This is a genomic window from Streptomyces sp. NBC_00076 (genome assembly GCF_045041235.1).
Taxonomy (GTDB): domain Bacteria; phylum Actinomycetota; class Actinomycetes; order Streptomycetales; family Streptomycetaceae; genus Streptomyces.
In genome coordinates, this window is record NZ_CP108242.1 from 3,249,022 (window position 1) to 3,306,692 (window position 57,671).

The 57,671-nt window shown below is 70.6% G+C and carries 45 protein-coding genes and 2 pseudogenes (2 of these 47 only partly in view); 21 read left to right on the forward strand and 26 right to left on the reverse strand.

Annotated elements, in window-relative coordinates; translation table 11 throughout:
- Positions 1–191, reverse strand: partial view of a FadR/GntR family transcriptional regulator gene (locus tag OHA64_RS14810; protein WP_405613047.1) — the 5' portion only. The gene continues 517 nt to the left of window position 1, outside the view; the window shows 191 of its 708 coding nt (coding positions 1–191); it begins with the start codon at positions 189–191; its stop codon lies beyond the left edge, outside the window.
- A 193-nt stretch (positions 192–384) separates the two neighbouring features.
- Here OHA64_RS14810 and OHA64_RS14815 point away from each other — a divergent pair, with 193 nt between their 5' ends.
- From OHA64_RS14815 to OHA64_RS14835, 5 genes are all read left to right on the forward strand, one after another.
- Complete coding sequence (locus tag OHA64_RS14815) at positions 385–1,683, forward strand: SLC13 family permease (RefSeq protein WP_405613049.1); 1,299 nt, start codon at positions 385–387, stop codon at positions 1,681–1,683.
- A gap of 51 nt (positions 1,684–1,734) precedes the next feature.
- On the forward strand, positions 1,735–3,252 hold the full coding sequence (locus OHA64_RS14820; protein WP_405613051.1) for an acyl-CoA synthetase: 1,518 nt from the start codon (positions 1,735–1,737) through the stop codon (positions 3,250–3,252).
- Positions 3,245–4,618, forward strand: coding sequence for a carboxyl transferase domain-containing protein (locus OHA64_RS14825; protein ID WP_405613053.1), 1,374 nt, complete (start codon positions 3,245–3,247; stop codon positions 4,616–4,618). Before OHA64_RS14820 ends, OHA64_RS14825 begins: the two co-directional genes overlap by 8 nt.
- A 127-nt stretch (positions 4,619–4,745) precedes the next feature.
- On the forward strand, positions 4,746–4,913 hold the full coding sequence (locus OHA64_RS14830; protein WP_405613055.1) for a hypothetical protein: 168 nt from the start codon (positions 4,746–4,748) through the stop codon (positions 4,911–4,913).
- A 166-nt stretch (positions 4,914–5,079) separates the two neighbouring features.
- Positions 5,080–6,117, forward strand: a complete 1,038-nt coding sequence (locus OHA64_RS14835; RefSeq protein ID WP_405613057.1) for a rod shape-determining protein — start codon at positions 5,080–5,082, stop codon at positions 6,115–6,117.
- A gap of 36 nt (positions 6,118–6,153) precedes the next feature.
- On the opposite strand, the gene OHA64_RS14840 is transcribed toward OHA64_RS14835, so the two are convergent.
- Positions 6,154–7,185, reverse strand: a complete 1,032-nt coding sequence (locus OHA64_RS14840) for an anti-sigma factor RsbA family regulatory protein (RefSeq protein ID WP_405613059.1) — start codon at positions 7,183–7,185, stop codon at positions 6,154–6,156.
- Positions 7,182–7,535, reverse strand: coding sequence for an STAS domain-containing protein (locus OHA64_RS14845; RefSeq protein WP_405613061.1), 354 nt, complete (start codon positions 7,533–7,535; stop codon positions 7,182–7,184). Before OHA64_RS14845 ends, OHA64_RS14840 begins: the two co-directional genes overlap by 4 nt.
- 191 nt (positions 7,536–7,726) lie before the next feature.
- Between OHA64_RS14845 and OHA64_RS14850 the strand changes: the two genes are divergently transcribed.
- Positions 7,727–8,404, forward strand: coding sequence for an ANTAR domain-containing protein (locus tag OHA64_RS14850; protein WP_405613063.1), 678 nt, complete (start codon positions 7,727–7,729; stop codon positions 8,402–8,404).
- A gap of 693 nt (positions 8,405–9,097) precedes the next feature.
- The gene (locus OHA64_RS14855) at positions 9,098–10,156 is read left to right on the forward strand and encodes a glycoside hydrolase family 5 protein (RefSeq protein ID WP_405613065.1); all 1,059 of its coding nucleotides are present in this window, start codon (positions 9,098–9,100) and stop codon (positions 10,154–10,156) included.
- 173 nt (positions 10,157–10,329) lie between these two features.
- On the opposite strand, the gene OHA64_RS14860 is transcribed toward OHA64_RS14855, so the two are convergent.
- The 4 genes from OHA64_RS14860 to OHA64_RS14875 form a co-directional block, all read right to left on the reverse strand.
- Complete coding sequence (locus OHA64_RS14860; RefSeq protein WP_405613067.1) at positions 10,330–11,352, reverse strand: hemolysin family protein; 1,023 nt, start codon at positions 11,350–11,352, stop codon at positions 10,330–10,332.
- On the reverse strand, positions 11,349–12,683 hold the full coding sequence (locus OHA64_RS14865; protein ID WP_405613069.1) for a hemolysin family protein: 1,335 nt from the start codon (positions 12,681–12,683) through the stop codon (positions 11,349–11,351). Before OHA64_RS14865 ends, OHA64_RS14860 begins: the two co-directional genes overlap by 4 nt.
- A 342-nt stretch (positions 12,684–13,025) precedes the next feature.
- Positions 13,026–13,484, reverse strand: a complete 459-nt coding sequence (locus tag OHA64_RS14870; protein ID WP_405613071.1) for an SRPBCC family protein — start codon at positions 13,482–13,484, stop codon at positions 13,026–13,028.
- Between the two features lie 102 nt (positions 13,485–13,586).
- Positions 13,587–14,036 (reverse strand): DUF6098 family protein, encoded by a 450-nt coding sequence (locus OHA64_RS14875; protein WP_405613073.1) that lies wholly within the window; start codon positions 14,034–14,036, stop codon positions 13,587–13,589.
- Between the two features lie 371 nt (positions 14,037–14,407).
- Between OHA64_RS14875 and OHA64_RS14880 the strand changes: the two genes are divergently transcribed.
- Entirely contained in the window at positions 14,408–15,712 is a 1,305-nt protein-coding gene (locus OHA64_RS14880; protein ID WP_405613075.1) for a chloride channel protein, read from the forward strand.
- Here the strand turns inward: OHA64_RS14880 and OHA64_RS14885 are convergent.
- The 3 genes from OHA64_RS14885 to OHA64_RS14895 all read right to left on the reverse strand — a co-directional run bounded on the left by OHA64_RS14885 (position 15,663) and on the right by OHA64_RS14895 (position 20,245).
- On the reverse strand, positions 15,663–17,480 hold the full coding sequence (locus OHA64_RS14885; protein ID WP_405613077.1) for a glycoside hydrolase family 15 protein: 1,818 nt from the start codon (positions 17,478–17,480) through the stop codon (positions 15,663–15,665). The two genes, OHA64_RS14880 and OHA64_RS14885, sit on opposite strands and share 50 nt — an antisense overlap.
- 90 nt (positions 17,481–17,570) lie before the next feature.
- The gene (locus OHA64_RS14890) at positions 17,571–19,157 is read right to left on the reverse strand and encodes a GMC oxidoreductase (protein WP_405613079.1); all 1,587 of its coding nucleotides are present in this window, start codon (positions 19,155–19,157) and stop codon (positions 17,571–17,573) included.
- Positions 19,158–19,312: 155 nt separating this feature from the next.
- The gene (locus OHA64_RS14895) at positions 19,313–20,245 is read right to left on the reverse strand and encodes a cyclase family protein (protein WP_405613081.1); all 933 of its coding nucleotides are present in this window, start codon (positions 20,243–20,245) and stop codon (positions 19,313–19,315) included.
- 128 nt (positions 20,246–20,373) lie between these two features.
- Here OHA64_RS14895 and OHA64_RS14900 point away from each other — a divergent pair, with 128 nt between their 5' ends.
- Positions 20,374–21,336, forward strand: a complete 963-nt coding sequence (locus tag OHA64_RS14900; RefSeq protein ID WP_405613083.1) for a DUF389 domain-containing protein — start codon at positions 20,374–20,376, stop codon at positions 21,334–21,336.
- Here the strand turns inward: OHA64_RS14900 and OHA64_RS14905 are convergent.
- Positions 21,320–22,693 carry a hypothetical protein gene (locus OHA64_RS14905; protein ID WP_405613085.1) on the reverse strand — a complete coding sequence of 458 codons (1,374 nt, stop codon included), beginning with the start codon at positions 22,691–22,693 and terminating at the stop codon, positions 21,320–21,322. The genes OHA64_RS14900 and OHA64_RS14905 overlap by 17 nt on opposite strands.
- Before the next feature lie 190 nt (positions 22,694–22,883).
- Here OHA64_RS14905 and OHA64_RS14910 point away from each other — a divergent pair, with 190 nt between their 5' ends.
- Positions 22,884–23,315, forward strand: coding sequence for a DUF6325 family protein (locus tag OHA64_RS14910; protein ID WP_405623980.1), 432 nt, complete (start codon positions 22,884–22,886; stop codon positions 23,313–23,315).
- An 88-nt stretch (positions 23,316–23,403) separates the two neighbouring features.
- Here OHA64_RS14910 and OHA64_RS14915 read toward each other — a convergent pair whose 3' ends face one another.
- The 5 genes from OHA64_RS14915 to OHA64_RS14935 form a co-directional block, all read right to left on the reverse strand.
- A complete protein-coding gene (locus OHA64_RS14915; protein WP_405613087.1) occupies positions 23,404–23,952 on the reverse strand; it encodes a gluconokinase in 549 nt (182 codons plus the stop codon).
- Complete coding sequence (locus OHA64_RS14920) at positions 23,949–24,998, reverse strand: cytochrome d ubiquinol oxidase subunit II (RefSeq protein ID WP_405613089.1); 1,050 nt, start codon at positions 24,996–24,998, stop codon at positions 23,949–23,951. Before OHA64_RS14920 ends, OHA64_RS14915 begins: the two co-directional genes overlap by 4 nt.
- Positions 24,995–26,452 (reverse strand): cytochrome ubiquinol oxidase subunit I, encoded by a 1,458-nt coding sequence (locus OHA64_RS14925; RefSeq protein ID WP_405613091.1) that lies wholly within the window; start codon positions 26,450–26,452, stop codon positions 24,995–24,997. The genes OHA64_RS14920 and OHA64_RS14925 overlap by 4 nt, the downstream gene beginning before the upstream one ends.
- 45 nt (positions 26,453–26,497) lie before the next feature.
- On the reverse strand, positions 26,498–27,337 hold the full coding sequence (locus OHA64_RS14930) for an SDR family oxidoreductase (RefSeq protein WP_405613093.1): 840 nt from the start codon (positions 27,335–27,337) through the stop codon (positions 26,498–26,500).
- Positions 27,338–27,532: 195 nt separating this feature from the next.
- The gene (locus OHA64_RS14935) at positions 27,533–27,964 is read right to left on the reverse strand and encodes a hypothetical protein (RefSeq protein ID WP_405613095.1); all 432 of its coding nucleotides are present in this window, start codon (positions 27,962–27,964) and stop codon (positions 27,533–27,535) included.
- Between the two features lie 236 nt (positions 27,965–28,200).
- Between OHA64_RS14935 and OHA64_RS14940 the strand changes: the two genes are divergently transcribed.
- Positions 28,201–28,497 (forward strand): SHOCT domain-containing protein, encoded by a 297-nt coding sequence (locus OHA64_RS14940; RefSeq protein WP_405613097.1) that lies wholly within the window; start codon positions 28,201–28,203, stop codon positions 28,495–28,497.
- 7 nt (positions 28,498–28,504) lie between these two features.
- Here the strand turns inward: OHA64_RS14940 and OHA64_RS14945 are convergent, their stop codons facing one another.
- From OHA64_RS14945 to OHA64_RS14955, 3 genes are read right to left on the reverse strand one after another with little or no spacing between them, the layout of a single operon-like run.
- Positions 28,505–29,545, reverse strand: coding sequence for an NAD(P)/FAD-dependent oxidoreductase (locus tag OHA64_RS14945; protein ID WP_405613099.1), 1,041 nt, complete (start codon positions 29,543–29,545; stop codon positions 28,505–28,507).
- A complete protein-coding gene (locus tag OHA64_RS14950) occupies positions 29,530–30,078 on the reverse strand; it encodes an isoprenylcysteine carboxyl methyltransferase family protein (RefSeq protein ID WP_405613101.1) in 549 nt (182 codons plus the stop codon). The genes OHA64_RS14945 and OHA64_RS14950 overlap by 16 nt, the downstream gene beginning before the upstream one ends.
- Positions 30,079–30,085: 7 nt before the next feature.
- Positions 30,086–31,162, reverse strand: coding sequence for a type III polyketide synthase (locus OHA64_RS14955; protein WP_405613103.1), 1,077 nt, complete (start codon positions 31,160–31,162; stop codon positions 30,086–30,088).
- 109 nt (positions 31,163–31,271) lie between these two features.
- Between OHA64_RS14955 and OHA64_RS14960 the strand changes: the two genes are divergently transcribed.
- The 3 genes from OHA64_RS14960 (at position 31,272) to OHA64_RS14970 (ending at position 36,361) form a co-directional block, all read left to right on the forward strand.
- A complete protein-coding gene (locus OHA64_RS14960) occupies positions 31,272–32,153 on the forward strand; it encodes a UbiA family prenyltransferase (RefSeq protein WP_405613105.1) in 882 nt (293 codons plus the stop codon).
- 159 nt (positions 32,154–32,312) lie between these two features.
- Positions 32,313–32,843, forward strand: a complete 531-nt coding sequence (locus OHA64_RS14965) for a hypothetical protein (protein WP_405613107.1) — start codon at positions 32,313–32,315, stop codon at positions 32,841–32,843.
- 293 nt (positions 32,844–33,136) lie between these two features.
- Positions 33,137–36,361 carry an NPCBM/NEW2 domain-containing protein gene (locus OHA64_RS14970; protein ID WP_405613109.1) on the forward strand — a complete coding sequence of 1,075 codons (3,225 nt, stop codon included), beginning with the start codon at positions 33,137–33,139 and terminating at the stop codon, positions 36,359–36,361.
- Positions 36,362–36,396: 35 nt separating this feature from the next.
- On the opposite strand, the gene OHA64_RS14975 is transcribed toward OHA64_RS14970, so the two are convergent.
- Positions 36,397–36,666 (reverse strand): hypothetical protein, encoded by a 270-nt coding sequence (locus OHA64_RS14975; RefSeq protein WP_405613111.1) that lies wholly within the window; start codon positions 36,664–36,666, stop codon positions 36,397–36,399.
- Positions 36,667–36,732: 66 nt separating this feature from the next.
- On the opposite strand from OHA64_RS14975, the gene OHA64_RS14980 reads away from it, so the two are divergent.
- The 4 genes from OHA64_RS14980 (at position 36,733) to OHA64_RS14995 (ending at position 44,278) form a co-directional block, all read left to right on the forward strand.
- A complete protein-coding gene (locus tag OHA64_RS14980; RefSeq protein WP_405613113.1) occupies positions 36,733–37,668 on the forward strand; it encodes an ABC transporter ATP-binding protein in 936 nt (311 codons plus the stop codon).
- The gene (locus tag OHA64_RS14985) at positions 37,665–39,029 is read left to right on the forward strand and encodes an ABC transporter permease (protein WP_405613115.1); all 1,365 of its coding nucleotides are present in this window, start codon (positions 37,665–37,667) and stop codon (positions 39,027–39,029) included. Before OHA64_RS14980 ends, OHA64_RS14985 begins: the two co-directional genes overlap by 4 nt.
- Positions 39,030–39,033: 4 nt before the next feature.
- The gene (locus OHA64_RS14990; protein ID WP_405613117.1) at positions 39,034–41,790 is read left to right on the forward strand and encodes an alkaline phosphatase family protein; all 2,757 of its coding nucleotides are present in this window, start codon (positions 39,034–39,036) and stop codon (positions 41,788–41,790) included.
- 301 nt (positions 41,791–42,091) lie between these two features.
- The gene (locus OHA64_RS14995) at positions 42,092–44,278 is read left to right on the forward strand and encodes an SdrD B-like domain-containing protein (RefSeq protein WP_405613119.1); all 2,187 of its coding nucleotides are present in this window, start codon (positions 42,092–42,094) and stop codon (positions 44,276–44,278) included.
- An 85-nt stretch (positions 44,279–44,363) separates the two neighbouring features.
- Here the strand turns inward: OHA64_RS14995 and OHA64_RS15000 are convergent, their stop codons facing one another.
- Positions 44,364–45,635 carry a Dyp-type peroxidase gene (locus tag OHA64_RS15000; protein ID WP_405613121.1) on the reverse strand — a complete coding sequence of 424 codons (1,272 nt, stop codon included), beginning with the start codon at positions 45,633–45,635 and terminating at the stop codon, positions 44,364–44,366.
- Positions 45,636–45,688: 53 nt separating this feature from the next.
- Here OHA64_RS15000 and OHA64_RS15005 point away from each other — a divergent pair, with 53 nt between their 5' ends.
- Positions 45,689–47,065 carry a right-handed parallel beta-helix repeat-containing protein gene (locus tag OHA64_RS15005; RefSeq protein WP_405613123.1) on the forward strand — a complete coding sequence of 459 codons (1,377 nt, stop codon included), beginning with the start codon at positions 45,689–45,691 and terminating at the stop codon, positions 47,063–47,065.
- Between the two features lie 44 nt (positions 47,066–47,109).
- The gene (locus OHA64_RS15010) at positions 47,110–47,787 is read left to right on the forward strand and encodes a hypothetical protein (protein ID WP_405613124.1); all 678 of its coding nucleotides are present in this window, start codon (positions 47,110–47,112) and stop codon (positions 47,785–47,787) included.
- Between the two features lie 184 nt (positions 47,788–47,971).
- Here OHA64_RS15010 and OHA64_RS15015 read toward each other — a convergent pair.
- The 5 genes and pseudogenes from OHA64_RS15015 to OHA64_RS15035 form a co-directional block, all read right to left on the reverse strand.
- Positions 47,972–48,353: pseudogene (locus OHA64_RS15015) on the reverse strand (MMPL family transporter); the annotation flags it as partial.
- 136 nt (positions 48,354–48,489) lie between these two features.
- Positions 48,490–49,158 (reverse strand): hypothetical protein, encoded by a 669-nt coding sequence (locus tag OHA64_RS15020; RefSeq protein ID WP_405613126.1) that lies wholly within the window; start codon positions 49,156–49,158, stop codon positions 48,490–48,492.
- Between the two features lie 171 nt (positions 49,159–49,329).
- Entirely contained in the window at positions 49,330–50,364 is a 1,035-nt protein-coding gene (locus OHA64_RS15025; RefSeq protein WP_405613128.1) for a hypothetical protein, read from the reverse strand.
- A gap of 76 nt (positions 50,365–50,440) precedes the next feature.
- Entirely contained in the window at positions 50,441–55,168 is a 4,728-nt protein-coding gene (locus tag OHA64_RS15030; RefSeq protein ID WP_405613130.1) for an RHS repeat-associated core domain-containing protein, read from the reverse strand.
- A 705-nt stretch (positions 55,169–55,873) separates the two neighbouring features.
- Positions 55,874–56,286: pseudogene (locus tag OHA64_RS15035) on the reverse strand (DUF1080 domain-containing protein); the annotation flags it as partial.
- Between the two features lie 79 nt (positions 56,287–56,365).
- On the opposite strand from OHA64_RS15035, the gene OHA64_RS15040 reads away from it, so the two are divergent.
- Positions 56,366–57,671, forward strand: the 5' portion of a protein-coding gene (locus tag OHA64_RS15040; RefSeq protein WP_405613132.1) for an MFS transporter. The gene runs 206 nt beyond the window's last position; 1,306 of the gene's 1,512 nt are visible here — the first part of the coding sequence; its start codon is at positions 56,366–56,368; its stop codon lies beyond the right edge, outside the window.

Genomic DNA, 57,671 nt, shown 5'->3' on the forward strand with positions numbered 1-57,671 from the left:
CCCTGTACCTCCAGGACCACGATGGCCTGCTTCACCGAGGCCCGGCTGACACCCAGTCGCTGGGCCAGGTCGCGTTCGGGTGGGAGACGGTCACCGGCCTTCAGACCGCCCTCGGCGACGTACTGCCGCAGCCGGTCCAGTACCTGCTCGTAGAGGCGCTGTTTCGTCATGGGGCGCAGGGCGTCGGTCATGGGTCCCCCTCTCGTCCGGAGCGTAACACCGGGCTCGCTTGTGGCCGAGTGGCTGAGCCAATTTCTGCGCGACCCCTTGACGGGCGCCCGGGTCGCGCCCACGCTGATCGCCAACGCCCCCCAAGTGGCTCAGCCACTCAGCCACCTTTCCTGTGCCCCGCTACCGCTCCGGGACCCAACGACGGGAGCCCGTATGTCCCCCGAACTCGTCTCGATCCTTGTCCTGGTCGTGGTGTTCGTCATCGCCACCACGCGCTCCGTCAACATGGGCGCCCTCGCCTTCGCCGCCGCCTTCGGAGTCGGTGAACTCGTCGCCGACCTCGACGCGGACGGCATCTTCGCCGGCTTCCCCGGCGACCTGTTCGTCGTCCTGGTCGGCGTCACGTATCTCTTCGCCATCGCCCGCGCCAACGGCACCACCGACTGGCTGGTGCACGCCGCGATACGGCTGGTCCGGGGACGTGTGGCGCTGATCCCCTGGGTGATGTTCGCCCTCACCGGCACGCTCACGGCGATCGGCGCGGTCAGCCCGGCCGCGGTCGCCATCGTCGCGCCGATCGCCCTCAGCTTCGCCACCCGCTACCGCATCAGCCCGCTGCTCATGGGCGCGATGGTGGTGCACGGCGCACAGGCGGGCGGCTTCTCCCCGATCAGCATCTACGGCACGATCGTCAACGGCATCGTCGAGCGCGAGCATCTCCCCGGAAACGAGATCGCCCTCTTCCTCGCCTCGCTGTTCGCCAACCTCGCCATCGCGGCTGTCGTGTTCGTCGTGTTCGGCGGGCGGGCGTTGTGGGCGCGGGGAGCGGTGGCGGCGGACGAGGCCTTCGACACCGGTGACGCCGCCGAGAAGGAGACGGCCGGGGCCCCTGGTGACGCCCCCGACCCCGCGCGCCTCACCCCCGCCCGCATCGCCACCCTCGCCGCCCTGGTCGCCCTCGTCGTCGCCGTCCTCGTCTTCGACCTGGACGCCGGACTGACCGCGATCTCCCTCGCCGTCGTGCTGAGCGCCGCGTGGCCGGACGACAGCCGCGCCGCGGTGGGCCAGATCGCCTGGTCGACGGTGCTGCTGATCTGCGGTGTCCTGACGTACGTCGGTGTCCTGGACCAGATGGGCACCATCAAGTGGGCAGGTGAGGGCGTCGGCGGCATCGGTGTCCCGCTGCTGGCCGCGGTGCTGCTGTGCTACATCGGCGCCCTCGTGTCCGCGTTCGCCTCCTCCGTCGGAATCATGGGCGCGCTGATCCCGCTGGCCGTGCCGTTCCTCGCCCAGGGTGAGATCGGGGCGGTCGGCATGGTGGCCGCGCTCGCCGTGTCGGCGACGGTCGTGGACGTCAGCCCGTTCTCGACGAACGGCGCCCTGGTGCTGGCCGCCGCCCCGGACGTCGACCGCGAGCGTTTCTTCAGGCAGTTGATGGTGTACGGGGGCATCGTGGTGGCGGTGGTACCCGCGGTGGCGTGGCTGGTGATGGTCGTGCCGGGCTGGGGGTAGACCACAGACCGCAACAGCCGGTGTCCGTTCAGTAGTTAAGGAGTACGACGCGTGTCCTCTCTCTTCCCGGCCCTGACCGAGGCCCTGACCGAGGGCCTGACCCTCGTCTCGGCCGACGACTCGGCCCACGGCCCGGTCGACCGCCCCGCCCTGCGGTTCGGCGACCGCTCCCTGACGTACGCGGAACTCGCCGCCGTGGCCGACGCGCTGGCGCACCGGCTCACGGGCCACAGCCGGGTGGCCGTCTGGGCGACTTCGGAACTGGAGACCGCGGTCGCCGTGGTGGCCGCGCTCCGGGCCGGTGTCGCCGCCGTACCGCTCAACCCGAAGTCCGGGGAGAAGGAGCTCGGACACATCCTGACCGACAGCGAGCCCGCCCTGGTGCTCGCCGCGCCCGGCGACGAACTCCCGGCCGCGCTGCGGGACTTGCCTCGCGTCGATGTCGGCATCGACCCCGGCGCGGATGCGGGGGTGGCGGCTGGCGGCCCGCTCCCCGACACCGACGCGTCCGACGAGGACCCCGCCCTCGTCGTCTACACCTCCGGCACCACCGGCCCGCCCAAGGGCGCGGTGATCCCCCGCCGGGCGATCGCCGCCACCCTGGACGCCCTGGCCGACGCCTGGCAGTGGACCGGCGCCGACGTGCTGGTGCACGGGCTGCCGCTGTTCCACGTGCACGGCCTGGTCCTGGGCATCCTCGGCCCGCTGCGGCGCGGTGGATCCGTGCGCCACCTCGGCCGGTTCACCACGGAAGGCGTGACGCGCGAGCTGACCGACGGCGCGACCATGCTGTTCGGCGTCCCGACGATGTACCACCGGATCGCGGAGGCCCTCCCCGACGATCCCGCGCTGGCCAAGGCACTGAGCCGGGCCCGGCTGCTCGTCTCCGGGTCCGCCGCGCTGCCGGTGCACGACCACGAGCGGATCACGACCGCGACGGGGCAGCGCGTCGTCGAGCGGTACGGCATGACCGAGACCCTCATGAACACCGGCGTCCGCGCGGACGGCGAGGCACGCGCCGGAACCGTCGGCGTCCCGCTGCCGGGTGTGGAGCTGCGGCTCGTGGAGGACGACGGCTCACCGATCGCGTCGTACGACGGCGAGACCGTGGGCGAGATCCAGGTGCGCGGCCCGAACCTGTTCACCGGCTACCTCAACCGCCCCGACGCCACGGCCGCCGCGTTCACCTCCGACGGCTGGTTCCGCACCGGGGACATGGCGGTGCGCGACCCCGACGGCTACGTCCGTATCGTCGGCCGCAAGGCCACCGACCTGATCAAGAGCGGCGGCTACAAGATCGGTGCCGGGGAGATCGAGAACGCGCTGCTCGAGCACCCCGGCGTCCGGGAGGCCGCGGTCACCGGGGAACCGGACCCCGACCTGGGCGAGCGGATCGTGGCCTGGGTGGTGCCCGCCGACCCCCAGTCACCCCCGGCGCTCGAGGAGTTGGCCGACCATGTGGCCAGGCGCCTCGCCCCGCACAAGCGCCCCCGGGTCGTCCACCACCTGGACGCCCTCCCCCGCAACGACATGGGGAAGATCATGAAGCGGGCGCTGGGCCATGGCTGAGCGCCTGACCGCACGCGAGGTCCTGACCCTCGTCACCGACGAGAACACCTTCACCGAACTCCCGTACCCGGCACGGGACGGCGGCCCCGACGGGCCGCTCCGCTGGCAGGGCTACGACGCCTCGCGCGAGCGGGCCGCCGAACGCACCGGCGAGCAGGAGTCCGTCGTCTGCGGCACCGCGCAGGTCGAGGGCGTGACCGCCGTCCTCGTCTCCTTCGAGTTCGGCTTCCTCGGCGGCTCGCTCGGCGAACGCACCGGCGACCGGCTGGAGGCGGCGTACACGTACGCCCGCGAACACCGCCTGCCGGTGGTCCCGCTGATCGCCACCGGCGGCAGCCGGATGCAGGAGGGCATGCTCGCGCTGACCCAACTCCAGCGGGTGGCACGGCAGTCGACGCTCACCCGGGAGGCAGGACTGGCGCAGATCGCGGTCCTGCGGGACCCGACGACGGGCGGCGGCTGGGCCACCCTCGGCGCGGGCGCCGACGTGATCCTCGCCCTGCCCGGCGCCCAGGTCGGCTTCGCGGGCTCCCGGGTCCGCCCTGCGGACGCGGACCCGGCGGCGTACACCGCCGAGGCCCAGGTGGCCGCGGGCTCGGTCGACGCGGTGGTGGCTCCCGAGGAGCTGCGCCACACCCTCGGCCGGTGGCTGCGCCTGCTGACGGCACCGTCCCGAGAACCCGCGCCGGTCCCCGGACCCCTCGGCGCGACGGACCTCCCGGCCACCGGCTGGGAGGCGGTACGACGCACCCGCGCACCGGAACGCCCGCGCGCCGAAAGCTACTTGGACGCCTACTTCACCCATCGCCTCCCGATCAGCGGCGACCGCTGCGGCGGCACCGACCCCGAGGGCATGCGGTGCGGTTTCGGCGAGCACGAAGGCCGTACGGTCGCGTACGCCGCCCAGACCGGGACGGCGACCCGCCCGGCCGGTTACCGCACCGCCGCCCGGCTGATCCGCCTCGCGGACCGGCTCGGCATCCCCGTGCTCACCCTGGTGGACACCCCCGGCGCGGCCAACGACGCCGAGGCCGAACGGCAGGGCGCAGGCGCGGCGATCGCGGACGTGTTCGCCGCGGTGGCCGCCGCGCGCACACCGGTCACCACGCTGCTGATCGGAGAGGGCGGCTCCGGCGGCGCCCTGGCCCTGGCCGCACCGGGCAACACCTGGGCCACACCGGACAGTTACTTCTCGGTCATCGCCCCCGAACTCGCGGCCGCGATCCTGAAGCGCCCGGAGCGGGAGATCGAGGCAACGGCGGACCAACTCCGCATCCGGCCACAGGACTTGGCCGAACTGGGCGTGGTCCGGCATGCGGCGGGAGACAACCTCGACCGCAACCGCAACCGCAAGCACGGTTCGTAACGATGCCCCCCCGGGACAGTCCGGGGGCATCTTCCTTCAGTGGCCGACCGCGCCGACGATCTGACCTTGCTGACGCCGCACCCCGACGGCCTCCTGCACGCTCCCGACGCTCACGCTGCCACCGGGCATGCTGATCGCCTCCACGGTCGCCGAGCTCAGCGCCGCCCGGCAGATCGGGCTCCGTTTCATCGGCCTGGCCCGGAACCCGACCGTGGACCAGAGCCTGCGTGAGGCCGGCTGCGAGATCACCGTCCCGTCCCTGGCGCCGGTCCTGGAAGCCGCCCGCTCTCTCTGACGCGACCCCTTGGGGCGGATTTACAACAGAGATGGCACCTGAACCCCCCATTCGGCCGCCCCCCGCCCGGCCCACCACAAGGCGCGCCCCCTCCCGCGCCCGCCGCACGATGCCTAGGAGACCGCCGCTCGGCGGCCCACGGTCTGTGCTCTCGGGAGGACCTGCCATGACCGCCAGTCTGGAGCAGCTGCGCCGCTGTCACTTCGCCGTCGACCTGGGTGCGGCGAGGACGCGGGTGTACGTGAAGGGGGCCGGGCTCGTCGTCGACCAGCCGTCCGCCGCCGCCATGAACACCCGTACCGGCGCACTGATCGCGGTCGGCGAGTTCGCGGAGAGGATGACGGGCCGCACACCCGACTACATCCGCGTGGTCAGGCCCGTCTCCGGCGGCACGGTCGTCGACATCGAGATGGCGCAGCGCATGCTGCGGCACCTGATCGGGGACAAGGTCCGCCGCGCCCTGCGCCGCAAGCCCCGGCTGCGGGCCGCCGCCTGCACCCCGCACGACGCCGACCCGCTGGCCCAGCGCGCCACGATCGAGACGCTCGTCGGGCTGGGCGCACGGCGCGTGGAGCTCGTCGACACGCTGATCGCCGCCGCCGTCGGCTGCGGACTGCCCGTGGAACAGCCCGAGGCAACCATGATCCTTATGTGCGGGGCCGCCGCCACCCAGGTCGCCGTGATCTCCCTCGGGTCGATCGTGACCGCCGAGCGCATTCCCATCGGCGGCGAGGCAGTGGACCACGCGATCGTGCAGCACCTACGGCACCATCACGAACTGGTGCTGCCCAGCCAGTCCGTACGGCCGCTGCAACTCGCCCTCTCCGAGAACGGCCTGACCCCACACGGCCCGGCCTCCACCGAGATCCACGGCAGGGACGTGGCCACCGGTCTGGCCCGTTCCGTCCAGGTCGACACCGCCGCCGTCCGCGACGCGATCGAGACCCCGCTGACCGCCGTGCTCGACGGCATCGGCCGGGTGCTGCGCAACTGCCCGCCCGACCTGGTGGCCGACCTCACCGACCGCGGGATCATGATGGTCGGCGGGAGCGCCCTCCTCCCAGGGTTCGACCAGATGCTGCGCCAGGCCACCGGCGTACCCGTGCACATCGCCGATCGGCCCGACGTGTGCGCCGTGCAGGGCCTCGGCTACATGCTGGAGGGCAAGATCGCACCCCTGGTCCTGAACCCGCTGGCCTCCTGAGCAACGCCCGTACACCGCACACGCATTGACACACCGTCAGACGGCGAACCAGCAGCGCACGGTCGTCCCGGCCGCCCCCGTGTGCATCCGCACCAGGTCCGACACGAGGTTGACCATGAGCAGCCCCCGGCCGCCGCGCTGGTCGCGGGACGCGGGCCTGCGGCCCGCCAGCGGATCCGCCAGCCGCCCCTTGTCGCGCACCTCGCACACCACGTTCCCGTCCTGGGCCCACACCCTGAGCGCGCCCGAACCGCCGCCGTGCACCACGCTGTTGGTGGTCAGCTCGGCGGTGACGAGCGCGAGGTCCTGCAGCCGTACGCCGGTCAGGCCCAGCTGGGCGGCCGCGTCGGTGGCGACGTGCCGGGCGTGCGAGAGCGAGTCCGCGTCGAAGCTGAAGGCCGGCACGTCCGGGACGAGTGCCAGCGGCTCGTTGTAGCGGGCGACGACCTCGTCGGGGTCGTAGGCTCCGCTGTCCGACTGCGGTCCGGTGCCGGCGTGGATGATCGTGGGGTGGGTGGCGTACGCGTCCGCGATGACCTGCGGGGCCAGCCGCCGGGTGTCGTAGGGACACAGGATGCTCACCGTGCGGCCCGTGAAAGCCGCGTTGATCAGCGCCTCGTGCTGGACGCAGGCGGGGTACTCGGTGTCGCTGCGACCCGCCCAGATCGGCTCGCCGATGATGCGCACCCGGCGACCGGGCGGCTGGGCGTCGGCGAAGGCGCGCAGGACGCCGGGGATGATCCGGCCGGGGTTGCGCCCGGCCTCCGTCATGTCCATCAGGCGCACCGCGTCGGCGTCGGCGCCGAGTCCGTCCCGGATGAGGGCAAGGTTGTCCCCGGGTACGGAGACCGCCACCGGGTCGCCCACCCGCAGTCCCTCACGGATGAAGGACACGGTGCCCGCGAGGTACTCCCGCTCGTCGGCGTAGAACAACGCGGGGTGGACGAAGGGATCTCTGGGCCCGTCGGCGTCGAGGGGCTCGGCTGTGTCGACGGGGTCGAACGGCTCGAAGGGCTGGGTCGGCTCGAAGGGCTGGGTCGGCTCGAAGGGTTGGGCCACGGAACTCATGACTTCGCCACCTCGATCGACGACAGGTCGGGCCAGAACAGGTCCAGCACGCGTCGCAGGGCCGGCGGCGGTTGGTGCAGCACCATCCGCCGTCCGTCCCCCAGTTCCTGGGCGACCGCGGCCAGCGCCCCGACGCCCGCGACATCGACGAACGTCACGGCGGACAACTCCAGGTAGTACACATCCCCGTCCTCGCGCACGGCCTGCTCCAGCGCACGTTCCCACACCTCGTGCGTCGCCAGGCCCACTTCTCCCGACACGCGCAGCCCGCTGCGCGTGGTCAGCGGGGACACCGTCAGCTCCGGCGCCGCGCCAACGACGACGGACGGTGCCTGGTACCGGATTCCCACACCGTCTCCCCACTCTTCCCGGACGGAACGCACATACCCACATACCTCCCTGACATTCCTGCGGAAGGTGTGTAGGTCTCCGCACGGCGGGCAGGCGAACCCTCAGCGCCCCCTCACCCCTCCGAAAGCGGTCCGGTGGTAATGGGGCAGGCTACGTCATGAAGACTGTCCGTGAACTACAAGGCGGGGACATGACCTCAGCGGCACACACACCTCTCGCGGGGCGCGCGGACGCCCTGGTCATCGAGAGTCGCGTGGACGCGGGCCGAGCCGTGCTCGCTCCCTTAGGAGAACTGGTCCGCGGGTGCGCGGACATCCTGGCCGAGAAGCTGGCCGAGCTGCCGACAGGCCTGGGCCTGGTCGAACTGGACATGACCGGGGTGGTCTTCATGGACACCGCGGGGCTGCAGTTCCTGGAGACGCTCGGCGACTACGCCCATCTGCACGGGGTGCCGGTGGCGACCGTGAACTGGGACGGTCAGCCGCGCCGCATCCTGGAACTGGCCGGCCTGGACACCACCGACCCGCTGCACGCCACGCGCGCCGCGGAACCGAACCCGTCGTCCTCCTCGGTGGTGGCCCTGGAGCGCGCGGAGCAGTTGCGACTGCTGGAGGAGGAGGTCGAGCAGTTGCGCCACGCGATCGCCTCCCGCCCGGTGATCGACCAGGCCCGAGGCATCCTCATGGCCACCCAGGGCTGCACCTCCGAGGAGGCGTGGACGATCCTGCGACAGGCCTCCCAGCTCTCCAACACCAAACTCCGTGCGGTCGCCGCGGCGGTCACCGCCAGCACCGGGAGCGACGGCGCGCCGCCCCCGGAGCATGTCCGTACGGCGCTGAAGACGGCGATCGCCGACCGCGGACGCTGAGGTCGAGAACGAACTCGGCCTCAGCAGCGGCGACTTCCGGCACCAGCGACGGGCTCAGTAGGGCAGGATCCGCCCCGAAGGCGTCCTCCGGTCGATCTTCACATCGCGCGGAGCAGCGGGCCTACGGCTGACACGCACACGGATCTGACGGTTCATGACGCCCTCCTCAAGCCTTCGACGGGTACGAGGTGTGCCACCCCGCACCCGATGCGACCAGCCTCGTCCTCGCGGGGGCGAGGCACATCGTGCCCGTGGAGGCACCTGCCCTGCCCCCGGAGCAGGACCCGCGAGGGTCCAGCTACTCCCCGGAGAGGACGCCCGCCCCGCACATTCATGGGGGCGGGCCGCGGCCGGCCGTGCTTCGTCTTCGATCCCATTGCCCCCGGCATACCCCTCGCGATCCCGGCTGACTCCTGTCCCGCGCGACGCTCCGGCCGGAGGGCGAGAGACGTTACGCGCCGGAAACCTTGACGCGCACGATGCCGGATGCCACGATTCCGGCGCCGCGATGTTTACGTAAACACCGATCGTTTGTTCGAGAGTGTTTACGCAAACACCGCAGCGCGACCGGTGGAGCCGCAGCGACATCCCTGACCCCGGGCTTGGGGCACCCACCGGTCCTCCCCGACGGCCGCTCCCGCACGCGCAGACTCCCCCACGCGCCGAGCCGCCATCTCCTGAAAGGGCAAGCTGATGCGCAAGACCCCCGGCAGAACCCGCCTCACCCCCAGGCTTCGTGCCGTCTTCGTGGCCGTCGCGATCGCCGCGGTCAGCGGCACCACCCTGGCCGGCAGCCCCGCCTCCGCCGCCGCGCCGCGCATGGACACGACCCAGTTCAAGGGCGTCAACTGGGCCGACCCGCGCGACAACTTCGCCGACGACCCGGTCGTCCTGTCCGGTCTGTCGCTCTCCGACACCTACCGGCAGACGTACGCGAAGGCGACCCGGATCATCTCGGCGTTCCGCGCCAACCTCGGCGCCAACACCGTGCGGCTGCCCATCAACCCGTACACGGTCAACGGCTCCTACTGGAAGTCGTACCGCGGGGTCATCGACGCGGCCTCCGACCAGGGCTTCAAGGTCATCGTGTCCTACTGGGAGGGCACGGGCGCCCAGAAGGACGGCTTCATCGACAACGAGGCCACCTACTGGCCCATGTGGAAGACCGTGGTCAACGCCTACAAGAACGACAAGCGCGTCTACTTCGAGCCGATGAACGAGCCGCACGGCTACACCGACGCCGCATGGGCCGACATCGCCGCGAAGTGGCTCGCGACCTACCCGTCGGTCCCGCGCGACCGGGTCTTCGTCAGCGGCGCCGGCTACAACGACCACGTCACCTCGGTCTGCGCCGACCCGCGCCTCAAGGGCACCTACCTGTCCCTGCACCACTACGGCTTCTGGAAGGACTACGCCACCTACGACCAGTGGGTGGACGACCTCAAGGTACGCATCGGCGACTGCGCGAACCGGACCGTAGCGGACGAGTTCGGCGCCCCGATGACCACGGGCCTCGACTACAACAAGCCGGACGCCTCCAACAACTTCGTCAACTACGTCCAGGCCGTCACCGACACCTTCCGCGAGCTCAAGATGGGCTCCGTCTACTGGCCGGGCCTGCGCACCGACGACACGTACTCCCTGCAGACCCTCACCGGCCCCGCCGACCGTCCCTGGCTGGCCACCACCAACCAGTCCGGCGCCGACCGCCTCGCCTGGGCCTGGGGCCGCGGCAAGCCGGTCCAGCCCTGACCGAACTGGCCGAACTGGCCGAACTGACCGACTCGGCGACTGACCGACTCGCCGATTGACCGACTGACCGGCCTGCGGGACTGCGCGACCCGCGCGGGCCGTTCGACCGGAGAGGCCCCGCCCCGGAACAGGGGGCGGGGCCTCTCCCCTGTCCGGGCCGGACGACCCCCTGCTCAGGCCCTCGCCGGTGCCGGCCCGACCAGTTCGGACAGGACGTCGTCCATGGTCACGAAGCCGAGGACCGCGCCCCTCTCGCCGGTGACCGCGGCCAGGTGGCTGCCGTCGGCGCGCAGGGCGGTGAGGGTGTCGTCCAGCGGGGTGTCGATACGGACCCGGGTGACCGGGTGCGGGGCGCCGCGCGGAAAGGGCCGGTCGCGGTCGGTGACGCCGAGGGTGTCCTTGATGTGGAGGTAGCCCAGCAGGGCACCGCGGGGGCCGGTGACGGGGAAGCGGGAATACCCCGCGTCGGCCGCGGTCCGCTCCAGCTCGGCGGGGGTGACGGTGTGGCCGACGGTGCGCATCCGCTGTGCGGGGACGAGGATCTCCCCCACCGGACGCGTGCCCAGTTCCAGGGCGTCGCGCAGCCGTTCGCCGTCGGCCGGGCCGATCAGCCCGGCCTCGCTGGAGTCGACGACCATGCGGGCGAGCTGGTCGTCGGTGAACACGGACTCCACCTCGTCCTTCGGCTCCACCCGCAGCAGCCTCAGCAGCGAGTTGGCGAAGGCGTTGATGCCGAAGACGACGGGCTTCAGGGCCCGGGTGAGAGCCACCAGGGGCGGACCGAGCAGCAGCGCGGTGGCGACGGGCGCGGCCAGGGCGACGTTCTTCGGGATCATCTCGCCGATCAGCATGTGCAGATACGTCGCCACGGTGAGCGCGATGACGAACGCGATCGGATGCACCAGGCCGTCCGGTACGCGGGCCGCCGCGAAGCCGGGTTCCAGCAGGTGCGCGATGGCCGGTTCGGCGACCGCGCCCAGCACCAGCGAGGAGACGGTGATGCCGAGCTGGGCGGTGGCCATCATCGCCGAGATGTGCTGAAGACCCCACAGGGTCATCCGGGCTCGCTTGTTCCCCTCCTGGGCGCGCGGTTCGATCTGGCCGCGGCGTACGGAGATCATGGCGAACTCGGCGCCCACGAAGAAGGCGTTGGTCAGCAGGGTCAGAGCGCCGATGGCGAGTTGCAGGACGGTCATCGGGACTTCTCCCCCGCCTGGGCCGGCACCGGGGCCGGTTCGATGATGAGGATCCGGTCGGCGCGATGGTGTTCGACGTCCAGGACGTCGAGCTGCCAGCCGCCGAGGTCGACGGTGTCCCCCTTGGCGGGGATGCGGGCGAGGCGGGTGGCGATGAGTCCGGCGACGGTCTCGTACGGCCCGTCGGGCGCCGTCAGGCCTATGCCGGTGAGCTGGTCGAGGCGGACGCCGCCGTCCGCCTCCCACACCGCGCGGCCCTCGGCCGTGGCGGGGGCGGGGAGCAGGTCGGGCAGTTCGAGGGGGTCGTGTTCGTCGCGGACGGCGCCGACGACCTCCTCGACGATGTCCTCCATGGTCGCCACGCCCGCGGTGCCGCCGTACTCGTCGATGACGACGGCCATGGTGCGCATCGCACGCAGCCGCTCCAGCAGCCGGTCGGCGGGCAGGGTGTCGGGCACCAGCATCGGCTCGGTGGCGAGTTCCGTGACCGGTGTGACCAGGCGCCTGTCCGGCTCCAGCGCGAGAACGTCGCGGATGTGGACGGTGCCGACGACCTCGTCCAGGCTGTCGCGGTAGACCGGGAAGCGGGACAGGCCGGTGGCGTGGGTGAGGTTGGCGGCGTCCGCGGCCGTCGCGTGGGCTTCGAGCGCCTTGACGTCGACGCGCGGGGTCATCACGTTCTCGGCCGTCAGCTCGCCCAGGTGCAGGGTGCGCACGAACAACTCGGCGGAATCCGCCTCCAGGGCGCCCTCGGCGGCCGAGTGCCGGGCCAGCGCGACCAGTTCCTCGGGGCCGCGCGCGGAGGCCAGCTCCTCGGCGGGCTCCAGGCCGAAGCGCCGTACGAAGAGGTTGGCGGTGTTGTTCAGGTGCCCGATGAACGGGCCGAAGGCGGCGGTGAAGCCGCGCTGGGGACCTGCGACCACCTTGGCGACGGCCAGCGGCCGGGAGATCGCCCAGTTCTTCGGCACCAGTTCGCCCACCACCATCAGCACGACGGTGGACACCGCCACGCCCAGCACGCTCGCCACCGACGAGGCGGCACCGCCCAGGCCCAGACCCGTCAGCGGCCCGCGCAGCAGTGCCGCGAGCGACGGCTCGGCGAGCATGCCGATCACCAACGAGGTGACCGTGATGCCGAGTTGGGCGCCGGAGAGCTGGACGGTCAGCCGGCGCACGGCCTTCAGCGCGCCCTCGGCGCCACGCTCACCCGCCTCGACGGCCCGTTCCAGGTCACCGCGCTCCAGCGTGGTCAGGGAGAACTCGGCCGCGACGAAGACCGCGCAGGCCAGTGTGAGCAGGAGGGCCAGCAGGAGCAGCAGGACCTCGGTCACCGCGCCACCCCCGAACCCTCAGTGACCGCGTGACGCGGCCGACGGGGTGTGGCACGGCTGATACTGGGAGGCTCACCCATTGCGGTCCTACGACTCCTTCTCGGTACGACTTCCGTACGGCTTCCGTGCAGCTCGGTTCGGCGGGCCGAACGAGGGCGTTGCACTTCCGACCCATGGTAAAGGATGAGCAAAGTCGACGGCAGGCTCCTACGGCCGGCCGCCGAACAGACGCTTCCCGACCGCCCTCCGGGGCGGTGGGAAGCGCGGACAATTCACGGTGACGAGTGGCTGGTCTTGGGACAGTGCGGCTCATCCATGGCTGGTCTCGGGACGGTGCGGCTCTCATCCCGGAGTGACACGGCCGCGCCACGCACCGGACTCACCGCCGCGGGCTTCGATGAACTCCTTGAAGCGCCGCATGTCGCCCTTGACCCGCCGGTCCATCACTCCGAGCATGTCGGCTGCTTTCTCCGCCGGCCCGCTCGTTTCGATGTCCATGATGAGTTCCACGCGGGTGTGCAGGTTGTCCACGCTCTGGAAGCGCACCATGCCCATCTGCTTGACGTCGCCGCCGGTCGTGCGCCAGGCGATCTTCTCGTCCGCGAGCTGGTCCACGATCTCCGTGTCGAACTCCCGCCGCACGCCGCCGATCTTGGTGGTCCAGTGGTTGTGGGTGTCGTCGAGCTGACTCACCTCCTCGACGCCCTCCATGAACCTCGGGAACTCCTCGAACTGTGTCCACTGGTTGTACGCGGTATGGATCGGAACGGCGACCTCGACCGCTTCCTTCAGTGTGCTCATGGCCTTCGCCTTCCTCGGATTTCCGACGGGCGCGGATGCCCTCCCGTCGCGCGGATCATGGACGGTGAGCCGAGTACCCCGGATCGGCGCCGGCACCTGTGCTCACGTGCCCTCGCGCCGCATCGGCCCCCATGCCCCCTCCTGGTCGACCACCGCGGCCTGCGCTTCCTCCATGACCCTCTCGTCGATCCAGCTGATGGGCTGCACGTCCCGGACCAACGGCTCGTTGTCGGGCCCTCGCCCCTGCACCCGGCCGCGGAGGACCCATGGCCGTACTCCCGCGCCCTTCTCTCGTGGAAGGTGCGAGTAGTCGTAAAGACGGCGGGCGACCCACACCTCGACCGGCCGGTCCTCCCACCAGGACTCCACGTCGAGCGGATTGGCTGACAGCCCTGGCATGCGTACGCCCGTGAGGCCGTCCCTGCTCGCGGCGGATTCCTCGTCGGCTACGGGCCCTCGCGACCAGCGCACATAGAGGTGGGGGCTCCGTTCCACCAGCTCTGCCAGATCACCGAGGGTCCGCAGCACGGGCAGCTCGTCAGCAGCTCTCATCGCGTCGTCACTCCGTCCCTGTGACAGTCCTCGTCTCACCAGGTCACCGGGTACCCCGGTGGTCTCCCGGGGACACGCTTGCCCCGCGCTGCCTCCCTGCCGCGCGTCCATCCGGAGGTGTTTGGGGCATGGCAGCGGGGCTCGGAGCGATATCGCGTGATCTGGTGGGTAATCTCGCGCTGCTTCCGGGCCGATCGCCGCCCCTCAGACCAGCAGACCCATGAGACCCCAGCAGACCTAGCAGACCTAGCAGACCCAGACACCTCAGCAGACCCAGCAGACTCAGGAGAAGAGCCATCACCGAGCAGAAGCCGGGAGAGGCTGGGACCGCTCCGGGAAGCCAGCCCCAAGAGGCCGACCAGTTGAGGAACATGCTGCGCCGGCCCGAGTACCGGCGGGCGTTGGTGTTCTGCGGCCTGATCGGGATCCCGGTGTCCTTGGTCGCGTTCTGGTTCCTCGTCCTGCTCCATGAGCTGGAGAACCTGATCTGGAAGGACTGGCCGCACGATCTCGGGTGGACGGATCCGCCGTGGTGGTGGCCCCTCCCCCTGGCGCTGGTCTCAGGTGCGGTCGTCGCCCTGGTCGTCCTGCGGTTTCCGGGCCGCGGCGGGCACATTCCGGCGGCGGGCCTGCATTCCGGAGGGGCCTCGAGAGCCGCCGTCCCCGGTGTGGTCCTCGCCGCGTTGGCCAGCCTGCCGCTGGGCGCCGTGCTCGGGCCCGAGGCACCCCTGATCGCCCTCGGCGCCGGTCTGGCCCTGGCGTTCCGGGATCTCGCACGCGCTCCGGCGACCGAGGCGAGCACGACGCTGCTCGGTGCCGCCGGTGCCGCGTCAGCCATCGCCGCGATCTTCGGCAGTCCGCTCGTGGCGGCCGTGATGCTCATGGAAGTGGCCGGAGTCGGCGGACCGCAGCTGTTCACGGTGATGCTTCCGGCCCTGCTGTCCAGCGGGATCGGTGCCATCGTGTTCACCGGCTTCGGCCACTGGACGGGGCTGAAGACCGGGAGCCTCGACATCGGGCTGCCCGCCCCGCCACCCCTCGACACCGGGGACGTGGTCTGGTCGGCACTGATGGCGCTCGTCATCGGGGCGGCCGTCCACTGGATCGTGGTGGGCGGACGGATCGCAGCGCGCTTCGTGTCCGCGCATCCGTTGCGCAACACGGTGCTCTGCGCACTCGGCGCGGCGGGCTGCGCTGCTCTCTACGCCGGCATCACCGGCCGTTCGCCGTCCGAGGTCTCCCTGTCCGGCCAGGCCGCACTGACCCAGCTCGCCGAAAGCCCCCATGCGTGGCCGGTCGGCAGTCTGGTGGCGGTCCTGGCGTTCAAGGGGGTCGCGTACGCGCTCTGCCTGGGAAGCCTTCGCGGCGGTCCGACCTTCCCGTCCCTGTTCCTGGGCGGAGCGGCGGGCGTCCTGTTGTCGCCCCTGCCGGGACTCGGCGTCGTGGCGGGGATGGCGGCGGGGATGGCGTCCGCGTGCGCCGCCGCGCTGCGACTGCCCGTGAGCACGGTGGTGCTGGTCGTCCTCATGGTGGGCAACTCGGAAACGGTGCCCGTGATCGTGCTGGCCACCGTGGTGTCTTTCGTGACCACGGAGTTGCTGCCGCAGGGGCCCGGGATCCCCGCGTTCAGGCCGCGTGCCGGTCGAGCGCGTCGTCCAGCGTCGTCGCGGCCATGATGAGGGAGAGATGCGTGAAGGCCTGCGGGAAGTTGCCCAGTTGCTCGCCACTGGGGCCGATCTCCTCGGCGAACAGGCCGACATGGTTGGCGTACGTCTGCATCTTCTCGAAGGTGTAGCGGGCCTGCGGGAGGCGTCCCGCGCGGGCGAGGGCGTCGACGTAGAGGAACGTGCACAGGCTGAAGGTGCCTTCGGAGCCGCGCAGTCCGTCCGGGGAGGCCTCGGGGTCGTAGCGGTAGACCAGGCTGTCGGAGACGAGGACACGATCCATGGCGTCGAGGGTGTTGAGCCAGCCGGGGCTGCGGGGGGACAGGAATCCGACGCGGGGGGCGAGCAACAGGGAGGCGTCCAGGACGTCGCCGCCGTAGTGCTGGACCAGGGCCTGCTCCTTCTCGTTCCAGCCGCGCTCCATGACCTGTTCGAGGATGGCGTCCCGGGCCCGGGTCCAGCGGGCGGTGTCGGCCGGTCTGCTGAACTCGTGGGCCAGTTTCAGGCCGCGGTCGAAGGCGGCCCAGCACATCACCCGGCTGTAGGTGAAGTCCTTGCGTCCGCCCCGGGTCTCCCAGATGCCCTCGTCGGGCCGGTCCCAGGAGTCGGCGAGCCAGTCCAGGGTGCCGGCCAGGCCCTTCCACCCGTGATAGCCCGCCTGTTCACCGACGTCGCGGCCCTCGGCCAGCGCGTAGAGGGCCTCGCCGTAGATGTCGAGCTGGAGTTGGTCGGAGGCGGCGTTGCCGGCCCTTACCGGGGAGGAGCGGCGGTAGCCCTCGAAGTGGTCCAGGATCTCCTCGGTCAGATGGGGGTCGCCGTCGACCCGGTACATGATCTGGAGGGGTTCGCCGTCCGGTCCCTCGTGGGCGGCGAGGCGGTCGCCCAGCCAGTGGGTGAAGCGGGTCGCCTCCTCCACGAAGCCGAGGTCGAGCAGGGCCCGCACCGACAGGGAGCCGTCCCGCACCCAGGTGTACCGGTAGTCCCAGTTGCGCTCACCGCCGACCTGCTCGGGCAGTCCCATGGTGGCGGCGGCGACCGGCGCGCCCGTCGGGTGGTAGGTGAGGAGTTTGAGGGTGATGGCCGAGCGGTGCACGATCTCCGTCCAGCGGCCGTGGTAGCGCGAGGTACGCACCCACTCGTGCCAGAAGTCGATGTCCTGCCAGAGCTCTTGGGTGACCTGCTCGGTGGTGGGCGGCGGTGGCGCCTTGCCGCCCGGCGCGCAGACGGTGAACACCGCGGCCGTCGACTCCCCGGCGTTCAGGGTGATGGTGCCCCGGACGTCCTGCCCGTCCCGTTCGAGCGGGATGCCGCCCTGGAGGTAGGCGGTCATTCCCGGAGCGCGGAACGTCGCGGTGCCGGTGGTCAGGTCCAGTTCGTGGGTCGCGCGCGCGTAGTCGAACCGCGGCCGGCATTCGAGGCGGAAGCGTACGGTGCCCCGTACCGCGCGTACGACGCGCACCAGGCGGTGCCGGTCGGTCGCCGTCGGGCCCTGCTGGACCGGCATGTGGTCGATGATCTCGCCGACTCCGTCGGGTGACATGAAGCGGGTCACCACGGCGGCGGAGTCCGGGTAGTAGAGCTGCCGCCAGGTCCCCTCGGGGTGCTCGGGCGCGAGGAGGAAGTAGCCGCCTTTCTCGTGGTCGAGCAGGGCGGCGAAGACACTGGGCGAGTCGAAGCGCGGCGCCGCGAACCAGTCGATCACGCCCTGGGAGGTCACGAGAGCGGCGGTCTGCAGGTCTCCGACGAGCCCGTGGTCGGCGATGGGCGGGTAGCGGTCCATGGCGGTCTCCCTTTCAGGCTGCTTCAGCCGCTGTCCGCCCGGCACGGACGCGTCGACGCGTGCCCGGCGGTCCTTCTCGGTGGCCGAAGGTCACCGCAGTCGCTCCGCGATGTGGTCGCCGACGCGCAGGGCGTTGGCGATGGCGGTCAGCGACGGGTTGACCGCTCCGATGCTCGGGAAGAAGCTCGTGTCGACGACGTAGAGGTTGTCGACGTCGTGGGCCTTGCAGTTGACGTCGAGAGCGCTGCTTTCGGGGTCGTGTCCGAAGCGGACGGTGCCCGCCTGATGCGCGGTGGCGCCGATGGGCATGCCCTTGTGCAGGTAGATGCTGTGCGACAGGAGATGGTGCTCGTGCATGCCCAAGTGGCCGAGCATGTCCTGCAGTTTGTGCCGCAGACGCTTCAGCCCGGCGGTGTTGTTCTTCTCGTCGAGGGCCAGGTGAATGCCGCCGTCCCGGTCCAGGGTGACGCGGTTGTCGGCGAGGGGCAGGTCCTCTCCGCAGAGCCAGAAGTCGACCGCGTGGTGGGCGAGTACCTCGAACGGCATGTCGGGGGCGACGGTCCCGGCCCAGCGGGGCGCTTCTCCGTGGATCTGCTCGGAGTCGGACTTGCCGAGCATCTGGATGCCGCCGAGGGGGTACTCCCAGTCGTCGGATCCCAGGTACCAGTCGTGCAGCGCCAGGGTCTTCTGGAACCTGGTGCCGTTCGGTTCCCTGGACACGGCCATCAGGGCCAGGTTGTTGTGCCGCATGTAGTGCCGGCCCACCACGTCCGAGCTGTTGGCCAGGCCCCGCGGATGCCGGTCGCCCGCCGAACGCAGCAGCAGGGCGGCGGAGTTGACGGCACCGCAGGCGACGACCACCATGTCGGCGCTGAACTCCACGGTCGAGGCGTCCCCGTCCCCCACGGTCGCGACGACCGAGGTGACACTGCGGCCGGTCGGGTCCGTGTCGAGACGCCGCACGTCCGCGTGGGTGAGCAGCTCGACGTTGGGATGTTCGAGGGCGGGGTCGACGCAGATGACCTGCGCGTCGGACTTCGCGCCGACCAGGCAGGGGAAGCCGTCGACGCGGTCACAGCGTATGCAGGCGCTGGTGTGGGTGGCCCGGCCCCGGTCGTCCTGGGTGAGGTTCACCCCGATGGGGAGGTGGAAGGGGTGCAGGCCCTGCTTCTCCAGGTCGTGGCTGAGTTGCTGGATGCGCGGCTCGTGCTGGACCGGGGGGTGGGCGTACTGGGCGCTGGTGGGGCCCTCGGTCGGGTCCTCGCCGTGCCGGCCGTGGACGAGGTAGAGGTGTTCGGCCTGCGTGTAGTACGGCTCCAGTTCCTCGTAGCTCAGGGGCCAGGCGGGGGACATGCCGTCGTGGTGGCGCAGTTCACCGAAGTCCTCGGGGCGCATGCGGAAGAGTGCGGCGCCGTAGAACTTGGTGTTCCCGCCCACGTAGTAATTGACTTCCGGCGGGAACTGCTTTCCGTCTTTGTCGTACCAGAACTCCGGGGCGCGGTATTTGCCCTTGACGAAGACCGCGGTGGATTCCCAGTTGTCGCGTTCGCGGGGCAGATAGTCACCGCGTTCGAGAAGGAGGATCCGTTTTCCGGTGGGTGCCAGCCGGTGGGCGATGGTGCCACCGCCGGCACCGGTGCCGATAACGATGACGTCGTAGTGCAGTGCGTCGGTCATGCCGGCCACCGTCCTCGGAACGTGCTCCGGTCCTGCCCGTCGGAAAGGGGCTTTTCAGCCCGATCACCAACGTATCCCCGGGGGATGGTTCCGGCGAGTTGGACTGTTCGGGTGAGCACCTGCCTGACGGCCGCCCGGCCGAGGCCGCCCGGCCGTCACAGGATCGCGAGGGGATTGACCGGGGAGCCGGTCGCCGTGGGCAGCCGGAGCGGGGCGATCACGCAGAGGAACGACCAGCGGCCCTCCTCGGCGCAGATCGGGGCCAGGTCCTCGAACCGCAGGTGGTCGAGCAGATGCACTCCCATCGCGTGCACGGCGAGCACATGCACCGGGAACGCGACTCCGCGCACCGCGCTGGGGGCCGTGTCGTTGTTCCCGTCACCGCCGAGCACGGCCACCTGCCGTTCGGCCAGGAACTCCATGGCGGTCGGATGGAGTCCGGCACGCCCGCCGGCGACGTCCCAGGGGCCCAGCTCCTCCCGCCGTCGGCGGTGTCCGACCCGTACGAGGAGGATGTCGCCGCGGCCGACCCTGACTCCCTGACGTTCCTCGGCGGCGGCGAGGTCCTCGGCCCTCACATGCTCTCCGGGTTCGAGCCAGGGGACGCCGTGCAGCCGGGGGATGTCGAGGAGGACCCCGCGTCCGGCGATGCCGTCGCGGGCCAGGTCGACGGACAGGGCGCTCGCTCCGTCGGGCGACAGCGCGTCCGCCGCCGGTACGCCGCCGTGCAGGGTTCCGTCGTAGACGACGTGGCACAGCGCGTCGAGGTGGCTGTCCACATCGCCGTGGATGTTCATGGCGAAACGGTCCCGCGCGAATTCCAGGCCGCTCGAACCGGGATGTCCGTCGGCCGGAGCGGTGAGCCGGTGCCGGGCCGGATCGGCGTTGTCAGGTCCGGTACGGGTGTCGACGGGGGCGGCGAGCGACACCGTACGTCCCGTCCGCACCTCGCGAACGGCCGCCAGCACCTGTTCCTCGGTGATCGTGTCCAGGGCGCCCCGCCGCGAGGTGCCGCCGGGGGCCTTGGCGCGCAGATGTCGGTGGAGGTGCCGGAAGTCGGCCTCGCTCAGCTCGCTGGGCGGCCACATGCTCCCACCCTGCGGCAGATTCCGGGTCCGCGCACGCCGAGTTGCCGGGTTCGAGGGCCGCCACGTCAATGGAAGGGCGACGGTCGGGGTGACCGGCCGGCGCACCGCACCGATCCGCGGAGGTCCGGATGGACATGATCCATGTCCGAGCGGTCTGCCCGCCGGACCTCACGGAACGCACCATGGCCCTGCTGAGCGCCGAGCCGTGCGTGCTGAACCTGATCCTGCAGACGGGCACCGTACGCAACCCCGACGGCGACGCCATCGAGTGCGATGTCCTGACCGGAGCCGCGAACGAGGTGCTGCGCGGCCTGCGGGACCTCGGGCTGGAGCACCGTGGCTCCATCGTCCTCGATCCGGTGGACACGGTGTTCTCGGAACGCGCGGCCAGGACCGGGGCCGAGGAGCTGGGGGCCCGGTTGCGGGCACCCGTGTGGGAACAGGTGGAGGCCCGGATCCGGTCCGAGGGGAGATACCCGCCGAGCTTCTATCTCTTCCTGGTGATCGCCGGACTCATCGGCGCGGTGGGCATCATCACCAACTCGCAGATCCTCATCGTCGCGGCGATGGTGGTCGGCCCGGAGTACGCGGCCATCACCAGCATCGCGCTCGGTATCGACCAACGCGCCCGGCCGAGGATCCAGCAGGGCCTCATCGCGCTGCTCGTGGGCTTCCTGCTGGCCGTCGCCGCGACCTTCCTGTTCGCCCTCCTCGTCCGGGGTTTCGGGCTGCAGCCGGAGGCCTTCGAACTGGGGCTGAGGCCGGTCTCGAACCTGATCAACACCCCCAACTTCTTCTCGGCCGTGGTGGCGGTGCTGGCCGGCGTCGTCGGCATCGTCTCACTGGCCGAGGCCCGCACGAGCGCACTGCTCGGCGTCTTCATCTCGGTGACGACCATTCCGGCGGCGGCCGACATCGGGGTCTCGTCGGCGTTCGCCAGCTGGGACGAGGCCTGGGGTTCGCTGCTCCAACTGCTGCTCAACATCGTCGTGCTGGTCCTGGTCGGCACCGGCACGCTCAAGTGCCAGCGGGCGATCTGGCGAAGGGTGGCCGCACGCCGACACGGGCGCGCGGTCAGGCGGTCGGCGTAGCGGCGGACGGCGGGTCAGGAGTGCCGGTGTCCAGGAACTCGAGGATCGCGAAGGCGATCAGCACGATCACCAGCGTCCACACCACGACCGCCACGGTCGGGTAGGTCCAGGTGAACAGGACGATCGCGGCGACCACCACGATCACGCCGCTGATCCACTGCTTGTAGCGGTGGACGAACCGGCCGACCGCCCCCAGCGGGAGCCCCGCCGACACGGAGGCGTCCCGTAGCGCGCCGATGGCCTTGCGGCAGCCCGTACGGGTGAGGACGGCGACCCTGGAGGGGCCCATGAGGAAGGCACCGACGGCCGTCACCAGAGCCACCGCACCGAGCGCCCGCACGCCCGCGCGCAGGAACTTGACCAACGCGTCGTACACCGCGCCGGCGGCGGCCTCGGACGCCCCGGTGGGCAGATGGTCGAGGTAGACGGATCGTAGGACGCTGAGCGTGATGCCGAGCAGCAGCATGGCGGCGAACACCCCGAGGGCGGCCCCGATCAGGGCCCGGCGGCGGTGCACGGCCAGGTAGACGCCCGCGGCGCCGATCAGTACGGCGATGAGGGGGAGCCAACTGCCGACGATCTCCAGCACCCGCAGATACCACTTGATCTTGCCGACGTCCTTCGACGCGAACACCACGAACTGCGTGTGGACGGCCGGGATACGAGCGGCCGGCTTGAAGCCGGCGCTGACCAGCCGGTCCTTGACCTGGGCCACGATCGGTCCCACGTCGATGGAGACCTGGCCGTTCTCGACGGACACCACCGCGTCGGAGTCGCCCGTGAGGGTTTCGTCGAGCGCGGCGTGGGCCCTGCGGTTCGCGTCCACCCAGACGGTGTCGAAGGCCTTGCTGGAGACCACCCGCTCAACGGTGCCGCTGACCAGGCTCTTCAGGCCGCTGGTGATCGGGCCCTTCAGGTCGCCGAGCAGTGCTGCCACCTTCGGCGGGGCCCCCTTCTCATCCGCCGCCTTCTCCAGCTCCTTGACCAGTGCCTCCACGTCGACCTGCGCCAGGACCGCTGTGGTGACCCGTGCGGTGATCGCCTTCTGTACGTCCGGATTGCTCGCAAGCGGCCCGACGGTGGCGACATAGCGGTCCGTGTCCCGCACGATGCTGTTCGCCCAGACCGCGACGACGGCCAGCAGCGACAGCAGTGCGGCGAGGAGGATCAGCAGGACCGACCCCGTCGACCGGAACCAGTGGTGCCGCGGGGCCGGTGACCGTCCGGTGCTCTCCAGGGCCCGCACCCTGTGCCGCAGTTCGTCCAGCTCGTCGCGCTCCGGCGCCGAGGACCGCTGGTCGCCGGACTGGCCTGCGGGGGGTTCGTCCGGGCCCGGTGGGGGTGTGCTGCTCGTCATGGTCACAGGAGACCGGTGCTGCTGCGGCCCCGCGACCTGGGCGGTCCTGATGGCGGACGGGCCCGACGGGTCGAACACCCTACTGAGGTGCGGCGCCTTGCGTCCGGTGATGCAATGGAATTCGGAGGAAGGGGGAATTTCGATGTCACGATCACCGAGGGGTGAAGCCGTGAACGATGAATTCGCCGAAATGGGACCGATCGACTACGTGGTCGTCGAATTTCCCGGGAACCGAATGACGGGCGAGGGCTTTCCCCTCCTGGTCGACCTGGTGGATCGCGGCCTCATTCGGATCCTCGACCTGCTGTTCGTCAGAAAGGAGGAGGACGGGTCCGTGGTCGGTCTGGAAATCGCCGACCTCACCGGCGACGGGGCCCTGGACCTGGCCGTCTTCGAGGGCGCCTCCTCCGGACTGCTGGGCCAGGACGACCTCGATGAGGCGGGGGCCGCCCTGGAACCCGGCAACTCGGCGGGGATCCTGGTCTACGAGAACCTGTGGGCCGCGCCCTTCGCCACCGCGCTGCGCCGCGGCGGCGCGCAGCTGGTCGCCTCCGGGCGGATCCCGGTGCCGGCCGTCCTGGCCGCGCTGGACGCCACCGAGCCAGGCCGGCCGCCGGCGTAGTGGCTCCGCGGGCCAGTCCCGGTCGGCCGCCCGGGTAGTCGCCGGGCTTTGGCCGCGCGCGTTCACCGTGCTTTGGGGACGCCCACACTCAGCGGGCCGTGTGCTCACCGAAACGGCCGACGGCGGCCCGTACGCGCGTGAGCTGCGCCGGAAGATCGGCTGTGGCGTCCATGGTCATGCCCGGCTCGTCGGGCTCCAGGGGCTCCAGCGTCTCGAACTGCGAGTCGACCAGCCGGGCGGGCATGAAGTGGCCGGTGCGCCGGGACACGCGGTCCCATGCGGTGTCCCGGTCCAAGGCGAGGTACAGGCACCACAGCCGTCCGCGCGCGGCCGCACGCAGCCCGTCGCGGTAGGCGCGCTTGAGGGCCGAACAGGCCACCACCAGCCCCTCGCCGGCCTCGACGGAGTGGCGGACGCGGTCGGCGAGGGCCCGCAACCAGGGCTCGCGGTCGGCGTCGTCCAGTGCGCGGCCGGCGCTCATCTTGGCGACGTTCGCGGCGGGATGGAAGTCGTCGCCCTCGACGAACGGCAGGTGGAGCAGCTCGGCGACCGCCTTGCCGACGGTGGTCTTCCCGGAGCCGGTCACGCCCAGGACCAGCACGATCGGCGGTCCTTGGCCGGCCCCGGCGCCGGTCACGGGTTCTCGGGTTCCCGGCTCGCCGCCGTCTGCCGCAGATCCGCCTCACCGAGAGGCTGGAGGATCCCGCGGGTGTCCAGCCGGTAGAGCAGGATCAGCGGCGGTCCGACGAGCAGCACCGCGACGAGGGTGACCAGCATCAGCCAGCGCAGCGTCGTCGCCGCGCCGGCCGCCTGGGCCACGGTCAGCGAGGTCGGGATGAGATAGGGCCGCTGGGCGAGCCCCCACGCCACGACGACGAGAGCCACGCTGCCGACCGCGGTGAGCCTCGCCCATCCCGTCGCCATCCGGTACAGCAGCCCGGCCGTGACCACCGCGCAGACGCCGGCGGCCAGGACGAGAGCCAGGCCGATTCCGCTGGTCAGGCCGTCGTAGACGTACCGCGCGTCGTCGTGGGTCACGGCGAGGCCGACGACCGCCAGTACGGCGACGGCGACGAGGCTGCACCAGGCCCGCAGCCGGAAGTAGCCGACGAGGTCGGCGGCGTCGAAGCGGCGGGCGTCGGCGCTGAGGAACACCGCTCCGAGGAACGCGGTCGCGGCGACGGTCAGCAGCCCGGCGATCACGGAGGTCCCGTTCGACCAGGCGTCGGCGGACGCCTTCGTGCCGGGAACCACCCGGCCCGTGGCGAGTCCCCCGACCGCCGCTCCGAGGAAGAACGGCGTCAGCAGCGAGGAGACGGCGAAGAAGGCGCCGTAGACCCTGCGCCGGGCGAGACTCCGTGTGGGCTTGCGCAGGGCGAAGCCGGCGCCGCGCAGGACGAGTCCCACGGCCGCGAGCGCCAGCGGGAGCCACATGGCCGTGAAGATCGTCTGGAACAGGACCGGGAAGCCGGTCCACATGATGACCAGGACGAAGATGAGCCAGACGTTGTTGGTCTCCCACACCGGTGCCATGGCGTGGTCGATGAGCCACCTGGGGCGTCTGCCGCGTTGGGCGCCGCCCGCGAGGAGGTCCCAGAATCCGGCGCCGTAGTCCGTGCCCCCGGCGCACGCGTAGGCGGCCACCGCTGCCAGGAGCACCCAGGCGACGAAGTCCTGGATCATTCGTCCCCCCTGCTGTCCCTGCCTGCGGTCGTGGACAACGGGCGAGGTCCGTAGGGGGTGTCGCCCTCCAGGTCCTCGGCGGCGGCTCCCGCGAGCGCGTCCTCGTCGGCCCGCCGCCATCGGCCGCTCATCTTCAGCAGGATGGTCAGGAAGGAAGCGAGGACGAGCGCGTAGACCACCACGACAATGCCGAACATGGTCCACAGGGACGCCGCACGGGTGTCCGTCACCGCCTCCGAGACCCGCATGTTCTGGTAGACGATCCAGGGCTGCCGGCCGACTTCGGTGGTGATCCAGCCGCACTCCACGGTCAGCAGACAGGCGGCGCCGGCGAGCGCCGCGCACCGGAAGAACCACGGCGATCTGGGCAGGTCACGGCGGCGCAGCCAGCACCAGCCGTACCAGAGCGCGAGCAGGATGAGCAGGCTTCCGATGGTCACCATGATGTCGAACGCCCAGTGCGCGATGGTGGCCTGCGTCGCCGTCGGACGATCGCTCGCCGGGACCGACGTCAGCCCGGTGACCTTGGTGTCCGGGCTGAACCCCGCGAGGATCGAGTCCAGTTGGGGGATCTTGATCCCGCCGGAGATGGAACCGTCGGGATGCAGCCGCCCGAACATGTACTCCGGCACATGGGTGTCGGTCTTCCAGACGATCTCGGTGGCCGCGAACTTCACCGGCTGCTTGTGGAACACGGAACGGGCGATCGAGTCGCCGAGCACGAACTGCACGGGCGTGAGGATCGCGGCGACCGAGAACGGCACGGTGAAGCCGAGCCGGTGGTAACGGTCCCGGCGGCCCCGCAGCCAGCCGACCGCGTACACCCCGGCGACCACGTACCCGGCGGTGAGGACCACGCCGACCACGAAGTGCCAGTACTCGGGGCCGAACATCGGCGTGAAGACCGCCTTGCGCACGTCGACGTCCACGGGGTTGCCCGACTGGTCGAGGGTGAAGCCGCGCGGGGTGTTCATCCAGGCGTTCGCGGCCACGATGCCGAACGCCCCCATCAGGGCGGCCAGCGGCAGGGGCGCTCCGAGCCAGAAATGCGTCCACGGTTTGAGCCGGCGCCAGCCGTACAGGTAGATCGCGATGAGGATCGCCTCGAGGAAGAACGCCCACGCCTCGATACCGAAGCCGAGGCCGAAGACATCGCCCCACCGGCCCATCATGCCCGGCCACAGCAGACCGAACTCGAAGGAGAGCACCGTGCCGGTGACGATCCCGATGGCGAACTGGACGGCCATGACCGCCGACCACCGCCGTGCGAGCAGGAGGGCTACGGCGTCGCCCTTGCGCAGCCCGCGGTAGTGCATCAGGAGGGTGATGGCGGGCAGGGCCACGCCGAAGGGCACGAGCAGGATGTGGGCGCCCAGGGTGAAGGCCATCAGCTCCCGGGCCGGCAGGAGCTGTGGGGGGCCGTCCGCCAGAAAATGGTCGATCGCGCTGTTCACATGGGCCTCGGTGGCTCGTACCGGATGGCTGGGGGAAAGGGGGGTTCAGCCACCCGTGGCGAAACCGGGGAACAGCGTCATTCCGCCGTCCACGTAGAGCGTGGTCCCCACGACGTAGTCGAAGAGGTCGGACGCCAGCGCGGCGACCGCGTTCGCGATGTCGTCCGGGTCGCCGACACGGCGGTAGGGCACGAGTCGCAGGAGCTCGGCCTCGGCCTCGGGGGTGTCCCAGGCGCTGCGGTTGATGGGGGTGCGGATCGCTCCCGGAGCGACGGCGTTGACCCGGATCCCGTGCGGCGCGAGCTCCTGGGCGAGGGTCGTCATCAGCATCTGCACGCCGCCCTTGGACGAGGCGTAGTTCACGTGGCCCGCCCAGGGGATGATCTGGTGGACCGAACTCATGCAGATGATTTTCCCGGCGGAACGGGAGACCTCCGGGACGACACCGCGCCGCATGAATTCCTTGGCCGCCTCGCGGGCGCACAGGAACTGTCCGGTCAGATTGACGTCCAGGACTTTCTGCCACTGGTCCAGGGTCATCTCGGTGACCGGGGCATCGCGCTGGAGCCCCGCGTTCGCCACCATCACGTCGATGGTCCCGAACTCCTTGACCATGCGGGACACCATGTCGACGACCTGGTCCTCCTGCGACACGTCCGCCTCGTGTGCGTAGGCACGGACGCCGAGGGCCTCGATCTCGCGCACCACCTCTTCCGCGGCGTCCCGCCCTGCCACGTAATTCACCACCACATCGGCGCCCATACGCCCCAGACCGATCGCGGTGGCTTTTCCGATACCGGAATTCGCGCCCGTCACCAGCGCCTTCTGCCCTTTGAGAAGCTGATGGGCAGGGGGCTGGCGACCGTCACTGCCGCTGGTTTCCACTCGTGTCTCCCTGTGAGTGCCGATGCGGAAAACGCAGGATCCCGGAAAACGGGGATCCGCCCGACAACGAAAACACGGGTGAGCCGATACGGCCCGGTGGCACGTCTCCGGTCAGCCGCCAGGGGTGCTGTCCCACGCCGAACGGCGCAATTGCCCGCTCGCCGGCTGGAACGGCGCGGCCGACCAGGACACGCCCTAATCGGTGCGAGCCTCCCGGCCCGTTCCCAGGCACAGAGCCCAGATGACGAAGGCGTCCACGGCGATCAGCACGATGGACCAGACGGGTTGGTACGGCAGCCACATGAAGTTGGCGATCATCGCCAGGCCGGCCAGGGCGATTCCGACCACCCGGGCCCACGTCGCTCCGGAGAACACGGCGGCGCCCGCGAGAACCACCAGGACGCCGAGGGCGAGGTGGATCCAGCCCCAACTCGTCAGGTTGAAGGTGTAGGCGTAGTTGCCGGTGACGACGAATACGTCGTCCTGGGCGATGGCGGCGATTCCCTGGAATATCGCCATCACCCCGCCGAAGATCATCATGACCCCGGCGAAACCGGTCCAGCCGGACACCCACGCCCCTTCACCGCTACTCCTGGCACCGTGTCGGTGCATTCCGGTTGTTGTCATTTCGGGCTCCTCCCACGTAGACCACTGGAGTGTTGCCGCGGCCGATGGCCCACATATCAGCTTGGCACGAGAATCGCCGAACGGCAGAACGCCGACGATTACGCCGGTCGGCGCAGAGGCCGAGGTGCGAGGAAATTCGTCCGGTAGTCCAATGGAAGGGTCCGGTGCGCCCGGAAATCGCGCGCCGGCCGGGGAGCTGTTTGTCTCGCCTGCCTCCTGCGAGAAAGGAATCCGCCGTGCCAGGTCTCCTCCGCGGGGTCGCCCGCACAGCCGTAGTGGCCGGTACGGCGACCGCCGTGTCGAACCGTGTCTCCCGCCGCCAGCAGGGGCGATGGGCCCAGCAGGAATACCAGCAGGAATACCAGCAGGCACCGCCGCAGCCGGTGGGCTCCGCGGAGCCCCCGCCCGCCGCGCCGCCCGTCGACATGACCAGCAAGATCGATCAGCTGAAGCAGCTCGGTGAGCTCAAGGCTCAGGGTGTCCTCTCCGAGACCGAGTTCGAGGACCAGAAGAGCAGGATCCTCGCCTCCTGAGCCGGCTTCACGCCAGGCCGTTGACCAGCCCGGTGAACAGGGAGGGCAGGCGCGCCGCGGTGGGGACGATCAGGTGGGCGCGTCGGGGGTGGGCGCGCAGGCGTACCAGGGCGTCGGTGAGCAGGCGGTGGCGGCGTGAGGCCCGGCGCCAGGCGTGTTCGTAGTCCAGGGGCCGGCCGTCGCGGACGCAGCGAACGAGTTGGGCGGCACCGGCCAGGGAGAGGGAGATGCCCTCGCCGGTGAGCGCGTCGACGTAACCGGCGGCATCGCCCACCAGCAGGACCCGGCCGGCCACCCGGCCGCGGACCCGCTGTCGCAGCGGTCCCGCGCCGCGTACGGCCGAGGAGGCGTGCGCGGGCAGGCGGGCGGCCAGCGCCGGAAAGCCCGCGAGCTGCACGTCGAACGGTGCCCGCTCGGCGGTCAGGATGGCCACGCCGAGCAACTCGGGCCCCAGCGGGGTGACGTAGGCCTCGGCCCGCGCGGACCAGTGCACCTCGACGTGGTCGGTCCAGGGCGCGACGGTGAAGTGTCGGCGCAGCCCGTAGCGGGGTGGGCGCGGATCGGGCAGGCCCAGGCCGAGGTGCCGGCGAACGGGCGAGTGCAGGCCGTCGGCGGCGGCGAGGTAACGGGCTGTGAGCCCGGCCGCGGTGACACTGCCCGCGTCCTGCCGGACCGTCATCGCGTCGACCTTGACCGGATGCACCGGGACGCCCAGCTCCGCCGCCCGCCGGGCCAGCGCCGCGTGCAGGTCCGTACGCCGCACGCCCAGGCCGGGTCCGTGGCGGAAGCGGGCCTCGGCGTGCCGGGCGTCGGCGGCGTCGTCTCCGGCGGCGGCGAGGTAGCGGATGCCGCGCAGCGGGTGCCCGGGCAGGGCGATGCCCAGGTCGGCGAGAGCTCGCACCGCGCCCGGCATCAGTCCTTCGCCGCAGGCCTTGTCGACCGGTGTCGGCCGGGGCTCGGCCACGGCCACGTCGAGTCCGGCGCGGGCGGCATGGATCGCGGTGGCGAGTCCGGCGGGCCCTCCGCCGACGATCAGCAGGTCGAGCATGACGAGGTCGCGGAGGCCTCGGGTGGCGCGGACCGGGCCAGTGCCGCGTTCTCGCAGCGCAGCCGGACGGCCAGGAGGGGCAGGTTGAGCAGGGTGAAGCCGATCGCGGTCAGCCATGCTCCGTGGACCAGCGGCAGGGCGAGCCCCTCCACGACCACGGCGACGTAGTTGGGGTGGCGCAGCAGCCGGTACGGGCCTGCGCTGACCAGCGGCAGGCCGGGCACGACGATGACGCGGGTGTTCCAGCGCGGTCCGAGGGTGCTGATGCACCACCAGCGCAGCGCCTGTGCCCCGAGCGCGAGGGCCAGCATCGGCCAGCCGAGCAGCGGCTCGAAGGGCCGCGGGGCGAGCTGGGTCTCGGCGAGGCAGCCGACCAGCAGTCCGGTGTGCAGGGCGACCATCACCGGGTAGTGGCCGTCCCCGTACGCCACCCCGCCGTGCGCGCGGCTCCAGGCGGCGTTGCGGCGAGCGACGACGAGCTCGGCGACCCGCTCGGCGGCCACCAGCAGGATCAGTACGGTGTAAGCGGTCATCCCTCACCTACCAGCGCAGGAGCACGAGTTCGGAACTGAAGCCCGGCCCGAGCGCCAGCAGCAGGCCGGGAGTGCCGGCCGGGGGCGGGCGCAGGGCCAGGGTGTCGCGCAGGATGTGCAGCACGGAGGCGGAGGAGAGGTTGCCGACCTCGGCGAGGGAGCGCCAGGTCAGCTCCAGCGCGTCGGACCCGAGGCCGAGTGTCTCCTGGAGCGCCTCCAGCACCTTGGGGCCGCCGGGGTGGCAGACCCAGCCGGTGATGTCGTCCGGCTTGAGGTCGTGTGCGGCCAGGAAGGAGCGCACCTCCTCGCCCACGTGCAGGCGGACCAGTTCCGGCAGTTCGGCGCCGAGCACGATGGTGAAGCCGCTGTCGCCGATGTCCCAGCCGAGGGCGTCCTCGGTACCCGGGTACAGGCGGCTGCGGGTGGCCACCACCTGGGGTCCGGCGTACTCCTGGCGGCGGGGATGGTTCTGGCCGACGGCGACCAGCGCGGCGGCGCCGTCACCGAAGAGCGCACCGGCGACCATGCTCTGCGCGGAGCTGTCGCCGCGCCGCAGGGTGAGGGAGCACAGCTCGACCGAGAGCAGCACCGCGGCCTGGTCCGGGTGGCCCCGCAGATAGTCGTGGACCCTGGCCAGCCCGGCGGCACCGGCCGCGCAGCCCAGGCCGAACACCGGCACGCGCTTCACGTCCGGCCGCAGCCCGAGGCGCCCGGCGAGCCTGGCCTCCAGCGACGGGGCCGCGATACCGGTGACCGAGGTGGCGAAGACCAGGTCCACCTCCTGCGGGACGAGCCCGGCCTCGTCCAGGGCGGCTCGCAGAGCCTCCTCGCCGAGCCGCAGGCCCTCCTCGATGAACAGGTCGTTGGCCTGCCCGAAGCCCTCCAGGAAGGCGTACCGCTCCAGCGGCAGGGCGAGATGGCGGGTGCGGACGCGGGCCGTGGCGTGCACCCGGTCCAGCACACCGCGGTCCCGCTCCGGGGTACCGGCTCCGGGGAGGCACATCGCCGCGAGTGCGTCGGTGATCTCGCGCTGGTGGTAGCGGTGGGCCGGCAGCACTCCGTGGACAGCGGCGATACGCGTCATCCGGCAAGAATAGGGATGACCATGATGAATCTGTACGTATCCCACATCACCGGCATTTCGCGTGTGTGGCAGCGGGGGGAGCGAGCCGACCGCGCCTAGCATTCGGGGCGTGCGGACCCTCGGAGCCTCGGCAGCAACCCTGACCACCGCAGAGCCCCGCCGCCGCGGGCCCGGGCGCGGGGTCGGCCTGCTGCTGGCCACTCACCCCGCGCCCTGTGTGGCCGTGACCGCGGTGGTCGCGGCGCTGACCGCGGTGTCCGGGCGGGGCGGCGCCGGTACGGCGCTGATCGCGGCGGCGGTGCTCACCGGACAGCTGTCGGTGGGCTGGAGCAACGACCTGATCGACGCCGACCGGGACGTGGCCGCCACGCGCCACGACAAGCCCCTGGCGACCGGAGCGGCCTCCGCGCGGGCGGTGGCGCTCGCGGCGGGCTGCGCCCTCGCGGCGTGTGTGCCGCTCTCCCTCGCGAACGGGTGGCGGGCGGGCAGCGCGCATCTGGTCGGCGTGGCCGCGGCCTGGGGCTACAACCTCGGCGTCAAGCGCACCGCCTGGTCATGGCTGCCGTACGCGGTCGCCTTCGGGCTGCTACCCGCGTTCGTCACCCTCTCCCTGCCGGGAGCCCCGTGGCCGCACTGGTGGGCGTGGGCCGGCGCCGCGCTGCTGGGGGTGGGCGCCCACGCCGCGAACGTCCTGCCGGACATCGACGACGACCTCGCGGCGGACATCCGCGGCCTGCCCCAACGAGGTGGCCACCGCGGCGCGCGGGTGCTGGCGGCGGCGGCGCTGGCAGCGGGCTCGGCCGTGCTGGTCCTGGGCCCGGCGGGACCCGTCGGCTTCCCCGCACGGGCCGGGCTCGCGGCGACCTGCGCGCTCTCGCTGACCGTCGCCCTGTGGCCGGCCGGGCGAAGCCGGGCCCCCTTCCTCATCTGCCTGGCCCTGGCCGCCTTCGACGTCGCCCTGCTGCTTCTGCGCGGCGCGCGTCTCGCGTAGGCCTGCCTCAGCGAAAGCCGCCGACCGAAATACCAGCCCATAAGTGAACGAACAGGCACCAATCGACGTATCGAACTACAGACCCGCCCAACGGCGGGCCGGTGGACCAGCCCTACCGCACCCGTCGCGGCAGGGGGTTCCAGCGGAAAGAAGAACGTCATGAACCGCGTCGCCATCATCGCCGCGACCGCGACCGCCGTCGCGGCCCTCGCCGCCGGATGCGGAAGCTCCGGCACCAGCAGCTCATCGCCTCCGTCCAGCAGCTCGGCCTCCGCCACCGGCGGGTCCGCCGCCCTGCGGGCGCACAGCTCCCCCCTGGGCCAGATCCTCGTCGACGGATCCGGCCGGACCCTGTACCTGTTCCAGGCCGACAGCGGCACCACCTCGCACTGCTACGGCACCTGCGCCGCGGCATGGCCGCCCGACACCACCACAGGACGCCCCAGCACCCACGGCCTGAACGCCAGCAAGGTCGGCACCGCCCCTCGCAACGACCACACCACCCAGGTCACCTACAACGGTCACCCCCTCTACCGCTTCGCCCAGGACACCAAGCCCGGTGACACCACGGGTCAGGGCAGTACGGCCTTCGGCGGCGCCTGGTACGTGGTCAGCCCCAGCGGCACCCCGATCACCGGCACCGCGCCCAGCCCCTCCCCGAGCAACTCGGGAGGCGGTTACGGCTACTGACCGACGCCGGTCGGCTTGAGTACCGGCTGCCTTGAACACCAGCTGCCCACGCAGCCCCCCATCACCCAGGGTCTCGTGCGAAGTAACAGGGACAGCCCAGCCCCCTTATGACATGAGTGCGGTGCAATGACCCGAGTGCGGTGCAATCTTCTGTTGAATTCTGTCTGGACCATTGTCCGGCTGCGTTAGCTCCTGTAGCACTGTGCGCGGAGCTGTTCCCTCCATTCCCTTTTGCAACACCGGGAGAGCGCATGTCCCATTCCCTATGGAGTCGTGCAACCAGACTGGGCAGCGTGGTCTTCACCGCCGTCCTGCTGCTGTCGGCCACCGCGAAGGCGGGGGCCGACACGGTCCCCGCCGCAGACACCATCACTACCGCCACCACTGTCACCGTGGACGACTCCGTCCAGGGAAGCGGCCGGGACCAGTTCGACTACCACGGCTCCGGCTGGGGCCATGCGAGCGGAGAGGGCGCACCCGCCAATCCCTACGAGGGCACCAACAGTTGGACCGAGACCACCGGCGAGTCGGTCGACTTCGCCTTCACCGGCACCCAACTCACCTTCCGCGCGATCACCGACCCCGGCCATGGCATCGGCGCCGTCTCCATCGACGGCGGCGCCCCCGTCGACGTCGACCTCTACAGCGCCACCCGCACCGGCGACGTCCCCGTGTGGACCAGTCCCACGCTGCCCGACGGCGCGCACACCTTCACGCTCACGTCGACCGGCCGGAAGAACGCCGCTTCCAGCGGCACCGCGTTGGCCGTCGACCGGATCGACTTCGTCGGTGAGGCACCCGTTCCCGGCAAGACCGACGTCGCCGTGGACGGAGCCGGCACCGGCCGCGCCTTCGACGGCATCGGCGCCATCAGCGGCGGCGGAGGCAACTCACGGCTGCTCATCAACTACCCCGAGCCGCAGCGCAGCCGGATCCTGGACTACCTCTTCAAGCCCGGCTACGGCGCCGCCCTGCAGATGCTCAAGGTGGAGATCGGCGGCGACACCAACTCGACCGACGGGTCCGAGCCCAGCATCGAGCACACCAAGGGAACCGTGCACTGCGACAGCGGTTACGAGTGGTGGCTGATGGAGCAGGCCAAGAAGCGCAATCCGCACATCAAGCTGTACGGCCTGGCCTGGGGCGCCCCCGGCTGGATCGGCAACACGGACAACTCCCCGGGCGGCGGCGACTTCTGGTCCCAGGACACGATCGACTACCTGACCACCTGGCTGGGCTGCGCCCGCCAGCACGGCCTGGACATCGACTACCTGGGCGGCTGGAACGAACGCGGCTACGACATCGGCTGGTACGAGAAGCTGCACGCGACGCTCGCCGCCAAGCACCTCCCCATACAGATCGTCGGAGCAGACTCGGGCCTGGACGTCGCGGACGACATCGTCTCCGACCCGGACTTCGCCAAGTCGATCGACGTCGTCGGCGTCCACTACCCCTGCGAGGGCGGCGACGGCGGCAGCGCCAACACCTGCCCCAGCTCGTCCAACGCCCAGGCCACCGGCAAACCCCTGTGGGCCAGCGAGAACGGCTCCCTGGACGAGAACACCGGCGCCGGTGCCCTGATCCGCTCCATCACCCGCGGCTACCTCGACGGCAAGTTCACCGCCTATCTCAACTGGCCGCTGCTGGCCGCGATCTACCCCAACCTGCCCTACGACACGGTCGGCCTCGCGGTGGCGAACCAGCCGTGGTCCGGGGCGTACGACATCGGCACCAGCCTCTGGACGACGGCCCAGGTCACCCAAGTCACCCAGCCCGGCTGGAAGTTCGTCGACAAGGCGAGCGGCTACCTCGGTGGGGACCGCGTCAACGGCAGCTACGTCACCCTGAAGTCGCCGGACAACTCGGCGTACAGCACCATCCTGGAGACCTCCACCGCGAGCAGCTCCCGGACCGCCGACTTCACGGTCAGCGGCGGACTCCCGACCGGCAAGGTGCACATCTGGGCCACCGACCTCAAGTCCGCCGGCACCTCCGGCGCTTTCGTGCACACCGGTGACGTGACCCCCAAGGACGGGCACTTCAGCGTCACCCTCAAGCCCGGTTACGTCTACTCCCTGACCACAACCACCGGCCAGGGCAAGGGCAACGCCGTCAGCCCGAAGCAGGGCCACCTCGCGCTCCCCTACACCGACTCCTTCGAGCAGAAGACCCCCGGGCGGGAGGCGAAGTACCTGTCCGACATGCAGGGTTCCTTCGAGATCGCGCCGTGCAAGGGCGGACGCTCCGGCCAGTGCGTCCGGCAGATGGCCGCTCAGCAGCCCATCGAGTGGCAGGACGACAGCGACGCGTTCGCCCTCCTCGGCGACGTCGACTGGAAGAACTACACGGTCAGTTCGGACGTCTACCTGGAGCAGTCCGGCACGGTCGAACTCATGGGCCGGGCGGGTGACCAGCAGCGGCCGCAGTCCCACCAGGCGGGCTACTTCCTGCGGGTCGCCGACACCGGTAAGTGGTCGGTGGTCAAGAGCGACACCAGCGGCCGACTGACCACACTCGCCGACGGCACCACCCGGCGGCTCGGCACCGGCAGCTGGCACAAACTCGGCCTGAGCTTCAGCGGCACCACGATCACCGCGAGCGTCGACGGCAAGCCGGTCGGCGCGGTGGACGACTCCGCGTACGCCTCCGGGCAGGTCGGCATCGGCGTGGTCGGCTACCAGACCGACGAGTTCGACAACCTCAGCATCACCCCCGTGAAGCAGGCCGCCGATACCCCGGCCACACTCGCCGCGGACCTGCCGGCGACCATCCATCGGGGTGAGTCGGCCACCCTCAAGACCACCTTCACCGTCCCGGCGACGGGCGACTCGGCCACCGGCCTCACCCTGCGGTCCGGTGCCCCGGACGGCTGGACGGTCGCCGCCACCACACCGACGACCTTCTCGAAGGTCACACCGGGCCACTCGGTCACCGCCAGCTGGACCGTCACCGCCCCCACGGCCGCCGCGACCCCCGTGTCCGTCACCTTCTCGCCGCTCGCCACCTATGCCCGAGGCGGCGTGCAGCACTGGACGTACGGCACCGCGAAGACCGAGGTGCCGATCCCGCCGCCCACCGGCAGCCCCTACCTGAGCGACCTGTCGTTCGTCTCCAGCAGCAACGGCTGGGGCCCGGTCGAACGTGACAGCTCCAACGGCGAGCAGGCGGAAGGCGACGGACTGCCGATCACGATCCGCGGCACCGTCCACGCCAAGGGGCTGGGCACCCACACCGACAGCGACGTGGCGTTCTTCCTCGGCGGCAACTGCAGCCGGCTCACCGCCACCGTCGGTATCGACGACGAGGTCGCCCCGTACGGCTCGGTCACCTTCACCGTGACCGCCGACGGCCGGACACTGACCACGACCCCCGTGCTCACCGGCACCTCACAGCCCCTGCCCCTGGACCTCGACGTCACCGGTGCCCAGCAACTGCACCTCGTGATCGCGGACGGCGGCGACGGCAACGCCCACGACCACGCGGACTGGGCGGACGCCCGGCTCACCTGCGCGGGATAGGAAGGAGCAGCACAGCTCCGAGCGGGCGGCGGCCGTCACGGCGCCGCCCGCTCGGCATGCTGCCGCGCAGGACTGAACAGGGCCTGCGCATCAGGGCTTTGCCCAATTCTGGCTGATTGCTTGCCAATTCGCGCACGCGCATTTACCGATGCCTTACCGACGACGACCCAACCGGCAGAGTCGTTCGAAATTAAGAATTTCTTACGAATGGTCAGCGTGATCCGACCATGGAAAAGGTGTGGAACATAGAAGCAGGTCACAGGCGCGACCACGGCCAGATCTTCTCCCGTTCCAGCAACGTTCAATCAGCCGTTCCTGCTTGCGTTCAGAGAAGTCCCTAAAGTCCTTTGAGGCTTCGAAAGTAGGGATTCATGGACAGACCTTCCGTCCGGGCGCGCGGGATCACCAAATGTTTCGGCGACGTCGTCGCCCTCGACGGCATCGATCTGGATGTGACGCAGGGCCAGATACACGGCCTGGTCGGACCGAACGGCGCGGGCAAGACGACACTGCTCGGCCTCCTGCTGGGCCTGGCCGTCGCCGACGGCGGCCGCCTCGAGATCCTGGGTACCCCGGTCGGACGGGCGCTCGCCGCTCCCGACGGTGTCGCCGGCTTCGTGGACGGGCCCGGCCTCTACCCCTCGCTCACCGCCAGGCAGAACCTCGCCGCGCTGGCCGCCCTGCGCGGCAGCGCCTCGCGGACCGCGGGGATCGACGACGTGCTCGACCAGGTCGGGCTCACCGAAGTCGCCGACGACCGGACCCGCGGTTTCTCGCTCGGCATGCGTCAGCGGCTCGGGCTCGCCGCCGCCCTGCTCACCAAGCCCCGGCTGCTCGTGCTCGACGAACCGTCCAACGGCCTCGACCCGGCCGGCAAAAGGCACGTACACGGCGTCCTCAACCGGCTCGCGGCGGACGGAACCAGCGTCGTGCTGTCCAGCCACCGCATGGACGACCTCGAAGCGCTCTGCTCGGAGGTCACCATCCTCGCGACCGGACGGGTCGTCTTCTCCGGCCCGCTCGGCAAGCTGGCCGCCGAGAACCGTGAGCTCGACTACCGGTTGCTCACCTCCGACGCGCCGGCCGCCCGCCGGGAAGCGGCCGACACCGCCGGGATCCACGTCGTCGACGGCGTACGGCACGGCACCGGCGAGGGGCTCGTCGTGCGCGCGCTGGTGCCCGCCCTCGACGAGCTGGTGAAACGGCTCGTGCACGCGGGCATCGCGGTGCGCGAGCTCACGCCGGTGGTGTCGCCGCTGGAGGCCGCGTTCCTCGCCCTCACCGAACATCAGGAGGCCGGCAGATGACCGCGACCACAGTCGACGACCACGCTGCCGGTGTCAGCGCCGGCCGGGTCTCCGTGCCCCGCGGCTACCGCTTCGAGCTGGTCAAGCTCGTGTCGCAGTGGCGGATCCGCCTGCTCGTCCTCGCCTGCTGGATCGCGCCGGGGCTCTTCGTCGCCGCGGTGAGCGGGCAGAGCACGCTCCCCACCGACACCCTCTTCGGTCGCTGGATGCACGCCACGGGGTGGGCCGGGCCGCTGGTGATGCTCGGTTTCGCGGGTACGTGGGCGCTCCCGCTGCTGACCTCGGTGGTCGCGGGCGACGTGTTCGCCTCCGAGGACCGGCTCGGCACCTGGCGCCATCTGCTCGTGGCGGTCCGGTCGCCGCGCCGGATCTTCGCGGCGAAGGCGCTGGCCAGCCTCAGCGTCATCCTGCTGCTGGTGGCCGGGCTGGCCTGTTCCAGTGTGGTCGGCGGGGTCCTGGCGGTCGGCAACCATCCGCTGGCCGGCCTGGACGGCCACCAGTTGACACCGGGGGACGCCGCCGGGAAGGTCCTCCTCGCCTGGGTCTGCGTGCTCGCCCCGACCCTGGCCCTCGCCGCGATCGGACTCCTCGGGTCGGTCGCGCTGGGGCGGTCCCCGATGGGACTGCTGCTGCCGGCGCTCGTCGCGCTCGCGATGCAGGTCGCCCAGATGCTGCCGCTGCCCGTCGCCGTACGCCTCGCCCTGCCGGGCTACGCCTTCATCGCCTGGAACGGCCTGTTCACCAGCCCGGCACAGCTCGGCCCGCTCCTCATCGGTATCGCCGTCAGCCTGGTGTGGGCGGTGCTCGCGACCACGTTGGCCCGCCTGCTCTTCCTGCGGCGCGACTTCACCAACCTGTCCTACGACGGCTCGGGGCGCCGCGCGCTCACCACCGGACTCCTGCCGCTGGTCGTACTGGTCGCCCTCACGGTCACGGTCGTCGCCGTGGCGACCCCGTCCGTCGGTTCCGGGATCCGGCAGGACAAGGTGCAGCGGTCCCTGGCCACGGAGTTCGCCCACCTCTACCGCTTGCAGACCGAGCAGCTGAACCGCCCGGACGTCACCGAGGCGCGGCTGCGGGCCACGGCGGCGTGCAACAAGAGCGCCGGCCACGTCACCGCCGAGGGGCCGGGCAACGACTGGCGCTGCGTCGTCTCCTGGCATCTCCCCGGCGTCGAGGCCGTCGGTACGGCCGTCTACCAGCTCGACGTCACCTCCGACGGGCGGTTCGTCGCCGACGGCGACGGACCGAAGGAAGTCAACGGCTACTTCCTGGTGCGGACCCCGACCGGGGACGCGCCGAACCCGCTCTGGCAGTTCGACGGCAACGTCGACCTGCTGTCCACCGCCCCGAAGGGATAACCCCATGCAGGTAAGACGCCGCCGCAGGCGCGTCGAGGAGAAACGTTCCGGCTTTCTCGGCAGACGCCTCGGCCGCCGTACACCCCTGCTGACGGCCGGCACCACCGCCGTCGCCCTCCTCGCCGCCGGCACCGCTTTCGCCCAGACCCACCAGTTCGGCACCGACCAGGTCGGCCAGGTCACCGACCAGGGCCAGGTCATCTCCAGCGACCAGTACATCGCCCCGTACGGCGACCGCCTCGTCATCAACAACGGCAAGATCATGTCGTCCTCGGTCAGCCCGGACGGCACCCACCTCGCGGCCTCGGTCACGGACGGCGGGAGTGCGCTGTCCATCGTGGACCTGAAGACCTGGAAGGTGCAGCAACTCGTCGGCAGCTCCGCGTCGTCGACCCCGCGTATCAGCGGCAACGACGTGGGCCAGGAAGGCCCCACGTACTCCCCCGACGGTTCGCAGCTGTGGCTGGGCCAGACCGACGGCTACGCCAGGTTCACGGTGAACCCGGACGGCAGCGTCACGAACCCGACGTCCGTCAAGATCCCGGCGGACGGGGCCAAGCACGCTCTGGTGGGTGAGGCCGTGTTCTCGCCCGACGGCTCCACCGTGTACTCCGCCGTCAACGGCCAGAACCGCGTGGTCGCCCTCGACGCTGCGACCGGTGCCGTCGAGCAGAGCTGGGCCGTGGGCAACGCCCCGCGTGACATGGTCAAGGTCGGCGACAGGCTCTACGTCAGCAACGAGGGCGGGCGTCCCGCGAAGCCCGGCGACACCACCATCAACTCGTACGGCACCCAGGTGCCGGCCGACCCGAAGACGGCGGCCACCACCACGGGCACCGTGAGTGTCATCGACCTGGCGAAACCGTCCGCCGCCGTCGGCAGCATCAACGTCGGCCTGCACCCGACCGCGCTGTACGCCAAGAAGGGCGCGCTGTTCGTCACCAACACGGCCACCAACGACGTGTCGGTCATCAACACCGCGAGCGACAAGGTCGTCCAGACCATCGCCACCCAGCCGTGGCCGGAGGCGTCGGTGGGCTACGAGCCCGACGCGCTGACGCTCACCGACGACGGTCACCTGCTGGTGACGCTGGGCCGCGCCAACGCGGTCGCCGTCTACCGGTACACCAGCCCGCAGATGCCGGTCAGCTACGTCGGCCTGCTCCCGACGGACTACTTCCCCGCGGAGATCGCCACCGTCGGCAACCAGGTGGTCGTCTCCAACACCCGTGGCATCGACGCCCGCCGCCCCACCACCAGCGCCGGGCACGCCACCCACGACACCACGTCGAGCCTGCAGCGGTTCACGCTGCCGAGCGACAGCGTCATCAGGTCCCAGACGGCCAAGGTCTTCAAGCAGAACGGCTGGACCGCCGGCTCGGTGACTCGGGCCAAGGGCACCAGTCACGCGCAGCCGGTGCCGGTCCCGCAGCGGCTCGGCGATCCGTCGACGATCAAGCACGTCTTCCTGATCGTCAAGGAGAACCGGACCTACGACCAGCTCTTCGGTGACGTCCCGCAGGGCAACGGCGACCCGTCGCTGGCGGAGTTCGGCGAGAACGTGACGCCGAACCAGCACGCGCTGGCCGAGCAGTTCGGTCTGTACGACAACACCTACGACATCGGCACGAACTCCGCCGAGGGTCACAACTGGCTGATGCAGGCCGACGACCCGGAGTACACCGAGTCCTCGGCCGGTGAGTACCAGCGCAGTTACGACACCGAGGACGACGCTCTCGGCCACCAGCGGAGCGGCTTCCTGTGGACCGGCGCGCAGGCGGCCGGGAAGTCCGTGCGGGACTTCGGTGAGTTCCAGCAGTTCCTGACCAAACCGGCGGACGCGAGCTGGCAGAACCTGTACTGCGACGCCAAGAACATGGCGGCCACCGGGCAGGACACCGCCTACCCGCTGAACTCGTCCTCGCCGATCCCGTCGCTCAACAGCGTGTCGGTGCCCGGCTTCCCGAAGTTCGACACCAGCGTCCCGGACGTCTACCGGGAGCAGATCTGGAAGCAGGACTTCGAGAAGAACGGGCCGGCGAACCTGAACATGTTCTGGCTCTCCAGCGACCACACCGGCGGTCCGGCGAACGCGCCGGCCCAGGTCGCGGACAACGACCTGGCGACCGGCAAGATCGTCGACGAGATCTCGCACAGCAGGTACTGGAAGGACTCGGCGATCTTCGTCGTCGAGGACGACTCCCAGGCCGGCCTCGACCACGTCGACGGCCACCGTGCCCCGATCCAGATCATCAGCCCCTGGGCCCAGCGCGGCACCGTCGACAACCACTACTACTCGCAGATCACGATGATCCGGACCATCGAGCAGATCCTCGGGATCCACCCGATGAACCAGAAGGACAGCGCGGCCAGCCCGATGCGTGGGGCGTTCACCCCGCACCCGGTCTACACGCCGTTCAAGGCGCTGCCCAACCGGACCTCGCTGACCGATGGCCTGAAGACCCCGCCCGCCTGCGGCGTGGACACCCCGGCAGCCCAGGACCCGAGTGCGGCCGCCGTGCCGTCGGTGAAGGTGCCGGCGGACAAGCAGGCGCTCGCGGCGCAGTGGGAGACCTGGAAGTCGAAGCAGCGGCTGACCGGGCCCAGTGCCGTGCCCGACTACGCCAACCCCGCGCAGATGAACCACTTCACCTGGTACCAGACACACGACTGGAAGAAGGCGTACCCGGGCGAGGACAAGATCTTCGCGCCCAAGGACGTGCCCGGCGCCTACCTCCCGTCGTCGGAGTCCGACGGCTGACGCGGACTGATCCCCGCCGGGGGCCCCTGACCTGCGTCACCGCGGGCCAGGGGCCCTTTGCGCTGACGGGCTTCCGCGGCCTGTCGGGCGCTTCCGGCTTCAGCACATGGCGCGAGGGTCACCCGTTCAGGTTATGGTCACTGTCCGTATATATTCGGTTACTCTGTGCTAATAGTGCGGCTGTGGTGGGCCGTGGGTGGTCACGTTTCCCGGGATCCTGCCGAGGGCCTCTGAACACCCGGTGCCCCGAGCGAAGGCCGCTTGGACTGCACGGCGAGTGCGAGGCAGAGATGGGAATCACGTGATCAGACGAACAGCCTGGCGGGCGATGCTGGTGCTGAGTTGTACCAGCGCCCTGCTGGCGCCCATGGCGCCGGCCTCCGCCCAGACCGGCGAGGGCAAGCTGACGGTCAATGTGTTCAGGGAGTTCGCCGCGAAGGGCACTCTCGACCCGCAGATCCAGACCGCCCTGGCCGGCGCGACCATTCGCGTCACGAGCGACCATTCAGGAGAGACACGGACCTATCCGGTCGGCCCCGATGGGACCATCACCATCGACTTCGACACCTGGGGGCGCTCCAGAGGGAAGTACAAGGTCGAGCTGATCGACTGGCCGAACAAGTACAACCCAGCCACCGGCACCGGCTTCCTCCAGCCGGCGTTCGCCGGCACGGGACTGTCCTCCCACCTCAACTACGTGAACATGGAGGACGGCGAGGACGCCACGCTCAACCTGGCCGTGTGGAATCCCGACGACTACTGCCAGGACAACCCCACGCTGGCCACGGCCTGCCAGCAGGCGGCGACCAAGCCGGGTCAGAAGACGCTGGTCACCTTCCCGTACAACTCCCGCGGGGACACCCAGGGCAACGCCGCGAACCCAAGGCCGATCGCCACGGTCCAGAACACCGGCGCTCTCTACGGGCTGGCCTACCGCAAGAAGGACAAGCGGCTCTTCTCCGGCGCCTACGCCAAGCGTCACACCGAGTACGGCCCCGGCGGCCAGGGCGCGATCTACGTGACCGACCCGGCCACCGGCGGCGCCAGCGTGTTCGCCACGGTGCCGAACGCGGGCACCACCCCGCACAACCAGGGCAACCGCGTCGACGCCCCGTTCGCCAACCAGCCCGGCAAGGAGTCCCTCGGCGACATCGAGATCTCCTCGGACGGCTCGGAGCTGTACGTCGTCAACATGAACGACGGCAAGCTCTACACCTACGACGCGACGCAGCCCACCGCAGGCGCACCCAAGCGCACACCGGTCCAGATCCCGGACTCCGCCTGCTCACCTCCCGGCGACTGGCGGCCGATGGGCCTGGGGGTGCGCGACGGTGTGGTGTACGCGGGCGGCGTCTGCTCCGCCGAGAGTACGCAGGATCCCACCAAGCTGCGGGCGGTGGTCTGGACGTACGACCCCGCCACCGGCACGTTCGGCGCCGCACCCATCGTCGACGAACCGCTGAACTTCCCCCGCGACCCGGCTTCCGACCCGAATCCCGGCAACTGGAAGCCGTGGACTCAGGACAACCTGGCCAACTTCCCCATGGGCAACGTGGCCTACCCGCAGCCGATGCTCAGCGACATCGAGATCGAGCGCGACGGCGGCCTGGTCCTGGGCTTCCGCGACCGGTTCGGCGACCAGTCCGGGCTGGTGATCCCCAACGCCAACCCCAACGGACCCGTCGAGTCCACCGTCACCGGCGGCGACATCAACAGGGTCTGCCGCAAGTCCGACGGCACCTACCACTGGGAGGGCAGCGCCGACTGCCCCCGCCCCGGCGGAGGCAACGAGTGGTTCACCGGCGACACCTACTACACCGGGACCAGCCACCGGGAGACCGCGCAGGGCGCGCTCGCACTCCCGCTGCAGCAGACCACGATCGCCAGCACCACCCTTGACCCGTACCGCGTCATCAACTCCGGCGGGATCGGGTGGTTCGACCGGACGACGGGCCGACGTGACGCGACCCAGGACGGGTTCGGCGTCGTCTACGACACCGACGGCGGCTTCGGCAAGGCCCACGGCCTGGGCGACCTGGAACTGCTGTGCGACGAACCGCCGGTGCAGATCGGCAACCGGGTCTGGCTCGACGACGGCGGCGGCACCCAGAACGCCAGGTACGACGAAACCCTCGGCATCCAGGGCGTGACCGTCATCCTCAAGGATTCGTCCGGGCGGGTCGTCGCGAAGAAGAAGACCGATGCCAAGGGCGAGTACTACTTCGACCATCGCGACGGGCTCCTGCCGAACACCGACTACACGGTGGAGTTCGACAAGACCACCGTCGACACCAGCAATCTGCCTGGCGGCATCACCATCGCCGAGCTGATGTGGACCCGTCCCCTGCGCCCTGGCCCGGCAACCAATTCAGACGCCGAGCCGACCGGCGGCGACGAACAAGCCGCGACCGCGGTGGCGACGGTGACAACCGGTCCGCCCGGCTCGGTCAACCACGACCTCGACGCCGGGATGTGGGCAGGCACCTGACAGCCCGCACAACCCGCAGAACCGAGGGGCCAGGCCACCTTACGGAGCGGCCTGGCCCCTCGGCCTGTCTTCGACCTCGGCAGGCTCAGGACAACAGGGAGGCGCCGAGCGGACGCTCGGCCGAGAAGCCCGGCAACACCAAGAAGGTGCCCGACGCGGTCGCCGTGGCGAAGGAGGACAGCTCGTCGCCGTCGTCCAGGCGCTGTTGCGTCGCCACGAAGGTGCGCAGCTCGCGCTGGAAGCAGATGAACAGCAGCCCGCGATCGTCCGGTCCGTTGGCGTAGCTGTAGCCGCGCCGCAGCATCAGTCCACTGCCCGTGCCGCCCGGGTGGGCGCGGCGTGCGTGAGCCATGGCCGGGACCAGATACCGGCCCTGAGCGGACTTCGCGCCCAGATCCACGGGCGCGTCCGGGGCGCCGCCGCTCAGCGGCGCACCATCCTCGCGACGCCGGCCGATCGCCCGTTCCTGCGTTTCGAGGTCCTGGGCGAGGAAGCGTGCCACGTCCAGCCGCAGGCGTCGCACCACCGCGACCGTGCCGCCCCGCACCCTGGCCGGGGCCGGCAGCCACACCTCCCGGGCCAACTCCCGTTCGGTACGCGGGACGACGATGCCGTCCAGAAACCCCAGCAGATTGCGCACCGGCACCCGCTGTCCGGGTCGCGCGGTCGGCGCAGGGGGCCGGAACCCGTGCTGCGTCCAGCGCGCCGTCGCCGAGTGCTCCTGGAGCCAGGCTCTCAGGGCGCCGTCGGCCAGCGTCACGACCTGCGGGTCGGACGCGCAGACCTGGACCATCAGGTCGCCGCCCTGGACCGAGTCCGGCATGTCCTCCCGGGCGAAACCGGGAAGCTCGCGAGCCCCGGGCAGGTCGCCGTCCACGGCGGCGACGACGTGCGGGCCCACCCCCACGGTGACCGTCAGGTCCCCTGGCGGGAGTCCGCCGAGAGCCGCGTCGCCGCCCTGTGCACCGAGCGTGAGGACACGGGTGCCCAACTCGGCCAGGAGTCTCCCGCTCCGGCGCACGAAGTCGCTGCCCGGTACGTCCGGGTGTCCGGCCCCGGGCAGGTCGTAGACCGACAGGGCCACATGCTGCTGGGGCTGCGCCGGACGGTCCACCCCGGCTTGGCGAGGGCCCAGCGCGGATACGGTCACCATCCCCGCGGCGGAGGACGACCCGGCCTTCGAGGCTCCTTCGGGGGGCCCACCGTCCGGCGGAGCGGTCGGCCATCCCCGTGCGCCGACCGCGTATCCGGTGCTTCCGGCAGCCACCGTGGCGGCCGTGCCCCTCACCAACGCCTGGCGCCGCGACGGCCGCTCCTGCGTACCTGATTCACCCAACTGAGTACTGTCAGTAGTCATCCGGGCACTTTAAGCTAAAGTCCGCTGCCCTCACGGATCGGAAGAAACCCCACATGACGCCGCTCATCGCCCGCCGGACACCTCGCCGTTGGCGCGCTGCGACGCTGGGCGGTGTACTGTCCGCCGCGCTCCTGTTCGGCGGCTGCTCGGGCACGTCCACCACCGACAGCCATGGCCCGGCCGTTCCGGCCCGGCCCGCCACCATCCGGGTGCCTGCCCAGGCGGCGACGATCAACGCCGCGCTCGCCCGGGCCCGCCCCGGTGATCTGGTGCTCGTCTCGCCCGGCGTGTACCACGAGAGCGTCCAGGTGCGCACCGACCGCGTGGTGCTCCGGGGCACCGACCGCAACCGCGTCATCATCGACGGCCAGGTCCGACGCTCCAACGGCATCGTGGTCACCGCCGCGGGCGTCTCCGTGGAGAACCTGACCGTCCGCAACCACCTCCTCAACGGGGTCCTGGTCACCGGCATGAGCGACGCCGACGGCGGACTCGCCCGCGGCAGCGACGGCTACCAGCACCTGGACCCGGCCCGCTTCCCTCCCCTCGACGGCTTCCGCGTCCGCTACGTCACCGCCCACGCCAACGGCCTGTACGGCATCTACGCGTTCAACGCCCGGCACGGCGTGCTGGACCACAACTACGCGTCCGGCAGCGCCGATTCCGGCCTCTACGTCGGCCAGTGCAAGCCCTGCCACGTCCTCGTCCAGGACAACATCGCCGAACGCAACGCCATCGGCTACGAGGGCACCAACGCCAGCGGCCCGATCTGGGTGCTGCGCAACCGCTTCGCCCGCAACCGGGTCGGCATGACCATCGACACCGACTACCAGGAGGCCTACGTACCGCAGACGGGCGGCGTGGTCGCCGGGAACCTGGTCTCCGACAACAACGCGCCCGATACCCCCGAACAGGCCGACGGGGGCTTCGGCATCGGGGTCGGCATCGCAGGCGGGCAGCACAACACGCTCCTGCGTAACCGCGTCAGCGGAAACTCACGCGCCGGCATCGTGCTCGCCTCCCATGAGGACGTCCCCCCTCTGGGCAACCGGCTGGAGGACAACACCCTGTCCGCGAACGCGGTCGACGTCACCTACCAGGCCTCCGCCCGAGCCCCGGGCCAGGGCAACTGTCTGCGCGGCAACACCCTGCGCCGCACCCTTCCGGCAGACCTGTCGCGCACCGCGCCCTGCCCTCGGGGAAACAGCAGGACCTCCACCGCGCCGCACACGCGCACCGCTCCCCCACCGGTCGGGATCCCCTTCGTCGACGTGCCCGCGCCCCCGGGCCAGCCGCAACTCCCGCACGCGCGATCCGCCCCCGCAACCCCGGCGCTCCACCTGCCCGGCGACGTACACCCCGACCGCATCCCCCTCCCCGCCCCGGACCTGCTCGCCACCCGCCCCCGCCAAGAGGCGACCGCACGATGAGACCGCCACGCCGCCACACCGCACCCGCCCTTTTCGCTCGGAGCATGGCGCTCACCCTCCTGGTCCTGCTCAGCGGCTCAGCCTGCACGCAGGACAAGCCGCCCGTTCCGGCCTCCGCCACCACCGCCCCCGCACTGACCACCCCGCAGGCCGAGTTGCTCGCTCTCACCCGGTTCACGAACTACCGGCGCGGCGCGGCCCAGGTCACGGCGGACGTCCCGGTCCTGCGTGGTCACTCCGCCCGGCTCACCGGCCGCCTCGACTGGCGCCACGGGACCGGACTCGCGATCCTCCAAGGCAACGGCGGGGACCTCGAACACGGACGCCACCTCCTGCGCTGGAACCGCACCACCGTCTCCGTCCAGCGCGACTGGACCGGCGCCCTCCCCACGCACGCACCCCGCGACGGCTGGGCCCAACGCACGCTCACCGCTCAGACGTCCACCGTCGACACCACCCTGCTCCTGCTGCTCGGCCTGGCCGCCGACCGACCGGACAACGCCCAACTGCTCCTCCACAGCGGCGCACGCCGCCTCGGACGGGAGACCGTGGAAGGCGTCCCCACCACGGTCTTCGCAGGCCCGTCCACCCCCGCACCGGGGACGACGCGCGGCACACCGGGCCACACTCGCTACTGGATCGACGCCGACGGAGGCCTGCGCCGCTTCTCGGCCCGACCCAGTGGCGCCGGCAGCTGGCTGCTGGCGACGTTCACCGCGTGACCTCGTCCGCCCCTCACGGGTTGAAGCGTGGGGGCCCTGTGGGCCCTAGGTCCGCTTGTCCCGGTCCGGGCGTACCAGCAGCCCCCGTTCCAGGGCCACGACCACCGCGTGCGTACGGTCGCTGACGTCGAGCTTGGCGAAGACGCGCAGGAGGTGGGTCTTCACGGTGGCACGGACTTCAGCTCGGGAAGGCCGCGTTGAGACGGTCGTACGTCCGCATGGCGACGATGGAGCGCGAGTGGGTCTCACGGCCCATGTCCGTCAGGTTCAGGCCGAGCACCGGGGCCGCCAGGGCGAGCATGACGAGGACGGTGCCGGTCAGGACGGCGGCGGGGTGCTTGCCGACGGGGCGCAGTACCGCGGTGGTGAGGCGGCCGGGACCGGTCCTGGGCGGCCTCGTGGGCCGTACGGCCTGGAGGGTGTAGTCGACGCCGACGGCCAGACCGATCAGCAGGATCACGTTGGTGCCGATGCCCGCGTCCGGAAAGACGTGCGACGCCAGCATCGAGCAGCAGCAGGGTGATCAGCGTGACCGGCAGCGCGATCACCTCCGTGCGGGACAGGTCGCCGTTCATGCTGGTCGGCGGGGGGGGTCGCGCCGACAGCCTCGACCCGTTGAACCTCGGGTCCACCGACTGGTGGACCGGCCCGGCCCCCGGCTGCATGGGTGCGGCCGCTCTCACAGTCGTGGAAACGACCGGTTCAGGACGCACCGACAGGTCCGTGCCTCGACGGGAGACCGGCCACGAAAATGTGCAGGCTGACGCCAAGGGCCCACATGGGGAAGACCAGCTCGGACCAGGCGACGCTGCCCGACACGAGGAGCAGCGTCAGAGCGACGAGATAGCCAAGGAGGTAGAGCCAGCGCGGCAGGACGCCGAGCCGATGCCCGATGGTGGAGGTCGAGAAGGTGAACACCGCGGCCATGCGCATCGCGTAGGTCGTCAGGAGGCTGTAGGTGACATGACGGCCGAACGACGACCCTTGCAGCTTGGAGCCGGCCCCGGCCAGGTCGGCCGTGACCAGCAGCCCTCCGGCCGCCGCCGCGGCCCCGAAGAGAGTCGCCACGAACAGCAGACCGCTGCCCAGGAAGACCGTGGCGAAGAACTGGTCCTCGGCCTCTCCGATGCGTGCGCGCACAGCGCCCATGAACCACAGGAAGAAGATGCCTGCGAAGGGAATGAGGTTGAGCGCCGTCTGGACGGTACGCCGACGCGAGGGGTCGGTGACCCAGCTGGTGCCCACGTTGCCCGGCTCGTCCGGTACCGCCAGACGGACCAGAATGATGGCCGCGGCGAGCAGCAGGGCGAAGACGATCCCCACCAGTCCTACGGCACGTGGAGTGCGCAGCGCCTGCAGCTTTCTTTCCATGGGCGGTCGGTCGCTTCCTCTCCCGCGTCACGGATCGGCCGGGCGTGCAGCCACGCGCGGAAGCCCAGCGGGCGGCTAGGACCAGCAAGCACCGGTCTACGTCGACGTGCCACTGGGGCTGTCCATGCGGGTGACGTGGCGCAGGGGTGGAGTCCGCCTTGGCGGCGGACCTCACTGGCTGACGAGGCCGATCGGATGGTTCGCGTCACGGGGGCACACGGCGATGGTCAGGCGGCCGCGGCCCGGTGAGACGCGGGTCGGGGTGTTGGCGCCCCTGACCCGGCGGTCCTGCCGGTCCTCGTGCGGGATCCAACTGCTCGAACCGGAAGTCCATTCGTATTGGTCCGCTGTGAGGAGCGGGGTGAGTTCCGTGCCACAGGTGCCGCAGTCCAGAGGCCCGGGCCCCGTGAGGTTCCAGGCAATATAGCCGCCGACCTTCCAGCCGGGGGCAGTGGACAAGTCGTAGATGTACTGCGGGCCTTCTTCGCCCTCCGATTCTTCGTCCTCTTCGTCCTCTTCGTCCTCTTCGTCCTCCGGTCCTTCCCATGCGTCGATGCGGTCCTGGAGGGAGGGGTCAAGAGTCATGAAGTACGGGTGCTCGACGATCTCCTCGGGATGCAGCACACACGGGGACGGGACGAGTTCGGGGCGGCCGATCACCTCCGGGACCGGCTGCTCGGCCAGGAGCGTGCCGACGTCCTTGGAGTGACGCCGACGCATCTGTACGTGGAGCTCGTAGCGGCTGTCGCCGTGCCTCTCGAAGCCGCACCAGAACACCTGGAGCAGGTCTCCCTCCCCCGTATCGGGCAACCCGGGCACATCGCGTCGGTACAGCTGAGCCACGGCGAGCATCGGGATGGGGTCCGTGTCGGCGAGATGCGGGGCGTGCCGACCCCGCTTGAACCCGGCGAGTTCCTGGGCTTCCTCCGGGGTGGGCCCGCGTGGGTCGCGCCGCCGGGCCAGCTCCCGGATTTCCCGCTCGCGCACCACCTCGGAATAGCGGTAGCCGCTGCCGCGCTTGTGCGGGATCGTACAGACCGGCCAGGGCTCGTCAGCGGGCCACAGCAGCGGGCCACCGACGGAACTGTCATGCACGGTGGGAACACCGCGCCGCGGATGCAGACGAGTTGCGGTCCGGCGCATCGTTGCGAGTTCGGGGAAGGCTGCTTCTACGTCGACGGGGCGGGGCGGGGTGGTGCGGGCCATGAACTAGGGCTCCTCGGGGGTCGGGGACAGGTTCGGGCGGGGAGGTGCCTCAGGCCGGACGGGGACTCTGCCAACCTCAAGGCTTCCACCCCGGTATTGCGGTGCGTACCCCGCCGGCAGGGTTGTCGAGCCAGCCGGTCAACTCAAACCCCTTGTTGCCGTAGGCGGAGTACTCGAAGCGGATGGGCACGGGGTTCGTCCCCTGGTAGATCGGCGTGACGTCGTATTGGACGACCTCGTCGTTGTCCTCGTTGTCCACGGCCCTATACACCTTGTCTTCGATCATGTCCCGCTGGTACGGAGAGTTGGTGGGGAGCTGCGTTTGGGTGACCAGGTTGTGCTTGCCATTGTGGTGCTTGCCCGCGCCGCCGAGGCGGTCGGCGAGGAGGTGGCCGCGCGCCTCGTTGAACGCGGTCCCATGGCCGCGCCAGCCGGGTGGCGTGACCTTGCCCGCCTCAGTGCCCGTGTCAAGCATCTCGCGGCGGATACAGGCGGATATACCGGTGGGTCGGCCAAGATGATCCAGCGGCTTGTACCGGACGCTGCCACCCGACGCGTAGTGGTCCTTGCGGCACGGCGCCAGGCCGAGGGGGTCGTAGAGGTCCAGGGGATTGTCGACGTAGGCGACCGGGTTGGGCGCCGGCGTCAGGCCCAGCGGGTCGGGGCTGACGTACCGTGCGGTCTCCGGGTCGTAGTGGCGGAAGTAGTTGTAATGGAGGCCGGTCTCGGGGTCGGCGTACTGGCCGGGGTGGCGCAGCGGCGTGTGGGCGGTGGCGTCCGGGTTGACGGCTGTGGTGCCCCACACGGTCGCGCGGGTGTGCCAGGCGATCGCGCCGCTCTCGTCGACGAGCTCGGTCGGGGTGCCCACGAGGTCGGAGACGATGGCGAAGAAGCGGGAGTCGACCTCCTCGTCGGACAGGGGCTTGCGTTCGTACTGAATCAGCGGCCGGAAGCCGTCGTGGTCCCAGGTGAGTGTGGTGCCGGTGGCGGTCGTCGTCTGCTCGGCCAGGCGTGGTCCGTCCCACGTGAAGCGGGTCTCGTCGATGACCGAACCGGCCTCGTTCAGACGGTACTTGGCGGTGCGGCGGCCCAGCGGGTCGTACCGGTAGTGCCAGGTCGAGCCGTCGGGGGTGGTGCAGGAGGTAAGGCGGTTCTCGGCGTCCCAGGCGTAGTGCCAGACGTCGGGTTTGCGTGACAACCGCTTCTTGACGCGTTCGACGAGGCGTCCGGCGTCGTCGTAGCGGTAGTGCGTGTGTCCGGCGCGGATGAGACGGGTGCCGGTGTAGTCGCGCTCGCCACGCGCTGCGGGGTCCGCGGCTCCGTCCGGCCAGTCGGCAGTGCGCTGGTTGCCCGACGCGTCGTAGGCGTACGTCTCCGGGCCGGCGGGCCCGGCGGCGCGCAGGGGCCGGCCGATCGGGTCGAGAGCGTAGGTGGTGCCACGCCCGGTGACCTCTTCGTGGACGGCGGTGAGGTGGTCGTCGGCGCGGTAGGCGTAGCTGCGGGCGCGGATCCTCCGGCCCGGCTGGGCCGTGAGGCTCTGCCCCGTGAGCCGGCCCACGGGGTCCCAGTCCGATGTGAGGTGAAGGCTTTCGCCCACGGTGCGTTCGGTCTCACGGCCGAGGAGGTCGTGCCCGAAGGCGAGGGTGTGCCGGCCGTCGACGGCGAGGGCGGTGCGGTTTCCGACCTCGTCCCAGCCCAGCTCCGTCAGTGCGCCGGTGGGTGTGGTGCGCGAGATCCGCCGGCCCGCTGGGTCGTAGCCGAGGCGGAGGGCGGCGCCGTCGACGGTCTGGGTCAGCAGACGCCCCGCCACGTCGTAGGAGAACTCCAGGGTGCACTGAGGGCTTTCGGCCGCTGTCAGTTGGGACGCGGCGTCGTAGGAGAACGTGGTGCGCGTGCTGCCCACGGTCTTCGCTGCGAGCCGGCTGTTCTCGTCGAACTCGAACCCGATGTCCTGTCCGGCCGCGTTGGTGCGGGTGACGAGCTGCCCGGCCGGGTCGTAGGAGCAGCGGCTGACGCGGCCGTCGAAGTCGGTCTCCGTCAGCACACGGCCGACGGGATCGAACTCGTAAGTCCACGTCGATCCGGCCGGGTTGACGACCTGGACGAGGCGCTGCTCCGTGTCGTGGACGAAGGTGTGCGTGCGGCCGTCCGGCGTGGTCCGGGAGGAGAGCAGGTCGAACGGGCCGAATGTACAGCTTGTCACTCCGCCGAGCGGGTCGGTGTGGCGGAGGCAGTTGCCCTCACCGTCCCATTCCCATGTCTCGCTGCTTCCGTTCGGGGCGGTGCGCGCGCGGAGCCTGCCCTCGGCGTCCCAGACGAAGTGGCTGGACCGGCCGAGCGCGTCGGTCAGTTCGAGGGGCTGTCCGAAGGCGTCCCGGCGGCACACGGTGCGGGCGCCGCGGGCGTCCACAACGGCGACCGGAAGTCCTGCTGCGTCGGCTTCCAGACGAAGGGTCGCTCCGAGCGGGTCGGTGATGCTCTCCGGGGCTCCGGTGACGTGATGGGCGAAGCGGTGGATGGCGCCGTCCGGGCCGATGACCGCGGTGCGGTTGCCCCGCTCGTCGTACTCCAGTCGGGTCTCGGCGCCGTCCGGGCCGGTGAGGGAGACCGGCAGATGCAGGGCGTTGTAGGCGATGCGGGTGACGGCCCCGTCGGGGGCGGCGACGGTTATCAGGTTCCCGTCGTCGTCCCAGTCCCAGCGGGCGGTGCGCCCGAGCGGGTCGGTGTGGGACAGGAGGTGGTCACGGCGGTCCCACTGCTGGGTGGTGGTGTGCCCGAGCGGGTCGGTGATCGCGATGATCTGGCCGTGCCGGTTGGCGCGGTAGACCGTGGCGTGTCCGAGGGAGTCGGTGTAGGTGACGGCGCTGGTGCCGTCCTCGTGCGGATCGCCGTACAGCACACGGGAGTTGAGGATGCCGTCGGTGCCGCGGGTCTCGACCACCCGACCGACGGCGTCGTACGCGTACGTGAACTCGGTGGCGTTGGAGTCCCGCCAGCCGATGACGCGGTGGGCGTCGTCGTACGTGAAGCGCGTCGCGGCGTCGACGGCGTTGCGCACTTCGATCAGGTCCCCGACGTCGTCGTAGAGGAAGGAACGTACCTGCACAGGTTCGTCGTCGGTGAGTACCGACAGCCCGGTGACGCGGCCCTGTTCGGCGACGGAGTCGACCCGGACCTCGTAGCCTCCGCTGTGGGTGACGGTGAGCGGTACGTCGTGCTCGTCGCGTTCCACGTCGACGCTGTTGCCGTTGCGGTCCTCGACCCCCACCAGCCACCACACACCGTCCCGTGAGGCGGCGGGCTCGAAGTGACGTATGAGGCCGCTGTGGGGATCCTGCGCCGTCAGTACGTAGCTGCTGCCGCGCGTGACATAGGTGAGTGGCAGCCGCACGCCTTCGGCCGGACCGACCCGGTCGCCGGGCAGATCGGGCAGGCGCGGATAGGCGAGGGCGGAGCCGTCCTCGCGATACCACCAGTACCCGCCCAACGTGTCGTCCTTCTCCAGGCGTTCGTCGAGCGTGGCGGCCCACGACGGTCCGAAGGAGCGGCCTGCGGCGTAGCCGGACAGGTGGGTGCGGCGCAGCACCAGCGGCAGCACACCGGGCAGTTCCACATCGCTCTGGGCGAGGATCATCTGACCGCTGGCCATGTCGATCGGGTCGCCGCACGTCTCCTTGGCCTCGAGTTCGCGGGCCTGCCGGGACAGCTTCGCCGAGTCGATCTTCAACCCGTCGTCCGGCTTGCGTCCAGCGGCGGGAGAGCCTCCGCTTCGAGAACCGCCGCCCCCGTCGCCCTTGTTGACGTGGATGCCGTCGGCCCGGTTACGGACGTCGATGTCGTTGTGCTTGTGCAGCCGGGAGGTCGCCTTCACCCGGTCCGGTACGGTCTCCGCGACGTGCTTGGCCACCTTGCCAAGGGCCTTCTCCGAGCCCTTCAGCGCGCCGTGCAGCACGCTGTCGAAGGTCTGCGTGAACGGATCGCGGCCCTTACTCCGTCCGAAGGCCCCCTTGGCCCGTGACAGCGGCGAGGACGAGGCCAGGTGCAGCTCTCCGCCGTGCCGCGAGACCTTGCCCGCCCCGTCCTCGAACTCTGTGTGGTCGATCTTGGTGGTTTTCTGGCCACCTCCGGCCCCACTGCCGCCCGAACCGCCGCCTGCCGAGGCGAGCTGCATCCCACCGTGTCCACCGCGCCCGCCGCTTTCGCCGGTTCCCCCGGTGGCGGGCGGCATGGAGAACGCCCCCTCGGCCAGGTCGAGCACCATGTCCTCGACCATCGACTCCAGCTTGGCGTTGATCGGCTCGGTGATCTTGGCCAGGACCTCCTCGACGATCCGGTCCACGGCCTCGTCGATGATCCGCTTGATCACCTGGCGCATCGCCGCGATCTCGGCCGCGCCGATGACCGCGGACAGGCCGCCGGTCACGACGGCGAGCCCGACGGAGATGCCCAACGACCCCGCCATGATGGCGAGTTCGGCCTCGGCCTTGGTCTTCATGCCGAAGATGATGTCGGCGAGGGCATCGCAGGCATCTGCGAACAGGCGTGCAAGTTCAGGGAGTTTCTCCAGGTGGCTCGCCTTGACCTGGTTCCAGTGCGTCTCCATCGCGTCGACGGCCCAGCCCTCCGAGGAAGACAGGATCCGGGACACCGCCTTGTGCGCATCGCCGCCGTGGCCCTCGAACTGCTTCGCGAACTCCCGCATGGCGTCGGCCATTTCGCGGTAGTCGTCCTCATCGACGTTCGGGAAGTTGATCCCGATGAAGTCCAGAACCTCGTCCAGCCAGCCCGGAATCGTGTAGCCCATCCCCCGTTGTTCCCCCCGTGTCGCTCCGAGCGTGCTCGCGCTAGCCGAGTTCACGCGTTGCGGTTGAAAACCCTAGTCGATATCAGCACACCCGTGCGAGTCGCGAAGACGGCGAACTCCGCTCCCCACACTGGCGCTTGCATGACCGGCCACCGAGTTGGCAACAGGGCATGGCGCGCCTGCTGCGGTGGTTGTCGCGTGCGGAGGCTGTTTCGTGCTGCGGCTGTCACGACGACCCGCACGACAGGCTCAGCATCGACAAAAAACGCCTGGGACACGGGGCCGCCCTGCCACGGACATGCCGCAGGCGACGTCACCGCCTCTGCTCGTCGAGTGCGCCCTCCGTCGGCGGAACTGCCCTGGGCGACAGGCAGTTGCGGCCGAACGCCGGCCGCCGTCCGTCGGGGCCGCTCACGCGGCGGGCTGACCGACAGGGCTCGCCTCGCCGCCGACCCGGGCTGCCGCCCGCTGTGCATCGTGCCCACTGTCGGTGTCGCGGTATCCGTGGACGGACACTGCCCGTACGGAGCCGCCCAGCCGGTCACGGACGCTTTCGCCGACGACGACCACGAGTCGTCCCAGCGAGGCTCCACCCCGGATACTCGGGGCGGAGCCTCTGTGCCAGAAGGGCCGTTATGGCAGGTCAAAATGGGACGGGCTGTCGAGCCCGTCCGAAGGGGGCGTAACGGTAGCGGACGCCGTTGGTCAGTGCCGGTTCTGTTTCGCTCCGTCGGCCGGTTCGATCCAGACGTTCCTGAAGCGGACCTTGTTCCCGTGGTCCTGGAGCCGGATCGCGCCCGCCGCGGCCGATTCGGTTTCGCCACCGCCGGTCGGGCCGTCCACCGCGACATCGTCGTGGACTTTCCTGCCGTTCCACACCACGGTGATCCTGGCGTCTTCGGTCTTCTGGCCCGCGGCGTCGAAACGGGCCGCGCGGAAGACGATGTCGTACGTCAGCCAGGTTTCGGGTGCGGTGGCGGCGTTCAGGTCGGCGGCCTTCTTGGTGTAGATGGCCGCCGCCTCGTTCGCGGCGAGTTTCTCCACCCGAAGGAGTTCAGGATCTGGATCTCGTACCGCTCCTGGAGATAGATGCCGCTGTTGCCGCGGTCCTGCCGTGTACGAAGGGCACACGAAACCGTCCATGCTTTGTCCTCAAAAAGGAGAAACTGATGAGGAGCAAGGAGCCACGGCGTCGGATTGTCCACGCCGGGCCGTGAACGTGCTGATCGGGCGGTAGGGCATGACTGCGGCCGACGGAGCCGGCGTGCTGCCGGACCGCCGCGCCATCGGTCGTCCGCCTTCTCTTGTCGATCGCCTGCCGAGTGTGCAGATACTCGGCAGGCGATCCGACGTATCGCCTTCCTAACCCGTCTCCCGAACCCGCCTTCCGAACCCGTCCAGCTTCTTCCAACCCAGCGGAGCTCCCCCGTGGAAGACCGCGCCGTACGCCGACGCCGTCATGCTTTGTTCCTCCTGTTCTTTCTTCCAGGCATCGCCATGTCGTCCTGGGTCACACGCACCCCGGATGTCCGCGATCAACTGGGCTTGTCCACCGGGCAGATGGGCCTGGTCCTCTTCGGTCTGTCCGTCGGTTCCATGATCGGCATCCTGTGTTCCGGCCGTTTCGTGTCCCGGTTCGGCACCCGGCCAGTGATCACGCTCGGCACTCTCCTGATCATCGCGGGCACGGTCGTCATCGGTGTGGGCAGTGCCGTACCGTCGGCACCCCTGGTCGCCGCGGGGCTGTGCCTGTTCGGCGCGGGCATGGGCGGGGGCGAAGTGGCGGTCAATGTGGACGGCGCCGACGTGGAGCGCCTCACCGGGACCGCGGTGCTGCCCACGCTGCACGGCTGCTTCAGCCTGGGCACGGTCATCGGAGCCTCGGCCGGAATGGCGGCCACCGCCGCGGCATTCCCCGTCCCCTGGCATCTGGCCGTGGTCGCCCTGGTCGCCACGGGGATTCTGGTCCACGCCCTGCGTGCCGTTCCCGCCGGCATCGGCATCAGCGCCGCGCGGTCGACGCCGGGGCAAGGTCCGGGTACGGGTACGGCGCAACGATTGAAGCCGCAGGTGTGGAAGGACCGAAAGCTGCTGCTGATCGGCGCCATCGTGCTGGCCATGGCACTGGCCGAGGGCGCCGCCAACGACTGGCTGCCGCTGCTCATGGTCGACGGCCACGGCCTTGACGCCGCGATGGGCTCGCTCGTCTACGTGGGGTTCGCGGCGGCGATGACCCTGGGACGCTTCAGCGGCACATTCTTCCTCGGCCGTTTCGGGCGGGGCGCCGTCGTGCGCGCGAGCGCCGTCTCCGGTGCCGTCGGACTCCTCCTGGTCATCTTCTCCGACAACGCTGTCGTAGCGGCAACAGCCGTACTCTTCTGGGGACTTGGGGCCTCCCTCGGTTTCCCCGTTGCCCTGTCGGCGGCGGGCGACTCGGGCCCCGACCAGACGGCCCGCGTCTCGCTGGTCGCCATCATCGGCTACGTCGCCTTCCTCGTGGGGC

Coding starts and splice junctions, on each gene's coding strand:
- OHA64_RS14920 (WP_405613089.1), bottom strand. CDS start 24,998: ATGATCCAGGACTTCGTCGCCTGGGTGCTCCTGGCAGCGGTGGCCGCC.
- OHA64_RS14895 (WP_405613081.1), bottom strand. CDS start 20,245: ATGTGGCCGCCCAGCGAGCTGAGCGAGGCCGACTTCCGGCACCTCCAC.
- OHA64_RS14905 (WP_405613085.1), bottom strand. CDS start 22,693: ATGACGAGCAGCACACCCCCACCGGGCCCGGACGAACCCCCCGCAGGC.
- OHA64_RS14945 (WP_405613099.1), bottom strand. CDS start 29,545: ATGCTCGACCTGCTGATCGTCGGCGGAGGGCCCGCCGGACTCGCCACC.
- OHA64_RS14965 (WP_405613107.1), top strand. CDS start 32,313: ATGAACCGCGTCGCCATCATCGCCGCGACCGCGACCGCCGTCGCGGCC.
- OHA64_RS15020 (WP_405613126.1), bottom strand. CDS start 49,158: ATGGAAAGAAAGCTGCAGGCGCTGCGCACTCCACGTGCCGTAGGACTG.
- OHA64_RS14890 (WP_405613079.1), bottom strand. CDS start 19,157: ATGACCGACGCACTGCACTACGACGTCATCGTTATCGGCACCGGTGCC.
- OHA64_RS14990 (WP_405613117.1), top strand. CDS start 39,034: ATGCAGGTAAGACGCCGCCGCAGGCGCGTCGAGGAGAAACGTTCCGGC.
- OHA64_RS15010 (WP_405613124.1), top strand. CDS start 47,110: ATGGCGCTCACCCTCCTGGTCCTGCTCAGCGGCTCAGCCTGCACGCAG.
- OHA64_RS14875 (WP_405613073.1), bottom strand. CDS start 14,036: ATGAGAGCTGCTGACGAGCTGCCCGTGCTGCGGACCCTCGGTGATCTG.
- OHA64_RS14910 (WP_405623980.1), top strand. CDS start 22,884: ATGGGACCGATCGACTACGTGGTCGTCGAATTTCCCGGGAACCGAATG.
- OHA64_RS14885 (WP_405613077.1), bottom strand. CDS start 17,480: ATGGACCGCTACCCGCCCATCGCCGACCACGGGCTCGTCGGAGACCTG.
- OHA64_RS14825 (WP_405613053.1), top strand. CDS start 3,245: ATGGCTGAGCGCCTGACCGCACGCGAGGTCCTGACCCTCGTCACCGAC.
- OHA64_RS14985 (WP_405613115.1), top strand. CDS start 37,665: ATGACCGCGACCACAGTCGACGACCACGCTGCCGGTGTCAGCGCCGGC.
- OHA64_RS14850 (WP_405613063.1), top strand. CDS start 7,727: ATGACCTCAGCGGCACACACACCTCTCGCGGGGCGCGCGGACGCCCTG.
- OHA64_RS14860 (WP_405613067.1), bottom strand. CDS start 11,352: ATGACCGTCCTGCAACTCGCCATCGGCGCTCTGACCCTGCTGACCAAC.
- OHA64_RS14840 (WP_405613059.1), bottom strand. CDS start 7,185: ATGAGTTCCGTGGCCCAACCCTTCGAGCCGACCCAGCCCTTCGAGCCG.
- OHA64_RS15005 (WP_405613123.1), top strand. CDS start 45,689: ATGACGCCGCTCATCGCCCGCCGGACACCTCGCCGTTGGCGCGCTGCG.
- OHA64_RS14935 (WP_405613095.1), bottom strand. CDS start 27,964: ATGACAACAACCGGAATGCACCGACACGGTGCCAGGAGTAGCGGTGAA.
- OHA64_RS14835 (WP_405613057.1), top strand. CDS start 5,080: ATGACCGCCAGTCTGGAGCAGCTGCGCCGCTGTCACTTCGCCGTCGAC.
- OHA64_RS14980 (WP_405613113.1), top strand. CDS start 36,733: ATGGACAGACCTTCCGTCCGGGCGCGCGGGATCACCAAATGTTTCGGC.
- OHA64_RS14880 (WP_405613075.1), top strand. CDS start 14,408: ATGCTGCGCCGGCCCGAGTACCGGCGGGCGTTGGTGTTCTGCGGCCTG.
- OHA64_RS15030 (WP_405613130.1), bottom strand. CDS start 55,168: ATGGGCTACACGATTCCGGGCTGGCTGGACGAGGTTCTGGACTTCATC.
- OHA64_RS15025 (WP_405613128.1), bottom strand. CDS start 50,364: ATGGCCCGCACCACCCCGCCCCGCCCCGTCGACGTAGAAGCAGCCTTC.
- OHA64_RS14855 (WP_405613065.1), top strand. CDS start 9,098: ATGCGCAAGACCCCCGGCAGAACCCGCCTCACCCCCAGGCTTCGTGCC.
- OHA64_RS14870 (WP_405613071.1), bottom strand. CDS start 13,484: ATGAGCACACTGAAGGAAGCGGTCGAGGTCGCCGTTCCGATCCATACC.
- OHA64_RS15000 (WP_405613121.1), bottom strand. CDS start 45,635: ATGACTACTGACAGTACTCAGTTGGGTGAATCAGGTACGCAGGAGCGG.
- OHA64_RS14830 (WP_405613055.1), top strand. CDS start 4,746: ATGCTGATCGCCTCCACGGTCGCCGAGCTCAGCGCCGCCCGGCAGATC.
- OHA64_RS14900 (WP_405613083.1), top strand. CDS start 20,374: ATGGACATGATCCATGTCCGAGCGGTCTGCCCGCCGGACCTCACGGAA.
- OHA64_RS14815 (WP_405613049.1), top strand. CDS start 385: ATGTCCCCCGAACTCGTCTCGATCCTTGTCCTGGTCGTGGTGTTCGTC.
- OHA64_RS14950 (WP_405613101.1), bottom strand. CDS start 30,078: ATGACCGCTTACACCGTACTGATCCTGCTGGTGGCCGCCGAGCGGGTC.
- OHA64_RS14955 (WP_405613103.1), bottom strand. CDS start 31,162: ATGACGCGTATCGCCGCTGTCCACGGAGTGCTGCCGGCCCACCGCTAC.